The following is a 50,609-nucleotide window of genomic DNA, read 5'->3' on the forward strand; positions in this document are numbered from 1 at the left end:
CTTAAGTGAACGGCATTAGACCAGCGTGTCTCCTTTTCTTTGTTATCAAACTGACACTCTCAACGATTGAGACCACAACACAATTATAACTAACTGATTACACAATTAAGCAGAGCTGCACACAATGCGATCAATCTCGCAGAACAAATACAGTACCAGGTGCATAATACGCAAAATTTTATAAAGGTGCAGCAGAGGACAGATATGGATACAACTACACTCATCTACGATACATTGGAAGGTCTGTCGAGCGCAAAGCCACAGCAACACGCTCAAATCCGCCAAAATCTATATAACCAATTAGATTTATCATTTGAGAAGCAGTTGGCTTTGTATTCATCAGTTCTTGGTCCAGCAAGTGCTGGTAGATTGACCGATTTGGATAGCGCAGTGATGTCTGCACGCAAGATTGTTGGCTTAGAAAACAGCTAAACAATCTTCAACCGCTCTCAACTTTAACGCTGCCATTGTGCAGCGTTTTTTTATGGACGCTATTTACGATAAGGACGGTTGGTTACGATAAGTACGGTTAAGTGCAGTTGGGCCTGTTTTTCAAGCTACACGCATTCTCATTTGGTTAATCTTATGTTCCATTTTTAACAGGTGTGCAACCTCAACAATGGCGCTAATGTTAGTAGCACGTTAACCACACATCGGATTGAAGAATCATGAGAGTACTTATTGAATATACACAAACAGGCAAATACCGTGATCATGCGTGGGAAGCACTAACTATTCGTTCCAAGGGCGAAGTTCAAGCTGTGACTCCCTCTTATGCGGCTCAACTTATCGAACAGAACCGCGCCAGCTTATCGACTACCGAAAATCAAGATATCGTCATCCAACCATAATGAGTTTAGGAACTATCCCTCCCGGTTCTTAAACTCTCTATTTTACTCGCTTTAGTAATCAATACGATACTGAGTAAAACAGAGTTTGATGACATAAAAAAAACGCTGCACGGATGCAGCGTTTTCTTGTTTCTAGCGTATCTTATTCCTAACGTAGATAGCTTCTAACGTAGATAACCTACGCAGAGAGTTTGACTATTTTGGCAGGTTCTCTAACGCTTCGACCATCGTCATTAATTTATCTACAATTCGTTCACCATCGACTCTCAAGCCATTGTGTTCATACTCGTTAGTGATCCACGCTTTTGAGTTTGGAATGTTCGCTAGCGTTTCACGGCTGTAATCCAGCTCTACATACATGTCATCCGCGTAAACTGCGCATGCCATTGGAACCGTATTCTTACTCAGCTGCTCTGCGTTGTACAAAGAGCCCCAGTCCGACTTCTCGGCCAACATATTTGCCGCTTCACGTAATGGCTTCAGCGTTTCTAGTTGGTCGAACATCCATGGGTACACCATTTCTCCGGTAAACCAGAACTCGCTACCCGATTGGTAGTTAAAGTGTGGGTACTGCTCGCGTACTCGGTGTGCAGACCAGTTAGACGCTGCACCTTGGCAGTAAATCGATTCATGCAAAATAGCGTAGATTGGGTTCGTTAGGTAGCCCTGCTCTTGCTGCATTTGATTTAAGAAGCTATAGCTCAGCTGCTTGCTTCCGTTCACTTCAACAAACGCACTCTCCAGTGTGAAATACATTGGAAGGTTTGCTTCGCCGCCACCAAGATTAATACCGATCAACTGGAACTGTTCAACGGTAAACACCTGACCGTTTGGCAATCTCACATCATTGTTAAGCAGGTAATCAGAGATCTCACGACACATAACTTGCGCTTGTGGGAACTGAGCAAAGAAGGCTCTGTTTTTGTCTTCTACACGCTTGTAAGTCGCACGATAAACATCGTCAGCTTCGCGCTCAATAGACGGAATGCCGCCCGTCACATAACAACGCTGCAAGCTCTGTGGGAACAGTGACAAATAGCTCAAGGTGCAGAAACCACCAAAGCTTTGACCAATCGTCGACCATTGCTTAATACCAAACTGTTCACGAATCGCTTCAGCGTCACGAACGATGTTATCCGCTCTGAAATGCGTTAAATAGTCGACTTGTTGTTCTGGAGACAGATGGGCCAATGTTTCATGGCTGATCACGGTGCTATTGCCAGTACCACGTTGGTCTAGAAGCAGAACACGGTAGTTTTGCAATGCACGCTTTAGCCAACCTGATTGACCACTAACACGCGGAGATGGAAAGCCTGGGCCGCCCTGAAAGTAGATAAGCCACGGCAGCTCTTGCGCATCTTTAGCGAGATCAACCAGTTCACGTGCGAAGACTTGGATCTGTTGTCCATCTTTTGCTTGATAGTCGAGTGGCAACTCAAACGAGTGCTGACGATACAGGGTGGTTCCATCAATAAAGTTAGCTTGCACGCTTCATTCCTTTTTATCTGATTCTAAAGTCATCGGTACGAATAAAAACGGCGCCCGTTGGCACCTTCCTTAGCAAGATACGCATACTAGCTTGTAAATGAAACCGTTTGTTGAACCTGAATGTGAAGGTACTTCATTAAATCGCCCAATTAGCTTTATACGCGTAACAACTTGTTTCAAAACAGGAGGCTTAAGGGGCGGTCTATTGAGAGAAATGATGAAAACGGGAGACAAATAAAAAGAGCTTAACGAGGTGAGGATACGTTAAGCTCTTTGGTTTTATCTGTGTTGATAAACTAACTGGCTTACTCGCTGTTAATCTATCGAACCTGTTAGTTCTAATGAACCTATTAAATCTAGCGACTACGAAGCCGTCAGTTCACCGGCACCTTGAGTCGAGCGTTCGCTGCTCTGAACTAGGATTGCGGTAGCGGTCTCTTTCAGTGCCGCCCACTCCCCATCATCAACTTCAATGCCATCGTTCCACGCTTTCTCTTGAGTTTTAAAAAGCGCTTCTGATTCAATGTGTGTTTGGTAGCCATCTGACAAACGTTCGATATCGAAATCCTGGACGGAAAGTTCGATGGTCATATTGTGGATATGTTCGTACGATGCCAGTGGCAAATCTGATAAAAACAGTTCTGGAGCAACGCAACCACGATTAAGCACATACAAAGTGCTCTTAGGGTTAGAGCCGTTATCCCAACGTGCCATGCACGCAATACCTTTCGCAGCTAACTTTACAAGCTCGCTGTACGCCAACCAACGGTTGTGGCAGTTATTTAACTCAATTTTCAGCATCTTTTTGCCGACCATTTTTTCAATGGCGTAATCGATAACCACAGGAAGGTGACACGCTAAGCTCGCCTTGTGCAGGTCGACTTCAACAGCGTTATCGCTGCGCACTTGAATGTCTACAGGGCAATCGTCTTCTAACCCCATAAAGTTGCTCGCATTGTTAAAATGACGAACACCATCCAAACCCACCATTTGTAAATCTGCCACCATGTTCGCTATCACATCGGCTTCACCACATGTACGACGCATACCCAAAAAGGCTTTATTAACGGCCGCTACCAGTTCATTGTGAGAAACGATCATAACGATTTACCTCCATGTTGAGCGTTGATATGTGTAGTAGCTTTTTGTGAGTCAGCGAGCTCCGCTTCACTTGGTGCTTCACTTGGTAAGACTGGGAACACCCATTCGTCCTGATGAATTTCATCAAGCAGTGGCGCACCTTGGAAAAACGTCACTCGTACCCAACGATCTGAGCGAGGATCAAATTTAGTCGCACCAAACATTGCTAGCTTACAACGCAGTAAGTGCATTGGTGGCGAATCTTGATGCAGCACATTCATTTGAATGTCACCCATCGCTTTGTTACCTAGCGTCCACACACGGCGCGCAATTGCACGGTGTTGCGGCTGTTTAACAAGGAATTCGGCCAATGAAAGCTCAGGCGCAAATTGCAATAAAGCATGGTACAAACGATAAGCTTGACGGCCAATATCCAACGGCAATTCACGCTCTTCACCTAGCTCTTCACCTCGAACACCGAGTCTTGGCTCTTCTTTGTCTTGAGAGCGATACCAGAACCAGTAGTTGTTTTCTGCTTTAGTAAAGTCGGTCGTGATCGCCCAACGGTACTTTTCTTCTAGTACAACCAGAAGGTCTTGAATCTTTTTGCCGCTAGGAAGCGACAGTGTTTCGCTGCAATTCATTTGCTCTTGATGGGCGTCCACTAATTCTGGGTACAATTCCATCAAACATGAGATAAGGATTTCTTGGGCTTCCATACTCATTTGCTTAGATTGCTCGACTAACTGCGACCATGTATCGCACAGGCTGACAGAAGCTTCTAATGATTGTTCTGTGTGCTTCAAATCATCAACAGCAGCTTTGTTCAGCTCTTGCTGTGTTTCATTGATGGTAACGACTTGTTCTAAATGACAAATCGCTTTTTTAACTAAGGTACGTAGTGGCTCGATCAACGCCGTATCAGTCTCACTGGACAACACGTCCGCCAATGCATGTTCACGGGTCGTCATCCACTGATCGACAATACTAGGGTGGTTAATAAGGTATGGCGCCATGCCTAAACCAGTTGCATTACCAACACCAAGGTAACGTTGTAATCCTCGATGCAAGGTAATCGCTTGTTCACCGCCCTGTTGTTCGGCTAGGTAATGAACCCAGTCTAAGCTGAACTCACGCAGCATATACACCGCACACATTTGCGCGCTAAACGACTGATTAAAATCTTCATTTTTCTCTAAGATTTTAAAATCAGCGATGCCAAATTTGCCATTACCATAAACGGCAGTGGTTCGCAGGATGTAGCCTACTTCAGCCAGTTCTTTGGGCGTTGGTTGAACACCTTTAGCCAGGTGACTCACGATATGTTCAAACACACGTACACTTTTGTTTGCACGCGCTAAAACAAGCACATTGTTAGGATTACGGCCGGCTTCTTGAAGCGGTACATTCGCACGAAGTCTTTCAAGTAGGGTGACATCAACATCACCAAGAACAAGCGCAAACGTTACGTCCCACTTTTCAGCAATTACACGGTCATTTCGTTCGTCATCTGCAATCTCATCGCAGAAAACAACCAAATGATAAACATGGTTTGGCGTCGCTAGCTTATAGATAACATGACCAAAACCCTGAGCGTCTAATTGCCACTCATGTTTCGTCACTTTCCATTCTTGCTGCGCCATTTTACGAATCAGAGTTCTAACGAAGCTGATACGTGTTTGGTGCATTGCACCTAGCCTTTCCGGTGCCATGACGACAGTCGCGTCACGTAGTGCTGATTCAGTGTAGGTAGAACGATGTGCATCCATTTTGCTCACCACCTTATAGTTATAGGATTTTGCTAGCCATTCAGAACCGATCGTTGCCATCATTTGAAGCATTCGTTTTTACAGTGTGTTGGTTAGCTTTCACGTTATTTGGGGTAAGTGAACTCACCCCTTATTATTTGTCCTGACTAGATCGATTGACCTAAATACGTGCCGCCCGGTGTATCTTCACCAGTACGGGTTTCCTCTTCCTTTCGGAATCTTGTGTCAGCCTTCTTTCAAAGGCTGACACCTTTTTTTCTCTTTCATTTTTAGAGAGCGTTTTCTCTACAGGCTGTTTTCTTTACAGACCCTGCTCTTTTATAAACTCGGCTCTTCTACAAACCCTGTTCTTTTGCCATCTTGATTGCGATTTGAGGCGCATTCCAAAGCGATGGCAGTAAGATTATGGACACCGGTACCGCTGTGATTACAATGAACGATTGCAGCGCAGAGATTCCGCCTGAACCTAGGGAAATCAGAATCAATGCAGTTACCCCCATCATCACACCCCAGAAAGTACGAATAATTGCGTTAGGCTCAGTCTCACCACTGACTACCACACTGATGGTGTAAGTCATCGAATCACCGGTCGTTACGATGAAGATCGTGGTTAAGATCAAGAACAGAATAGAGATAAGCATTGGCATAGGTAGCTGCTGAGTTACCGCCAGTAGCGCGCCTGGTAAGTTGAAGCCTTCGAACGCTTTACTTACGCTGCCTGGGTCTGCAATTTCAAACGCAAGGCCAGAACCGCCTACAATGGTGAACCAGAAACATGTTACAAACGGCGCAATAAGACTGATGGTTGATACCAATTGGCGAATACTACGACCGCGTGAAATACGTGCGATAAAGATTGCCATCATTGGGCCGTAACCTAAGAACCAACCCCAGAAGAACACTGTCCACCAGCTCAACCAACCTTCGTCACCACGGTATGTTGCCATTGGGATGAAGTTATCTATCATGCTGCCTACACCTTGGATGTAGCCATTGAAAATGAAGTTTGTTGGACCGAAGACCAGAATGTAGACCATCAATGCCATTGCTAAAATTACGTTGTAACGACTTAGCATTTGCATTCCGCGGTTGAGACCACTTAATGCCGACAATGTGTAAAGCACGATAGCGAACAAGATAATGATTAGCTGAGTTGTGAAGCCATCTGGAATACCAAACAGTTCATTCAGAGCGTAGCTGACTTGCAAGCCCAAGAAGCCAATCGGACCGATAGTACCCGCCGCTACAGCGACAATACAACATGCATCAATCAGTGCGCCGGTATGGCCTTTCAGTGCTCTTTCGCCCAAAACTGGGTAAAGCAAAATACGAGGTTTAAGAGGCAAGCCTTTGTCGTAGTGAAGGTGCATAACCACGATAGACGTTAAGCTGCCCACAATAGCCCATGCTAGGAAACCCCAGTGCATGAATGATTGTGATAAAGCATTCACTGCGCCTTGCTGTGCGTTTTCTTGTGCACCATACAACGGTGGTGGGTTAACGTAGTGTGCGATAGGCTCTGCTGCCGCCCAAAATACACCACCGCCCGCAAGTAGCGTACAGAAGATGATTGCCATCCAACGGAAGCCATCCATTTCAGGTTTCGCGATGCCGCCTAGGATAACCTTGCCTGTTCGCCCTGCCGCCAGGCCAAGACCAATAAGAAAAGTCAGAAGAAGAAGCATTTGCCAATAAGGGCCGAACACTTTTACCGACCAAGCAAAGCCTGTATTTACTAGGGTAGAGAGTAGCTCCCCATCAAACAAAGCAAGCGTTACGAACAGAGCGATAAAACCGCCGCTGTACCATAATGCTGGGTTGGTAAGTCCTAATTTGTCTGAAGTCGATTCAGACGGGTTTGTGTTACTTGTTTTGTTGCTTGCTGTGTGTGCTTGACCCGCATTTACGTTTGAAGATTTCACGCTATTGGTTAAATCAGACATACTCTGACTCCAGAGGTTTCTTTGCAGCTGTCATTTTAATGATGACTACAAGAGGTGTATTTAACACCTGCCCTATTGTTTTTTGTGTTGGGCAGGCTAATCCATGTTTGGGTTACCGCGTTGCGAAATAGACCGTTGTTCCTTTTGAATAGTGAAATTGGTAACAACAGCACTTCTAAATGAAGGTTAATTAGAAGGCTGCTAATTCGATGATTACTAGTGAGAAAGCACTTAACCCTTACTTTGAGGCTCTAGGCCATCTTTCAAGAAGTTAAACCAGTTTTCTCCCAAGACTTGCCCAGCTTCAGACTCGCTGAAACCATGACGCATCAATCCGTTATAAATATTTTCCATACCCGCACTACCACAGAACCAAGGCAACGCATCTGGCCAACCTGAGTTGTTCGCAGAGCCTTCACCGTAGTCCATTGCTTTAGACCAACGACCATTTCTCATCCATTCAAGAACGGCTTGAGGTTGGTTTAAGCATAGGTCACTACCAATACCTAGGTGTTCTACGCCAACCATGTCAGCGGTCGTCGCAACCATTTGGCAGAAATCTTCCAACGTACATTGGCTGCCATTTGGTAGGTGGAATGGGTACAAGCTGAATCCAATTAAGCCACCGCGTTCGGTTAGGGCTTTAATCACATCGTTTGATTTGTTTCGTAGTGCATCATGAGCAAACGTTGGGTTCGCGTGGCTGATACAAATAGGACGAGAAGACAGGTCAATCGCTTCAAGCGTTGAACGCTCCGCACTGTGAGACATATCGATGATCATGCCCACTCGGTTCATCTCTTCAATCGCTTGCTTACCAAAGCGCGTGATACCAGTGTCGTTCTTCTCGTAACAACCCGTCGCCAATAAGCTCTGGTTGTTGTAAGTAAGCTGCATGATCAAAAGACCTTGCTTGCGCATCACTTCGATAAGACCAATCTCATCGTCGATTGGAGAACAGTTTTGAGCACCAAGGAAAATGCCGACTTTGCCGGTCGCTTTTGCAGTTTCAACATCAGCCATTGAATGAATCGGTATGATAATGTCTGCATTCTGCTCGAATCTTAAGTTCCATTCTGCAAAGCGAGATAAGGTTTCACGAGCTGTCTCGTGGTAAACCGCGGTAGCGTGAACTGCTGTAATGCCGCTCGCCTTTAGTGTTTGGAAATATTCTCTGTTCCAATTGCAGTATTGCAATCCATCTATAACAATCCGTTGCTGGTACATAACCACTCCTATTGAAAGCTCAGTGTTCTAGCTCGGTTTTGAAAACACGCTCAAATAACATGTTTTCAAAAATGGGTTAAATCACTTGTCTAATTTCGTTTGCTGCTTTGGTTGGGATGTTGGCCTGACTCTGTGAATCAGGCCAATTCGATAGCTGGATAGCTAGAAACTTAATATCTTCAGCTATCCAACTCTTATATAGAAAGTTGATTAGTAAGGACGCTGGTAAGCTGTCTTCACTACTGTGTAGAACTCTTTCGCGTACTGACCTTGCTCACGAGGACCGAAGCTAGACTCTTTACGACCACCAAACGGTACGTGGTAGTCGGTGCCTGCTGTTGGTAGGTTCACCATCACACAACCTGTTTGCGCTTGTTGCTTGAACATTGCGCTAGTACGTAGGCTTTGAGTAATGATGCCGCCCGTTAGACCAAAGCGAGTATCGTTTGTTGTCGCGATAGCTTCTTCTAAGTCGGCTACACGAATCACGCTTGCCATTGGTGCAAACACTTCTTCTTGGTTCACTTCCCAATCGTTCTTAGTATTCAAGAACAGCGTTGGAGACATGTAGAAACCTTCGTGTTTCATGCTTAGGCGTTCGCCACCAAATGCTAGCTCACCGCCGCTTTGACGTGCTTTCTCAACCCAACCAAGGTTTGCTTCAAGTTGGTTACCATCGACAACAGGGCCCATGAATACGCCGTCTTCTAGTGCGTGACCCACTTTAAGCTCGCTCATACGTTTGATCAGTGCTTCAACGTATTGGTCGTGAATGCCATCCATAACCACTAGACGAGAAGATGCTGTACATTTTTGACCCGCGCCAGAGAACGAACCTGCGATAGTCGCATCAACAGCTGTTTGGATATCCGCATCATCAGCAACCACAAGTGCGTTCTTACTGCCCATTTCTAGTTGGCAACGAACGAAGTTTGGCGCTGTAGCAGCCGCAACCTTACGACCCGTATCAACCGAACCGGTAAAGCTCACACCGTTCACTTCTTTGGAGTTGATCAGTGCATCACCTACCGTTGAACCGCTACCTAGTACAAGGTTAAACGTACCTGCAGGGATACCTTGGCGGTGGATGATCTCAGTTAGTGCAACCGCACTTGCTGGTGTTAGGTTTGCTGGTTTCCAGATAACGCTGTTACCGAAAGCAAGCGCTGGAGCGATTTTCCAAGCAGCAGTCGCGGTCGGGAAGTTCCAAGGAGAGATGATGCCGATAACACCCACCGCTTCACGAGTCACTTCTACAGAAACGCCTGGGCGTACTGATTCTGCGTTGTCGCCAATTTGACGAAGCACTTCAGCCGCAAAGTACTGGAAGAACTGACCTGCACGGTAAATTTCGCCACGACCTTCAGCAAAAGGCTTACCTTCTTCACGAGAAAGTAACGTACCTAGCTCATCACAACGTGCAATCAGCTCATCACCGATTGCTTGAAGTACTGCTTGCTTACGTTCAATAGGCGTTTTTTCCCACTCTGGTTGAGCGTTCTTCGCCGCTGAAATCGCTTGTTGAACTTGGTCAGCACTTGCTTGTGCGAAGTTACCGATGTTTTCAGAAATATCTGATGGGTTAATGTTCGCAACGGTGCTTACACCCGCTTGCCATTCGCCGCCAATGTAAAGTGCGTTTTCTGCTTGAACATTCTGTAATTGAGTCATCATTCTGTCCTTGTAACGGTTAGGTTGCGGTTGAGTCTGGCAACCATCTGGTTAATTAACAAACTGTTAATATTCAGGTAATTAATTGCTAAAATAAGATGTATATTTTGTTTCTAAAGTGAACCAAGTCGCTTGTATCAATAAACCACTTCAATTTAAAAGAGTTTTGATCCGCAAATAGCCTTAGTTCACAGTCGAATTATTCAGGTTGAGACGCCGATGCGTAAACCACGAACTCAACCAACATTTCTTCTCTTGCTAACCCTGCAACGACGACCGCAGCACGGTTTGGATAAGGTGCATTGAAGTATTCTCCGTATACGCTGTTGACCGTTTTTAGATATTCACGGTCTGTCACGTAAATCAGAACTTGCAGCACTGAATCCATAGATTCGCCTGCACACTCCAACGTATGAACAAGGTTGTTAAAAGTCTGACGCGTTTGCGCTTCGATACCGCCTTCTACTACTGCGCCAGTTTCATCAATTGGAATCTGCGCTGTGTATAGAGTGCCGTTATTAACGATTGCCCACTCTAGTGGTGCTTTTGAAGCGAAAAGCTCGGTTTTTACTGGGTATTTTTTAGTTTGTGCGTTCACGATTCCATCCAACTTTGTAACAACTATGTTTCAAGATGGTTAAATACTGCACCTTGACGGCTGATAAATCTAACGGTAAATTTTGTGCATTTGATAAATAAAATCTATCACCTTTCAAAAAGTAAGGTATAGCAAGGGCTAGAGAAGGATTAGTGCCATGAGTATTAAGCTACAACAGTTAAAACATTTTGTTTTAGTGGTCGAAGAAGGCGGATTTCGAGCAGCATCTCACCGTGCAAATCGATCGCAAGCGGCACTTTCTACGTCGATAAAAGAGCTAGAAAAAATACTTGGCCAGCCACTGTTTGAAACAGGCAACAAATCAACGCTGACACCTTTCGGGGAAATATGCCTGCCAAAAATCATTCAATTCCTGAATGTTTACAAGGCATTAGACAATGACCTGCGCGCAGCCGCGGCAGGACAACAAGGAAGAGTTCGAATAGCGAGCGTGCCATCGGTCGCCGCAAAACTAATCCCTAGCGTTTTAGGGGCTTTTTGTGAGCAGTACCCTAATGTAGAAGTCAGCTTGATTGATGATAATGCGGCAGGTGTGGAAGCGAGATTATTGTCTGGAGAGGTGGACGTTGCCCTCGGAAATAGCTCCCATTTAGAAGAAGAGAGTATCGACTTCACGCCTTTACTTTCCGATCCTATCGGTGTGGTCTGCCTCAAAGACAACCCTATCGCCTCTCAACGAGAGGGAATTGAATGGCAAACTTTGTTAAAACAACCCTTCATTCGCAACGGGACTTGTACCCTACTTGACCCAACACCTGCACGAATGCTCAGCGAACAAGCTTTGTATTCAGTAGAGAACATTACTTCCCTGTTTTCGGTGTTAGAGCTTGGGATAGGCGTGACCACGCTGCCTAAACTGGCTTTCCCAACCAATGAAACCCGCTTGGTGTGGGTTCCGCTAATTGACCCACCCTTGCAACGACAAATCGGCATTTTCAGACTGTCTGATCGTACGATCTCGCCACAAGCTCAAGCCTTCCACGATTTGTGTATTCAATATCTGAGTTATGAAGACTAAGAAGTGAATATCGCCAACCTGAAGAGCCCCACTCTGAAAAAATTCTGTTCTTGTACCAGATTGGTTTAGGTTTAATTTGGCGATACAAAAAAGGCTCACTAGCTAGTGAGCCTTTGATATCTGCGTAACGTAAAACCTAGGTCTAACGTTGCTTGGTGTTCACACAAATAATTTTAAAAAATTTCGTTTTAAAAGAATAGTTTTAGAAAAGCAGTTTAGAGCCGTAATTTAGAGATCTAGTTTAGAAGAATTCAATCGAGTTACGGCCGCTTTTATCGTCACGTGTTGGCTTTGGCGTATCCGCTTTCTTTTTCGGTTTGTTTTCTTTCTTCTTCTCTTTTTTCTCTTTCTTTGGTTCAGCCGTTGCGCTTAGCATTTCTGCTTTGCTTTTCTTAGATTCTTTCTTCTTAGAATCCTTTTTAGACTGACCTTTCTTCGCCTTGTTGTCTTTTTTAGGCGCGTCTTTCTTTTTCGGCTTTTCTGATTCTTCTTGTACTGGTTGATCACACACCACTACATAGTATTCTTGGTTGAATTCAAAGAAGTCACCATCGTACATTTTGCGACGCTTACGCGTTTCTAGCTCACCATTTACCGCTACGTAGCCTTCAGAGATGATGTGTTTAGCTTCACCGCCACCACTCACTAGGTTAGCAATTTTAAACACCTTGTAGAGTTCGATTGGCTGTGATGAAACATCAATACCAATTGCTTCGATTTCAATCTCTTCGCCTTCTTCGCCCAGCTCTTGGCCTTCGTAATCAGCGTCTTCGTAATGTTCTTGGTCCATGGTGACCTCTACCTAAATATGTACTTCTGGAATATTGGGCGCAGTGTAATCGTAAAACAAGTAAATGACCATGTTGAATTCAACCAGAGTTCACTTGTTTTAAACAAACTCCCCACGCTATAAAGCCCCACCAACATTCGAGAGGCTCACCAGTTGTTTAGTGTATTCATGTTGCGGATTGCCGAATAAGGTTTCCGTATCGCCCTTCTCTATCACCTCTCCGGCTTTCACCACTATCGTGTAATGACATAGGGATTTCACGACATTCAAATCATGGCTAATGAACAGATAAGTCAGGCCATACTTTTCTTGTAATGACTTCAGTAAGTCTAGGACTTGCGCTTGTACCGTTCTGTCAAGTGACGATGTTGGTTCATCGAGCAGTATAAACTCTGGCTTAAGGATCAGAGCACGAGCAATCGCAATACGCTGCCTTTGACCGCCCGAAAACTCATTCGGATATCGGTAACGAGTTTCAGGGTCTAGGTCGACCTCTTTCATTACATCGCAGATGCGTTGGTCGAGTTCAGTGTCGTCCAATTGTTGATGTACTAACAAGCCTTCGCCAATCACTTGCGCGACCGACATTCTCGGATTTAGCGCAGAAAACGGGTCTTGAAAGACCACTTGCATACGGCTTCGAAACGGTAGCATCTGTTGACGGTTTAAGCCTTGAATTTGTTCGTCAGCGTAGGTAATTGAACCTTCACTCTCCACCAACTTCAATATCGCCATACCGGTTGTTGATTTACCAGAGCCACTCTCACCGACTAGGCCGATGGAATGCCCTTTCTTCAGGGTGAACTCCATATCGGTGACGGCTTTCACATGCGAAATGGTTCGCTTGAACAGACCGCCAGTAATCGGGAACCAAACACGCAGTTGGTTTACATCAAGCAGAGGTTTGCTTTCTGGTGATACGGGAACAGGTAAACCTTTTGGGTCGGAATTGATGAGCTTTTGAGTGTAAGGGTGAGCAGGCGCGTTAAACAGCGTTTTACAGTCGTTACTTTCAACTAAGCGACCATCTTTCATTACCGCAACCCTATCGGCAATTTTACGAACAATACTCAAATCATGGGTGATGAAAAGCATCGCCATACCCAGCTCTTGCTGCAAGTCTTTTAGGAGGTCGAGGATCTGCGCTTGTACCGATACATCCAATGCGGTTGTCGGCTCATCAGCGATAAGTAGCTCAGGTTCGTTGATTAGTGCCATTGCGATCATCACGCGTTGACGCTCTCCACCAGACAACTCATGCGGGTAGGCTGAAATCTTTTGCTCTGGGTATCGAATGCCAACCTTTGAAAGCCACTCTATCGCCAAGGCTTGCGCTTTATTGGTTCGCATTCCTCGGTGAATAGAAAGAGTTTCAACCAGTTGCTTGCCGACTCGATGAAGTGGATTAAGCGAAACCATAGGCTCTTGGAAGATCATTCCAATACGGCCGCCACGAATCCCGCGCAGCTGTCTTTCAGAACAACTCAGGATATCGGTACCAGAGAAGTTAATCTTACCGTTTAAGTAGTGCGACGAACCTTTAGGCAAAAGTTTTAGAATCGAGTTAGCTGTAACCGATTTACCGGAGCCACTCTCGCCCACCAGCGCGAGTGTCTCACCTTTGTATATCTCCAACGAGACATCTTGCGTCACTTGTTCTATCGAGTCTTTACGCCCGAAACCGACAGACAATTCATCTATGGTCAGAACTGGAGATACATTAGAAGCCTCTGCTGTTGACCCTGAAGTAGGAGCTGTATTTGAAGTCATAACTTATCCTTACTTCTGTTGATGTGGGTCGAAGGCGTCACGTACTGCTTCACCCACGAAGACGAGCAATGTAAGCATCAGTGAAAGCACGACGAAAGCAGAGATACCAAGCCAAGGCGCTTGTAAGTTCGCTTTACCTTGCGTTAAAAGCTCACCTAATGAAGGCGAACCCGCAGGAAGACCAAAGCCCAAGAAGTCTAACGAAGTCAGTGTGGTTACCGAACCAGACAAGATAAACGGCATCATGGTTAACGATGCAACCATCGCATTGGGCAGCATGTGACGAAGCATAATGCGTTTGTCGTCAACACCCATAGCCTGCGCGGCACGCACATAATCGAAATTTCGACAGCGTAAGAATTCAGCACGAACAATACCCACCAAACTCATCCAACTGAACAACACCATAATCCCAAGCAGCCACCAGAAATTCGGCTCAATAAAGCTCGATAGAATGATCAGTAAGAACAGGGTCGGCATACCAGACCACACTTCAATGAAGCGTTGTCCGAATAGATCAACCCAACCACCGTAGTAACCTTGTGTTGCACCGACGACGACACCTATCACGCTCGATACAATCGTCAGAATAAAACCAAATAGAACGGAAATACGGAAGCCATAAATGATGCGAGCTAGTACATCTCGCCCTTTATCATCGGTTCCCAGCCAATTCACAGAATCAGGTTCAGATGGCACCGCACCTGAAATATCGAAGTTTATCGTGTCGTAGCTAAACGGAATGATTGGCCACACGATGTAACCGCTGTCTTCAATGAGCTCAATAACATACGGGTCTTTATAGTCAGCTTCAGTTTCAAATTCTCCACCAAACTCCGTCTCGGCGTATTCATTGATAACAGGCACAAACCACTGATTATCATAAGAAACCAAGAGTGGCTTATCGTTGGCGATGATCTCAGCGAACAGGCTCAATCCAAACAAAATGGTAAATATCCAAAGGGAGATAAAACCACGCTTGTTTGCTTTAAAACGTAACCAACGAGCTTCAGCTAAAGGGTTGTTAAACATTTATTATCAATACCTTGTTATTCGTTCGCCATTAACGCGCTTCAAAATCAATTCGAGGATCAACCCAGGTATACGTCAGGTCGGAGATAATGCTCAGCACCAAGCCAAGTAAGGTCATGATATAGAGAGAGCTGAACACCACGGGATAATCACGTTGAATGGTCGATTCAAAGCCAAGTAAGCCAATGCCTTCGAGTGAAAACATCACTTCAATCAACATAGATCCCGTGAAGAAAATACTAATAAATGCGCTTGGGAAACCCGCAATAATGATCAGCATGGCATTACGGAAAACGTGCTTATAAAGAATGCTGCTCTCATCCAAACCTTTCGCGCGCGCGGTCACCACATATTGCTTATTGATTTCATCAAGGAAGGAGTTTTTGGTCAGCATGCTGAGTGTGGCAAAGCCGCCGATGACCATCGCAAAAATAGGTAAGGCTAAGTGCCAGAAGTAGTCGCCAATTTGTTGATACCAGTTGAGCTGATCAAAGTTACTCGACACCAAGCCACGCAATGGGAACCAACTGAAGTAGTTACCACTTGCGAATAAAATAATCAGGATTATTGCAAACAGGAAGCCCGGCACCGCATAACCGACAATCACCACCGCACTCGACCAAATATCAAAGCGAGAACCGTGATGTATCGCCTTCATAATGCCTAAGGGTATCGAAATCACATAGATGATTAACGTACTCCACAACCCCAAGGAAATGGAGACAGGTAAACGCTCAATGATCAAATCAATCACGTTACCGCCCTTAAACAGGCTTTCACCAAAGTTAAAGGTCGCGTAATTTTTCAACATATCAAAGTAGCGAACGTGGATCGGCTTATCAAAACCAAACTGCTTTTTGATCTCTTCAACCACTTCAGGATCAAGCCCACGAGAGCCTTTATAGCCACTGGCAGACGCTTGGTCACTTTCGCTTAAATCAACTTCTTGTCCACCACCAGAAAAGCGCTCCATGATGCCAGAGTTATGCCCTTCTAATTGAGCAACGGCTTGTTCTACCGGACCTCCAGGCGCAATCTGGATGATGAAGAAGTTGATGGTGATGATCGCCCACAATGTGGGGATCACCAACAATAAACGTCGAAATATATACGCGGCCATGCTAACTAACTCCTAGCGACGTTTTTCAGGAAGCAATGCCGCCTTCTCTTCTGAAATCCACCATGTATCGATACCTAAATCGTATTTAGGCAATACATCTGGACGCTCAAACTTGTCCCACATTGCTACGCGATATTCACCAACGTGCCATTGAGGAATGTTGTAGAAATTCCACTGCAATACTCGGTCTAGCGAACGACCTAGAGTCAGAAGCTTTTCTGGATTCTGTTGATTGCTCGCGATTTGTTCTGTTAACGCGTCAACCACTGGATCCATCACACCTGCAGTATTGTAAGTAGAATCAATGTAGTTAGAGTTCCACACAATCATTAAGTTCGGGCTAGGATAAGGGTTTGCAGAAAATGACGAAGAGACCATATCGAAATCACGGTCACGAAGACGCTTGATGTACTGAGTGGTATCTATGGTACGTATCTTCATCTCGATACCCATGCGCTTGAGATTCTTCTGAACAGGCGTTGCAATACGCTCTGTGGTTGGGCTGTAAATCAACAACTCAAATGACATCGGCTTGCCCGTCTTTTCGTTGGTCATCACTTTGTCTTTCAGCACCCAACCCGCTTCTTTCAAGAGCTTGAAAGCAGTACGCATCTGGCTACGAATACGACCGCTACCATCGGTGACTGGTGGTTGGAATTCTTCGGTAAACACTCGCGGAGGAATCTGATCTTTGTACTGAGACAACAACTCTACTTCAGCTTCGCTTGGCAAGCCTTTCGATTCATAGTCGGTGTTTTGGAAGTAACTACGAGTGCGTTTGTACTGACCATAGAACATGTTCTTGTTCATCCACTCAAAGTCCATCGCATAGGTTAACGCTTCACGCACCTTAGGGTCAGAGAACACCGGAGATTGAATGTTGAAGACAAAACCTTGAGCCGTTTCAGGCTTCTCGTGGTTGATCTCTTCTTTAATGATGTAGCCTTTATCGAAGTTCACGCCCGTGTATGAATTGGCCCAGAACTTAGCCGAGTTCTCGGTTCGAAGATCGAACTCCCCTGCTTTAAAGGCTTCCAGCATTACCGTGTCGTCACGGTAGTAATCGTACTGCACTTCTTTGAAGTTATTACGACCAATATTGACTGGCAGATCCGCAGCCCAGTAATTTTCATCTAAACCGTAAGTCACGCTTTGACCCGATTTATAGCTGATAATCTTATAGGGACCACTGCCGACTGGCGGCTCACTTAGAGGCTCAGACAGCTTTTTATCTTTCCAATAATGCTCTGGCAATACACGAGTGCCTTGGGCAAAGCTGAACAACTTCTCGCGGTTTGGCTTATCCATCTCAATACGAACAACCAAATCAGAGACAGCCGTCACAGACTCGATTTCTTTGTAATACACGCGATATTGAGGCACTCCTTCTTTTGAAAACTTATCAAAGGTGAAGGCAACATCATGAGCCGTGATTGGTTTTCCATCTTGGAATTTAGCATTTGGGTTGATGTCGATTTCCATCCAAGTGAAATCACTGGCGTAGCGAACCTTTGAAGCAATCAATGGATAGTACGCATCAATCTCGTCGCTCGGAGAAAACATCAAGGTATCGTAAATCTCTCCGGTATAACTTGCAGCAACGCCGCGGGAACCGAATCGATTAAAGCTATCATAGGTACCTATGCTGCCATAGGTCACTTTGCCCTGCTTTGGCGCATCAGGATTAACGTAATCAAAGTGAGTAAAATCGGCTGGATATTTTGCTTCACCAAAACCAACCAATTGTGTAGTTTCAATAACGGTGACAGCAGGAGTTGATTGGGTACCAGAAGCGTAAGTAACGGAGGGGTGTAAAACAATAAGCGGCAGCATAACTGCACAGGGCTTTAAATTAGACCTGAAAAACTGAGTGCGCTGCGAGGCTTTGCGTCGAAAAACTGTTCCCATTTGACTCTCCCTTCAAATGTTATGAATTCGATATTCAAGTTGATTAATCGGCTTTGAATGCATGCCGTTAAAACAAGTATAGGTTCAAATCTAACATCATGTAATAACTAATAAAACCATCAGCACTTCATCTCTGACGGTTTATTTACAAATTACTCGTCACCGCTCGAAACTATTGGATGCAGTTAACGCTGATCGCTTTGATTCCTTAATTAGCTTGGTGGTGTTGGAAAGGACGGGGTAAGGAAGAAGCACGGAGATTGCTCTAGCGTGAATGACATAAACCTCCACAGTTTAGATTCCCTTTGATTCGCTTTGATTCGCTTTGATTCGCTTTGATTCGCTTTGAAAGTGAAATTTAGGTTCTAAATAATCAACAAACTATACTTTACTCGAGTATCCTTGCTGCTTAGGTCTAAATGGAATGACACTTTGAACAAACCAAACTACATAACATTCGCAACGTTCAACCTTTTGAACTACCTCGAACCACCGAATGCTTATTATGATTTTGAGAACATCTATAGCTTCGAAGAGTGGCAGAAGAAGCAACAATGGATAGCAGACGCGATTCGTTCATTAGATTGTGATGTGATTGGCTTCCAAGAGATATTTAGCCCGCAGTCTTTAGAGCGGTTAATGAATGATCTGGGTTATCCGCACTTTGCGGTTGTCGATTGCCCGCATGTTGAAGATGATTACCTATATACCTCTCCTGTCGTGGGTATCGCCTCTCGCTACCCGATTGAAAATGTACAGCCAGTTAAACCAGATTCAGAGTTACTTACAGCCTTCAATCTTAGTGACAATTTTTCATTCAACCGAACGCCTGTCCACGCGACCATTACGCTTCCTCACTTGGGCTCGACTGATTGTTATGTGGTACACTTCAAATCTCAGCGAGCAACCGAACCAAAAAATCACACTCTAGATAACGCTGATAGTTCCAAAGCCTCAGAAGCCTCTGATAACAAAAAGCCGAAAAGTGACACCTTGATTAAGCTTTATCAGGAACAACTTGGGTCTTGGTTATCTAGCGTTCAGCGCGGCTTAGAAGCTCAGATGCTGCATCAGTACATTACTAATCAGCGTCACCAAACTGATCAACCGGTTGTGTTAATGGGTGACTTCAACAAACCACTGTTTCATGATGAGTTCAAAGGACTTCTTAGCTATTCATTGAATCGAGATGAAGCGAGCAGACATTGGTTGTCGCACTTTCGACTAAAAGACAGTTGGGATCTCTATCATCAATTGTATGAAGAAGACTTGCTTGAGCAGCGTAAACCAACCCATTACTACGGCGCTTCTGGGTCTGTACTGGACTACATTTTGATGTCGAACGAGTTCGATTGTCAGAACTCATCAAGCTTGATGGAGATCTCTAGTTACACAGTGTTAGACCATCACCTGATTAATCCTAGTTTTGAACACGACCAATTCAGTACCGACCATGCCATCGTATCTGTTACCGCGCATATCCGTGAAGCCTAGAGTTAAACATAAAAAAGCCGCAGTCAAAAACTGCGGCCTTTCACTTTAGCTAAACGGGTTGAGCCAACCGACGCCCCGTCGAATTCGCGAGCATGATAGGCTCACAGAAAACAAAAAAATAAAAAAAAATGTAATCACTTTATAACCCCAGCCAACAGGATTAGTTAAAACATCATAAAAGCCTGAATAACAAAGAAATAAAAAAAACCTAACGTTTGTTTGAACAACCTATTCCCTTCCAAATCATCCGGTTTTTAGGTTTTTCCACCTCGCACTTACGCAAGCTTACTTTCAAGAGTGGCGTGATTTTGCATAATCCACACGCTTTAGTAGCTTGCGACTTAACTCAATCTCAACCATTCAGAATAAGACGAATAGAAACACGATGAACCACACAATAGAGCTCAACGGCTTAATCATTGATACTGACTCTCGAACGATTACTAATGAACAGGGGAATAAAATCACTTTACGCCCTCACCTACTTTCGGTGCTCTGTTTACTGGCAGAAAACCTAGGGCATCCCGTTTCTAGGGAAGATATTATTGATATGTGCTGGGAAGGGGAACTCACCTCTCCTCACATACTTGCTAACGTCATCTATAATCTGCGTAATGTTTTTACGCGCTTAAGAGCAGCAGACATTCAGATAACCACAATCACCAAATTTGGCTACATTTTATCGGTCGACCCCGCTTAATTAAATTTAAGTGGCGCTACATTGTGTCAAAACTGTATGAGCAACAAGCCGTAGCGCACTCTTTATATCTCCATTGTGAACGTATTTATGCAATCAATGGCGTTGATTAAGATCACTAAAAAACGCCCCATCGAAACGTTTCGATGATCATCATCACACTCTAAAACAATCAAACGTGCAAATGATAAATCAAACACTATTATCACTATCGAAACGTTTCGATGGTTTTTCTTGAGTTGTTCTCAACCCATTAAACGTTATTTTTCGATAGGTCGTGATATGAAAAAAAGTACTCTAATTAATTCTGAACTCTCTTACTTAGTGGCGACTCTTGGCCACACAGATGAAATCACGATTTGTGACGCGGGCTTGCCGATTCCAGATCACGTAACTCGTATTGATCTTGCTTTAACTCATGGTGTTCCGAGCTTTCAGCAAACAGTAAAAACCATGCTGGATGAATCTCAGATAGAAGGCGTTGTGATTGCAGAAGAGTTTGCGAAAGTAAGCCCAGACCATCACGCTGCACTGATTGATTTAGTTAAGACAGAAGAAGCGCGTTGCGGCAAATCGCTTTCGATTACTTACATCACTCATGATGAATTCAAAGAGCGAACGCATGACAGCCGCGCGGTTATTCGCACTGGCGAATGCACGCCATACGCAAATGTTATTTTCCAAGCTGGCGTAACCTTTTAGCTCAAGCTCAGCGTTTGAACCTAAGCGTAACGACAGCTCAGTGTCATCACTGAACCAAGCAATATTTATGCAGAACAATCAAATACAACTGGCCCCGAGTAAAGGAACCGACATGACTCAAGCCATTTTAGAACTTAGCTCAATTGAGAAAGCCTTCCCAGGTGTGAAAGCACTGGATAAGGCAAGCCTCAACGTTTACCCAGGACGCGTAATGGCGTTAATGGGGGAAAACGGTGCAGGTAAATCAACGTTGATGAAAGTGCTCACCGGCATTTACCACTTGGATGGCGGCACTATCGCATACCAAGGTAAACCCGCAGCATTTAAAGGACCACGTGATTCACAACAAGCTGGCATTAGTATCATTCACCAAGAATTGAACCTAATTCCTGAGCTAACCATCGCCGAGAATATCTTCTTAGGTCGTGAAATCACTGGGACTATGGGTCGTATCTTGTGGAACGAAATGTACCAAGAAGCAGACAAGCTACTTAAACGCCTTAACGTAAAACACAGTTCAAAAACACCTTTAGGTCAGCTAAGCCTTGGTGAACAACAAATGGTAGAGATCGCGAAAGCCCTATCGTTTGAATCTAAGGTCATCATCATGGATGAGCCAACGGATGCACTAACCGATACTGAAACTGAGTCGCTATTTAAGGTGATTAACGAGCTGCGTTCTGAAGGCTGCGGCATTGTTTACATCTCTCACCGCTTGAAAGAGATCTTCGAGATTTGTGATGACATCACAGTGCTTCGTGACGGTAAGTTCATTGGTCAATGTGAAGTAAAAGACACCGACGAAGATGGTCTGATCGAGATGATGGTTGGCCGTAAACTGGACGAACAATATCCACGTATCGGCCAAAGCCACGGTGAAACCTGCCTTGAAGTTATTGGCCTGACTGGTTCTGGTGTTCATGACGTGAGCTTTACGCTAAAGCGCGGTGAAATCCTGGGTGTATCTGGCCTAATGGGCGCAGGTCGTACCGAACTGATGAAAGTGATTTACGGTGCCCTTCCGAGTGAACGCGGCGTCATCAACTTAGAAAACAAAACCATTAACCCGGTAAGCCCGAAAGATGGCTTGGCGAATGGCATTGCTTACATCTCTGAAGACCGTAAAGGCGATGGCTTAGTTCTAGGCCTTTCTGTTAAAGAAAACATGTCTTTATGTTCACTTGACCTACTGACAAAGAGCGGTCAAATCCAACATAAAGATGAAGTAATGGCGGTTGATGACTTCATCAAGTTATTCAACATCAAGACCCCGACTCGCGAGCAAATCATTGGCAACCTTTCTGGTGGTAACCAACAGAAAGTAGCTATCGCTAAAGGCTTGATGACAAAACCAAAAGTATTGATTCTCGATGAGCCAACGCGTGGTGTCGATGTCGGTGCTAAGAAAGAGATTTACCAACTCATTAATAAGTTTAAAGCCGATGGCATGAGCATTATTTTGGTCTCATCTGAAATGCCTGAAGTGTTAGGAATGAGTGACCGCATCATGGTGATGCATGAAGGCCGTGTAAGCGGTGAATTTGATGCTAAAGAAGCAAACCAAGAATTATTACTGGCGTGTGCGGTCGGTAAAAAGATCAACGAGGACGCAGCATGAGTACTAAAACCATGAGCAAAACAACTGAAACTGAAGCGCCAAAGAAAAAGCCATTAATCAGCAAAGAATGGCTGATTGATCAAAAGTCATTGATTGCTTTGATCTTCCTGATTGTTGTCGTTTCTTTCTTAAACCCAAACTTTTTTACTGTCGACAACATTCTGAATATCCTGCGTCAAACCTCGGTTAACGCGATTATCGCAGTAGGTATGACACTGGTTATTTTAACCGCGGGTATCGACTTGAGTGTCGGCTCTGTACTGGCACTTTGTGGCGCGTTCGCAGCCAGCATGATTGGCATGGAAATCCCTGTCATGATCGCAGTACCAACCGCTCTAGTAGCTGGTGCAGCATTAGGTGCTATTAGCGGTGTGATTATCGCTAAGGGTAAAGTTCAAGCCTTCATCGCAACGCTTGTAACCATGACACTACTTCGCGGCGTAACCATGGTTTACACCGACGGTCGCCCTATCTCAACAGGCTTCACTGACACAGCAGACGCATTCGCTTGGTTCGGTACAGGCTACGCAATGGGCATCCCAGTTCCGGTATGGATCATGGTCGTGGTATTTGCAGCGGTATGGTACCTACTTAACCACACACGCTTTGGTCGATACGTTTACGCACTGGGTGGCAACGAATCAGCAACTCGCCTATCAGGTATTGATGTAGACAAAGTAAAAATCGGCGTTTACGCAATCTGTGGCCTGCTAGCTGCAGTGGCTGGCATCATTGTGGCCTCTCGCTTGTCATCTGCTCAACCTACCGCAGGTATGGGTTATGAGCTAGACGCCATCGCAGCCGTGGTTCTTGGCGGCACAAGCTTAGCAGGCGGTCGTGGTCGCATCATGGGTACATTGATTGGTGCACTGATAATCGGCTTCCTAAACAACGCCCTAAACCTATTAGACGTATCTTCTTACTACCAGATGATTGCAAAAGCAGTGGTTATTCTTCTGGCAGTATTGGTCGACAACAAAAACAAATAAGACTCTAGTTTGAGTCAATGCAACACCCTGCTTTATCTATAGAAAACCCATAGAAAAAGCACCTTTAATGAAAAGATCTATCAGTAACAAACCTATAAACATTAAATCTATAAATAATGTAACAACGAGCTAGGGTTATCCAACCTAGCTCACCCTACATAAAGGACTTACACCATGAAAAAATTAGCGACTCTTATTTCTGCTGCCCTTCTTTCTACAACAGTATCTGTGTCTGCACAGGCACAAGATACAATGGCAATCGTTCTGTCTACACTGAATAACCCATTCTTTGTAACCATGAAAGATGGCGCAGAAGCGAAAGCAGAAGAGCTAGGCTACAAGCTTATCGTTCTTGATTCTCAAAACGACCCAAGCAAAGAGCTGTCGAACATTGAAGATCTAACCATTCGTGGTGTTAAGGCTATCCTGATTAACCCAACGGATTCAGATGCTGTGTCTAACGCAATTCGTATGGCTAACCGTTCAAACATCCCAGTATTAACACTAGACCGTGGCGCAAGCCGTGGTGACGTAGTGAGCCACATCGCTTCTGATAACGTAATCGGCGGTGAAATGGCAGGTCACTTCATCATGGAAAAAGTGGGCGAAAAAGCAAAAGTAATCCAACTTGAAGGTATTGCTGGTACTTCTGCGGCTCGTGAACGTGGTGAAGGCTTCATGAACGCAGTAAACGGCAGTGACTTAGAGCTTCTAGCAAGCCAACCAGCTGATTTCGACCGTACTAAAGGTCTGAACGTAATGGAAAACTTGCTTGCTGCTAACCCAGATGTACAAGCAGTATTCGCTCAGAACGATGAAATGGCACTAGGTGCACTTCGCGCAGTTCAAGCTTCTGGCAAAGAAGTGATGATCGTTGGCTTTGATGGCACAGACGATGGCATCGCAGCAGTTAACCGTGGCCTACTTGGCGCTACAGTTGCACAACAGCCTGACCTAATCGGTTCTCTAGGTATCGAAATGGCAGACAAAGTACTGAAAGGCGAAACAGTAGACGAGTACGTACCAGTACCTCTAAAAATCATCGCTAAGTAATCTTGTCTATTACCAGATAACTTAGTTTAACTCTGGAATCTAATTAAGCAGGGAGTCCCCTATCTCCCTGCTCATTAGCTCACTGACTCCAGACACTAAGCAAAAACCGACAGTGCATCGCTGTTTCTCATACCGCTCACAAACGAGAGCGCACTCAACACCATGAGAAAGACCCATGCATTTTCAAATACGATATATCATAAGGCTCGTATCATGACTCAACTGATTGTTTTAGGTAGCGTTAACGCTGACCACGTACTGCAAGTTCCTTCTTTCCCTCGTCCGGGTGAAACCTTGATTGGCGGTAACTATCAGGTCATCCCTGGCGGCAAAGGCGCAAACCAAGCGGTAGCTGCAGCGCGATTAAACGCAGATATCGGCTTTATCGCCTGTGTCGGTGACGACCCATTTGGCATCAATATTCGTCAAGACTTCGCCAAAGACGGCATTAACATCGATAGTGTTATCGTTGCAGACAACACACCTACAGGCATCGCGATGATCCAAGTATCCGCAGCAGGTGAAAATAGTATTTGCCTTTCTGCTGAAGCCAACAACAAGCTGACTTGCGACCAAATTGAACCGCATCTAGAGAAGATTCGCGGCGCTAAATACCTTCTAACTCAACTTGAAACGCCAATTGAAGGCATTGAATACGCAGCAAAAGTAGCAAAAGAGAGTGGCACTCAAGTTATTCTAAACCCGGCACCTGCTCGTCCATTATCGGATTCATTGCTTGCTTGTGTTGATGTGATCACACCCAACGAAACTGAAGCTGAAGTACTAACAGGCATTACCGTGACTGACAGCGCATCCGCTCATCAGGCAGCTTTGGCTTTGCACGCGAAAGGCATCGAGACTGTGATGATCACACTTGGCGCCAAAGGTGTTTGGGTAAGTAAAAACGACAAAGGCGAGCTAATCGCAGGTTTCCGTGTTGAAGCGACAGACACAACCGCTGCTGGTGATACCTTCAACGGCGCATTGGTGACAGGCTTGCTTGAAGATATGCCACTTGAGCGCGCGATTAAGTTTGCTCATGCCGCGGCTGCTATTTCAGTGACTCGCTTTGGCGCTCAAACCTCTATTCCAAGCCGAGATGAAACAGACGCATTTTTAGCAGAGCAACTGTCTGCTTAGTTGATTTTTGACTGTTAACCTTAAGATTCGGTAACAACAAATAACAAGCATAAGCCCCTGTATTCAGGCAGAATATCGCGCAACGTGGCAAGTTACTCCCACAAGGATTTTTTATGGCAACAATGAAAGACGTCGCTCGGCTAGCAAAGGTTTCTACTTCAACCGTCAGCCATGTGATCAACAAGTCACGTTTTGTCAGTGAAGAGATAGCTGAGCGTGTTAACAGTGCGGCTAAAGAACTCAACTACGCGCCGTCTGCATTGGCTCGCAGCTTGAAAATGAAGCAAACCAAAACCTTGGGTATGCTGGTTACTACCTCTACAAACCCATTCTTTGGCGAAGTAGTAAAAGGTGTTGAACGTCGTTGTTATGAGAAAGGCTACAACCTTATCTTGTGTAACACCGAAGGCGACAGCGACCGTATGAAGTCATCTATCGACACCTTGTTGCAAAAGCGTGTCGATGGCTTGATGTTGATGTGTTCAACCCTTGAAGGGCAGCATATTGACGTATTTGAACGCTATCCAGAACTACCTGTTGTGGTCATGGACTGGGGTCCAATGCTGTTCGCGAGTGATAAGATCCAAGACAACTCGCACCAAGGTGGCTACATGGCGACCAAGCATTTGATAGACAACGGCCACTCTCAGATTGGTTGTATCACCGGCCCACTGCATCGCAATCAAGCCTCCTCTCGTTATCAAGGCTTCAAGCAAGCAATGGAAGAAGCAAAGCTAGAGATCAATCCTAAATGGATTGTTGAATCCAACTTCGAATGCGATGGCGGCTTTGACTCATACCAAACACTAAAGACCCGAGGCGTAATGCCGTCAGCAATCTTCGTGAGTAATGACATGATGGCAATGGGTGTGATTCACGCTGCGGCTCAAGATGGCACATCGATTCCAAACGATCTTTCGATCATTGGTTACGATGACATCCACTTGTCAAAATACATGACCCCAGCATTGAGCACTATCCACCAGCCAAAGCACCGTTTAGGTAAAGCGGCCGTAGATACTCTCTTGAACCGACTCAAAACACCTGATGCGTATCCGCAGGTTGTTGAGTTAGAGCCAACGTTAGTTGAACGAAGCAGCGTAAAAGCCATTTAAAGCGCTTCCTTACAGCTCTAATCAACAGTTAAAAGTAACAAAGGGCAAGGTTAAATAACCTTGCCCTTTTCGATCCTAATTCTTTCTATTCTGGTTCTGGCAAAACGGGCGGTGTGCTATCCATATAGGTTAAGAAGTTATCCCACACCTCATGTGTTCTTTGTTTGGTGAGTTTGCTTTTGCAAGAAAGCGCCATCAAGCCACGAATTGAACCATCGCGCCATTGGGTATACACGGAGTCACAATGGGCTGTCATGTAAGCTTGCCAACTCTCTTGAGCGGCCTTTATGGAACCCACCAATTCCTCATCATAAGCATTGTGTTCAAAGCTCGCTTCAAGGTATTGAGCAAGCTCCGTTGTTGCCGATTCCAACTCAATCGACGCACAGTGGTTAATTTCTATGGTATTCATCGCATTCTCGCAATCAACAGCCTGTTCATCTGCTAATACAGAACCAGACAGCAAAGCGAATGCAATTACTGATATCAATCTTTTCATAAACATCCTAAATATTGTCACCCATGGAAGGGGCAATGACATTTCCTTATAGCCTTGTTTAACTTGTGACCATATCAGCTAATTAGTTTAAACATGGCTCAATATTTAAATATCTTTCGATCTTTAAGCAAATAACATCAAAATTTATCCGGATATAAGCGCTTGTTATACGTATGAATCATGCAAAATATGGATCCCACAACAAAGAAAAAACGAGATAACATCAAGATTTCGCTGGTAAAAATCGAAAACATATTATCTTTATCAATAATTCATGCGCACATTCACAATATTTATTATTACTATTGCTACGTGATCGTTAAATTTATAAATTAAGTTGCATTCACACACCAATCGGTCACGCTTCTCTTAATATGGATATCAAGTACCAGCATTTTGCCAAAACTTCGTTCTTCTTTGCCATTTCTTTCTTTTTTTTTATGGCATTGCTCATTCCTTTAACACCGTCTCATTACCAAACGTTAACCGAAGACACATCAAGGTTAGTAGAAACGAGGTTAGAAGGAATCCAATCAAGATTCGACCGTTTTTTATCTGAAATTACCCCAGATCAGCCTTGCGACGCGATTGTTAGACAACTTCGACAAAGCGTTTTTGAAGCCGATTGGGTGAAAGAAGCCGCGGTGTTCAACAAAGAGAACCGATTTTACTGTTCAACCACCGATGGTGAGGTTTCATTTCGCTTATACAACACCATCAGGCAACGGCTCAATGAAGCCCCGAATTTAACCACCTTATCGTATTCAAACTCAGCGATTAGTAAGGTGCAATCCATCATGCTGATATTCTCGACTAAGGAAGGCTCAGGAGTGAGCCTGATGATTCCTCCGCACTTCATCTTTGAGCTTGTAGAGGCTAACTTGAGTAGCCAGGGCATTAACTCTAAAGTTGAGGTTATCAAAAGAGACATTCACCCTACCGACCTCGGCTTATACAACGCGACAGTGCGGATACAATCAGACATCTACCCATTTGCCGTCACCTCATACATTGGTAATCAGTACTATATTAACTTCATGCTGAATAACTTATGGTTTGGTTTCCTTATGGCGGGAATTACGACCATTATTCGCGTTTCCTTCAAACATAAAAAGCAGAGCCAACGTAGCTTAGAATATTCGCTGTCTAGCGCACTCAAAAACAAACACCTACATGTTCACATGCAACCTATCGTTAACCAAAGCACCAATAAGATCGTAGGCTGTGAGTCACTATTGAGATGGAACGATCCAATTGAAGGTAACGTCTCCCCTGCTATTTTCATTCCATTGGCTGAAAGTTTAGGCTTGATTGAGAAGTTGACCTATTTCGTTCTGCATGAAGTGTTAACGACATTGAAAAGCAATCAAGAGGTGTTTGCATCAAAGTACATCAGCGTCAACATCAGCCGAAACGTTGTATCCAACAGTAACTTCACTAATAAAGTGATTAGCATCTTTAAAAGGCACCCTGAGATTCTCAAGCAAGTGGTTTTCGAGGTGACAGAGGATGGTGAGTGTTCTGATGCCGATATGATCAAAATTAAGGACAACTTGCAAAAGCTATGTGATCTTGGTGTAAGAATTGCCATAGATGACTTTGGTACTGGCTACGCTGGATTAGATTTTGTAAGGCAATTTCCGTTCAGTATTCTCAAAATTGATCGTGTGTTCGTAAAAAACATATCCGACGAATCCAGTTTTGGTATCCCACTATTAGAATCCATGCTTCAGCTATCACGTACCTTAGGCATGCAAGTCATAGTTGAAGGCGTTGAGTACGAGTCACAACTGAAGATCTTGTCGAAACTAGGCGTCGACTACATCCAAGGCTTCTACTTCTATAAACCTATGCCAATAAGCCTCGCCATTAGCTTGATCAAACAGCAGACTTTTGAATCAGATAACATTGAGGAACTGTACCTCAACGCTGAAGTGTGCCACTTTAAATAGAATTGATGGAGCGCTATCCTAACAATTTCCTCTTCGAGACGAGTTTTATTTTATCTGATAGCACTATAGTGTTTGTTGATATTTCCTGCTTGTATAATGACTGCCTTGATCACTATAAAATATCACCCTTCTTGACTTATCACGACGCTCATAAATCATGGAAGAGCTTTGCAAATCTTTTCTAATGATAGTGAGTTAACTAGCCAATCGGTAAATCAACAACAGCTGATTCAGCCAAGCAATTTCCAGTTCAGATGTAATTAACATCACTAACCTACACCTGATTTGGAGTTGTTACTGCGAACTGCCTATCAAGATGGTTGGGAATTTCTACATGCTTTTGGGCTTAAGGTTATATCAATGTTTCGGTAGCTGACAACTGAACAATCCAAGTTGCTTCATAAACTTAATTTCTCTGTAGCGCCTAAGATTGATACCTGCATTCGTTACGATAGTTGCTAAGGTTCTTGCGCCTGCTGAGCTATTACTTGCTGAGTGGGGTTCATGGATAAGTACTCGCAGCTTCAGTCATAAAGTAACCTTGTTCAGTGACTAAATAAGCAGCTTTTAGTTTAAATTCGGGACTAAAAGTTCTCATCGTACGTTTTTTCATAATTTTACCTAGTGTACAATTTTTATTTTAACACCTCTAATTAGGTAGAAAAATTAACTATGCTACTACACTTTCTTCATAGGACAATTAGAATAAAGTAATAGTATGGATAAAGTAGTGACTATCAATAATCATCTAAAATCAGACCGATAATAATAGTTGCATGCATTTTTTCTTTTGTACTTTTTTCCCTTAGTTATAATTTGTGAACTTGTTTCCTGTTTTTTTTTTACAAATCGGTATTATTGTAAAGATACATTTATCCAATATAAACATTTACATGGAAAACAAGTCTAGTTAGAGGTTGATTTGAAAAATACCGTTCTTGTTATAGAAGACGATCTGGTTATTTCAGATCTAATTAAAGAATATATTTCAGAAGAAGGTTTTTTGGTATACACAGTCTATGATGGTCTAGGTGCTATCGAAGCAATTACACGATTAAAGCCAGATGTGGTGCTACTAGATTTGATGTTACCGGGTGTCAATGGTGCTGTTATTTGTCAGGAAGCTAGAATTTTTTATAAGGGTCCGTTAATAATCTTAACTGCGTCCGTTGAACAAAGTAGTGAAGTTATGCTTCTCAAGTATGGGGCTGACGATTATATAACTAAACCATTTAAAGGCGAAGTTCTTCTAGCACGGATAGATGCAATTATTCGACGTTTAGACCGACGTTTAGACCGACGTTTATCAGATTCAACTACGACCTCTCAAGTACAGATAGATACTTATTCTAAAAGAATTTTTTTGGGAACTACCGAAATAATTGTTACTAAATCGGAGTTTGATGTATTTGAGGTTTTATATAATAGCATAGGAAATATTGTTTCCAGAGAAAGGTGTAGCCGATCATTGAGAGGTATAGCTTACAGCAATCATGACAGAACAATTGATATGCGTATTTCTGGATTGAGAAAAAAACTTAGAACCCAAGAGATTGTAAACCTAGAAATCAGAGCAATTCGAAATCAGGGGTATGTACTTATTGAAAAATAAAAAATTCAAATCAGAATTCTTTAAGATTTATTTAGGCTTAATACTGACCCTTACACTAACAAGTTCCATTATTATAGTTGTTGGTAGTGGTCTTATTTACTCTACAGAAGCAGATAATTTTGTGGCCGATGCAAAGTTTATGGTAGATGAATATCTGGTAAGCTCAAAAAACGATGACCATTTAAATTTACGAGGAAAACTTATAGAAAAAAAGAAAATATCATTTTATATTTTCGAAATTGAAGCTATTGACGACAAAAGTGGGGAATACACATGTATTGAGTGTAGCTTTATAGGTGAGTTCGACCAAGTACCAGTTTTTTTAAACTCTGATGGCCTGTACTCGGCAGTCTTCAAGCTGCCTTATAGCATAAACTATATTTTGATTAGTGAGAACAAAAGATTTTTCTCTCCGGAAATAAATTGGTATCAAGACACGGAACGACTCACCATTCTATCCTTATACTTGGGTATAGCCATTATCCTAGGGTTTCTTATTTATCTTCAAATGAGAAAATTGGAGCAACATTTAGACTCACTGAGGGAGAAATGCAAAGAGTTTGGTAACGGAGATATAAACGCAAGGGCAAACGAAAGAGTGCCTCACCCTATTTCGGTACTGGCACAAGATTTTAATCAGATGGCGTGTGAAATTAAAGAAAAAATCAACCAATCAAATATTTTCACTCAAGCTATATCTCATGAAATACGTACACCTCTTTCTAGAATTCAACTTACTTGTGATATTAGTAGAAAGTCAGCCCCCGAAAATATAAGAAAAAAATTTGATAAAATTGATAATTATATCAATGATTTAAATATCCTTATAAGTGACATTGTAACAGTAGCTAAAGTAAGTGAATCAACCTCTGATTCATTACAACTAACATTTGAAGAAATAGATATAAATTTATTTGTTAGGAAAAGATTAGAAATTTACTGGGATTCTCGGTTTAACATAAAAACCCCTGAAAAATGCCTCTACGTTAATGGTGATAGGATATTAGCCCAACTATTAATTGATAACATAATCAGTAATGCTGTAAAGTTCGCCAGTAGCCAAATCGATGTTTCTTTAACTTATAGCCTTCAATCGATTACATTGACTATCGATGATGATGGCCCTGGAGTTCCGAAGGATAAAAGGAACGACGTTTTTGTTGCCTTTAACAAACTAGACGAAAGCAGGAATACTAACAAAGGAGGCTTTGGACTTGGTTTGACTATTGCTGTAAACGCAGCAAAAGCAATGGGATGGACAATCCAACTTAGTGAGAGTCCATTAGGAGGAGCTCGGTTTTGTGTCTTTATTCCTAGTAAATAAATTAATAAATATGAGGGGCATAAACGTAGCCCCTATATATTTATATACACATATTTTACTTGAAATTAAAACTATAAAAAGAAGTTTTAATTAGTTCATTAGCCATCAGTTTGTGCATCGCTGTCGTAGGATGTGTCACTCCCCAGAATACAAATTTATCGGAACCATAGCGGTCACAATCTCGGGTCAAGCTATGTGACAATAAATAATCACGAGCAGAATTTCGATTAATATCGAGGCAAGGCTCAGAGACTACTTTTAGACCATACTCTTCAGGTTTATTCGTTACTTTCTCAAATAACTCGTAGGCATCATATAAAACAACATTAATCTGAGGGTATTGTTTGGCTTGTAGACGAATGAACTTATTAAAAGCTAGAATTTTACTTTTTACAGTTGCCGCCTTCTCTTCACTCTCATATTTAAACTGCGGAGCTTTTGTCGCATCCGGTAAAGTAATTAGCAGGATATTTTTTGCACCTTTGTCAACCATACGGTTCAAAGCTTTAGTAAAGTCTTCTTTAACAGCTTTGACAGTTCGGCCATAGTTCATAAAATCATTAATACCAAACTCGACGGCATACAAAGTATTCTCTGGTTTATAGTTTTTTGCTAATTTTCGATAAACAAGGTAGGATTCTACTTGGTCTTTAACCCCCGTTAATTCTATATACTTATTACTTCCGGCAGCACCACCTACTGCCCAATTATATACGGGAATATCCTTGTCTCTCGCAATGTACTCCGTCCAGACAAACCCATTGCTAAAGTGCCCTAAAAACCATGAGTTGCGGTTCGGGAAAAGCCATTGCGAACCATTAAACATATTTCCTGTGTCAGAAAGGCTATCTCCAAACACAACCAATTTGTTTATCTTCGAAGATTGACCAACTTTATCATTTGTCCAAATTGATTGGTTGTACGAAAGACGGTTATCGGCAGCAAAGAAAGTGATATCTGCAGCAGTGTGATTTACGCCCAGGGTTTCTTTACAACGTTGCATAATTGTGGATTGAGCAACATCGGTGTAAAACATGTTCTTAAATGATACTGACGACCACCAATACCCATCTAATTTGTAGTAATCGCCATCACTATCTAAAGCCCACTCCCACTCACTGGCAGGATCGTCATGAGAAGTATGTGGCCGATACCAGCAGCGAACATAGGTATAAGTCTCAGATTTCTGAGCACTGCTTACCTGAGCAGCGGAGATAGCTTCCGCAGTTAAAGGAGCGTCCTGCGCATAAGTAAGTGTACTGCCAAGCAGGGCTAACGAAGCTAATAATTTAATTTTCATTTTTTTCCCGATTTTAATTAATAAACAAGGTGATTAAGGCTCTTCCGGTACAGAAGAGCCGTTTTGTGTTTACTAAACCTGCGGTGGTGCTATCAGGCTCTTAAACGTATAGGTTGTGCCTCTGGTACTACTGCCATCAACCGATGTTGCATCTTTACCAAAAGTCGCCATTGCGCCCGTTAGTTTGGATAAACGCACGTTATCAAAAGCTGTCTCTGCCTTTCCCCCCTGAAATGGGCGGTCGCTTTTCCCTTGAACGAGCTGAATAGACAACTTCTGGTTTTCGTACCTAGTTCCTTTGAACCTTGAGCCATCTATATGCATTTCTAGCTCTTTCCAGTCACCACCGACACTATCCCAATATTGTTGAGGGCTGAACGTAACTGCCCCAATGGCCTTAATCCCCGCCAGAAGACGAACAGAAAACATTGATCTTATATTGGCTACACTAGCTATATTAACTTTCAATTTGTAATCTGCAGAAGTATCAAGAATTTCATGGTGTAAGGTTTGCGTGACTCTTTCACCACCTGAGAGATGTAGTGCTTTACTGCCATGCGCATTTTTTTTGTGATGATCCTTATTGAAGAACACACCAGCATCACCATGCTTAAACCAATCCTGAACATTTTTGTAGCTGCCATGTTCAAAGGACGCATTGGTAATACGTATCTGTTCTTCCTTACCCTTATCTTTTGTAGGTTGTTCAACAACTACTTGTTTGTCGGTAAGAGTCAAACCCGGCTCAAGATGAACCTTACTACTGTCAGAAAGAAGTGTTTGCAGATAAGAGTGAACCTCTTTACCCGTTAGCGTTTTATCACCGAACTTCAGGCTCCCCTGAGTATTTGCGGCAATTCCTTTTATTAAGCTAGCTTTATTGATATTAGAGTGGTTAATATTCGAGAAGTCGAAAGTAGCTAGTGTTCGGTTGTTGTTGCCTTGCAGCCTGATATGCAATCCGTGCTTAGTACTCCCCATCCAGACTCTAAGGCCGTTGCTGTTAACCGACTCTAGGTTTAGGGACGGATTACCATCCTTATCCAGATAGTGAGTAAAAACAGATGGAGAGAACGGTGTTTTTCCAGTTAAGATATCACTGATCTGCGCTGCATTATCAGTTATGTAGGTATTCCCATTTGCTTTAATGGCTAACTTAGCTGGCATACCTTTGATAAGTGACGAGCGGTTCGTTTTTCTTGATACGATGGTTACATCACTTAGTCGGTTACCTGAAGACATAAAGGCAATACCCTTCATATCCGCATAATTCAGAACCAGAGTATCTTTATCCCCTTCCTGAGCACCAGTAGTAAAGTCAACAAAAATGCTGCGGCTGTCATCTCCCAGCACCACTGTATCGCTGCCGGCCCCGGCAACAATAGTTGTAGAGAGCGGATTGTCGTTCGATGTAAGCCCCTTCCACTTGCGGTTAGCAAGAATAATGTCGTCTCCCGCCCCTGCGTCTATACGATCAACCTTGTTTCCTGCAAAACCGTCAGCAACAATAATGTCATCCCCTAGCTTGCTGTTGATGGTCGACTGCTTAGACTGGCTTTGAATAATACGATCATTCACCGCAAGTTCATGACCTTTCAGAGAGTTTACAAATATCGATAGCTTGGTATTGAACTGAGCCATATCCAAGCTCTTCTGGGTACTCAGCAGATTAATTTGAGGGAAACGCTTCACAAAGTTACTACTTAACTCTGCTAACGTTGTTTTACCGGCTGAGAACTCGCGACCGAACTGAACATCAACAATCACATCCTGTCCCTGCTTATTTTTTATAACAAGATTATTGTCTTTATCCAGTGCAAACTGAATATCATTGATGTCTTTGATACCACCAAGGCGAAGTACATTATTAATGCCAGACTCATCAATACGGGTAACCGAACCCGCTGATTTATAACCAGCAGAAAGCTGAACTTTCTCATTCGCTTTTAGGTTAGAAAAATGCCCTTGAGTATTAACTACAAGCTGATTATCAACAACAGAAATCAATCCGTTGTTGCTCACATCTTTACCTGCACTGTCTTGAAGTGTCAGCCCTGATAAAAGGGTGAGTGTAGACTTATCAACGCCAAGCACATTCAGGTTATGTTTACCCGGTTGTAGGGTTTTCATTCCCTGACCAAAGTCGACCATAATAGTCACTTTTCCTTTGGAGTCAGCCTGAGCAACAATAGAGACTGAAGCACTGTTTACATGCCCCGTTACGGTATAGAGATCTGAGCCTTCACCGCCTATCAGAGTGTGAGTTCCCTGACGGGAAACCAGATGATCATCACCGCCCATGCCGAACAAAGTATCACTACCACCCTGAGCAACCAATGTGTTTGACCGGCTGCTGCCTGTCAGTACGTCACCGCTATACCTAGAAGCGAAGACATTATCAAAGTTATGCACCAACCCTGTAAGACTTCCGTGTATCTGACCATTTTCCAAGTTCACTTTAACGGCACCTTTTTGGTATCCGCCAAAATCGAGGATATCCTGGCCCCCGGAACTTCTGAACTGGCTGCCATTCGCCGCTGAATTAACTTTGACCTTATCGTCATGCTTTGAAGTCACGATATCGGCCTGGCGCTCAAGGTTAGTTACATAAGTCATTCCTTTACCAAGCGCAGAAGCATCGAGGGTTGTTGCTCCCCTTACACCCGATGCAGCAGAGTCATCTAGTACCACAGATTCTATGCCATCAACCGCAACCATTCTGTAGTCTTTGTGACCATAAGAGTGACCGGCATTGTCACCAAACTTGCGAAGTGATTTATGACGATGATCAACTAGATAATAGGCATGATACTTATTATGATAAGGGGTATTGTTTGTATTAATGTTCTTAAGAACTAATGAATCGTAGCCATCGCCCCCTTGTATCGCATTCCTATAAATAAAGTTATTATTAAAGTCGTTTACACGAAGACTATCCGCCTCAAGTACAATTGTGTCATTGCCATCTCTTGTATCCACTGCTGCAAATCCACCAGAACCAATGCGGATCATATTGTCCTGACTATCACCATAGATATTAGCTAACGAAGAGCCAGAAAGTTTTACGTCTCCGTTTTCGAAGTTTTTCACCCAATCAGTACTTGAGAATGAAAGGTACAATAATGCCTCTACTTCATTACCGTTCGATACATTGGCTGTACGGTGATCCCCAGACCAGCTTACCACTGAATCGGAAATCCCTTTGATAGAGAACTGCCCCTGATGAACTGAACCATCTGCGTTCTGTTTATAGATTCGTTCACCGTCAGTGTAATAGCGGACACCGTTTCCAGTATTGGCTAACTGCCATAGCTGATGCCCTTTAGCCGCTTTAACTAAATCGGCATAATTGCCTATAGATGAGGAACCACGGCTCATCAATGACTCAAGCTGAGCCGATGCTTTTACACCATCGCTACCGGTAAAGTAACTGGTCAGGTTAGACGGAGCACTTACTGAATGCTTGGCTGTATCAACAATGCTGTCTTTTCCAAGACCAACACCCGCCTGTTTATTTTCCAGATCAAGGTGAACACCACCTAACTGATGTTGCATTTGTCCTGAGCGCAGTGAGATATGATCACCATTGCCAAAGTTCACTTTAAGAGTATCTTTGCCTACGCCACCATCAGCAGATTTATCAATTGCCGGCTGGAATTTAACGACATCATCACCATCTCCGCCATAGAACTTATCCACACCAGCACCGCCATCCAGATAGTCATTACCTTTACCACCATCCAGTTTACTGTTGCCTTTAGCGTCGATGATAATATCGTCACCGCCTTCACCGTATAAATTACGGTTACCACCGCCAAGAATCTGGATAAGATCATCACCATTTAGACCGTGATAATCACCATCCTTGTAACTGGTGTCGACATAAGCTTTTTTTAATTTATCAAAGCTTTTCTTAAACATGCCGTCGCTTAATAAACGAAGTACTTTTTTCACTGGTATTTTGTTATGAGCGGAATCGGAGCCTTTAACACCTGTGCTTTTAGAGTCGGTAACATATTCAAAAATATCGTAGCCTTGCTTCTTAAAGTCATCTGCCAGTACATCAACATGCTTTTTAAAAGCATCAGATTCAACCAGTTGAGTAAACTTCTCGTTAACTTTCTCCGCTTCTGAACGGTTATCAAATAGACTAGCAAACTGCTCTATCGTAGACTTAATAAACTCAACAGCCACTGAAACCATATTGATGGCAAAAGATAACGCGTTACCGGCTCCAGGAACAAACTCCAACGCAAGAGCCACACTGTTTAAAACGACATTGACTCCATCCAATGCAGCCATGGTTCCGTACACAGCCGTACGGCCAGTATTTCCTGATTTTCTTGCCTGGTCAGCCGAGATAGCATTCTTAGCTAAAGAAATTGAAGACATGCCAATAGCCAGCATATCCCCAATACCAGGGGCGATTTTTGCGAAACTCTTTGCAGCAGTATTCGCAATTCCTTTCGAAGTGTGCTTGACAATTTGGGTTACTATTGTTTTCGAGCCTTCGACAACTCCGGAAGTAATGGTTAGCGCCCCTGATGCTGTAGTTAAATCAAGCTGAGCTTTTCTTGCTTTATACTCACTCTCCGAAATGATACCTTTTTCGTATAAATCCCTAATTTTATTTACGCCACCCTGTGCACTAACAGCAGTAGATACACCACTACCGATGTTTGTCAAAGGCCCTCCAACAGCCCAGACTTTCTTACCATACCCCCCCGCTTTCGATAGCAAATCCTGCCCGGGAACACTCTTAGCATTTACCTCTTTGATGTAGTTATCAGACTGTTCAAGTGCACCTTCAATACGTTTAAGCGCTTTTTGCTTTGGAGAAAGTGTCGTTTTGGTAATGGTTTCTCCATTCAATTCAATTTTGACTGGAGGATGACGCTTAGCGAAAAGTTTTTCAAAAGACTCTGTTTTATATTCGGAAGGAAGATTGTCAAATTCCTGCAGTGCCTTGTTCAACTCTGTTTCTATATTTAGCGCCCTTGAGGCATCTTTAAATTCACCCCATTTACCTTTGACACTCCATGCGGTACTGCCAAATCCAGCAGCCGTTTTACCCACTTCACTCGGTATATTGTAATTAGTCCCTTTTTTGATACTTTTTGCTAGGTTATCGAACTCGCTTTTACTCAATTGAATTCGACTAAACTTAGTTTGATCGATTGAAGATGAAGAAGCTTTATTACTGCTCAGCACTTTATCGAACTGGTCAAACTGATCGATCACTTTTTGATCGGTTTTAAGCAGCGCTACCGCATCAACGGCACTTTTACTTACACCATTCTCCTCTAATGCAAGCTCCATTGCCTTAATCGCTAAATTGGGATCAAGACTGTCCTTACCAGAGGTTACAGACTCTGTCACTGCCTGAATTAAAGCACGGTTAAAATGCTTCTGAAACGATGCCTGAATGGCATTGTTTAAACTACTTGAACTCATATTATGAATACCTTGTAGCAGGGTTTCTGGCTTCCTTACACAAAAACACCATCAACTTAAGAACCCTTATCCATTTGGGTTAACGAAACATCACCCACACAAAACTGACGTGTTACATGCGGCATTTTTAGAGTAAATAACAAAGCGAGATCAACTTCCGGCTTGTTTTTTCCATAGGCCTGAATATATTCCACCTTTGAGAATCAGTTCCTCATGTGTGCCTTGTTCAACAATACCCCCCTGATCAATCACCAAAATCCGGTCTGCATGACGAATGGTGTTCAGGCGATGCGCGATACTGATTACTGTCCTGTCATGTGATATTTCACTCATGTTGGACATAATGGCCGCCTCTGACTCATAGTCGAGAGCGCTTGTAGCTTCATCAAGTAACAATATTCGGGGGTTGGTAAGTAATGCTCGGGCAAGGGCAACTCTCTGACGTTGACCCCCCGAAAGGAGGCTACCTTTTTCGCCTACCTGACTGTCGTAACCACCGGCCATTTCACGGATAAAACCATCAGCACCAGCAATGGTGGAAGCCAGCATTATCTCTTCTATGCTGGCATCCGGGCGGCAAAGACTGATGTTTTCAGAAATGGTGCCGGAAAAGAGAATACTTTCTTGCAGAACAACACTCATGTTGCGTCGAAGTGCTACCGGATCAGCAATAGCCAAATCAATTCCGTCAATTAGAATATGCCCGTTCTGAGGTACATACAGGCGCTGCAGTAATCGAGTTAAAGTGGACTTTCCCGAACCGGAAGGGCCTGTCACACCTACAAATTCACCAGCCTTAATATCCAGATTCAGATTGCGCAGAATCTCTTTTCCATCTTCACTGTAACGAAAACGCACATTGGAAAAGCTCACTTCTCCGCTCAACTTCGGAACAGATGCTAAACCTGAAGAACCGCTTTCAGTGTTTTCATCCAGAATGTCCCCGACCCGCCGAAGAGAAATCAGAGTATGTTGAAAGTCCTGCCAGACCTGAGCGAGCCTCAAAATAGGCTGTGTAACATGACCGGATAGCATATTAAATGCGACCAACTCACCCGCACTTAACTGCCCCTCCATAACAAGAGTCACTCCCCACCATAGCAGCAGTGCAGAAGTCAGCTTCTGAATCAAGCCAATCCCCTGCCCGGCCCAAATACCAACCATTTTTGCCTTAAATGCGGCCCTGATAAAGCTCGCCAGCTGTTTCTCCCAACGCTGAAGAAATTTTTCTTCTGTCGCTGTGGTTTTAATTGTCTCAATCCCAGTGACTGATTCTGCCAAAAAGGCCGTATTATCTGCCGAGAGTTCGTACTCTCTGGTTACGCGAGCTCTCAAACCTGGCCCTACTGCAAGCCAGAATATGAAATACAGCACCAATGAACCTAAAATCAGCCAGGTTAGCTTAGGGGAATAGCTGAACATCACTCCGACAAAAAGGGCGATGAAAATTAAATCCAGCAACATGGTTAATGCAGACCCAGTGAGGAACTGCCGTATCTGGTTCATCTCCTTAACTCGGGCGATAATTTGTCCGGTCTGACGCTGTTGAAAATAGTTTAAGGGAAGATCAATCAAATGTTGATACAGCCGGGCTGACAGTTCAGAATTTACTTTACTGGCAAGATTGGAAAACAACCAAGAGCGTATAAACCCATATACTGGTTCAAAAATAGCCAGCATCAGCATAGCAAAACCTAGAACTTCCAGACTGGTTAGGCTTCGGCTGACTAATACTCTGTCAATTACATTTTCAAACAGCATTGGAGTAACCAGTGCAATAAGCTGCAACATTAACGACACTATCAACACTACTTTAAACTGGCTTACATGCTTGCGGATGGAAGGCAGGAACCATTGAAAGCCAAACTTATGAGCCTTATGATGTTCCTTAACCTCAGATATAAGGATGCTCTCCCCATCCCAATACTGGCTCAATAATGTTTTCGGATATTGCCGGCTACTATCTATTGCAGGATGGTAAAGAGTTACTCTTTCTTTACTTACTCTTTTCAGCACCAGCCACCCCTGGCTTGTGTTCAGCAAAACCGGAGTCGGTAAGTACTCTAGACGTTCAAAGTTAGTGCTAATTCGTTTCGCCCGAAGACCAGTCCAGCGGACAATACGACACAACTCATCACCGCTAACCTTTTTCCCTGCTGTGCCTAGTTTGTGTACTAACTGTTCTGGTTCAACGGAAAGATTAAAATGTCCCGCCACATAAGTAACAGCCTGCATCGCTGTTTCTTTCTGACTCATATCTACTTTATAAACAGCAACCATAGATCTATCGCTCTCTCAATGCTTCAGATTGGTATTGTTGTAGCGGGCTTAACAGGTAATCAATAACTCTGCGGTTTCCGGTTCTGATTTCGCCGGTCACACTCATTCCTGCCTGCAGTTTACTCTCACTCTCCTCAACTACGATATAGTTCTGATTCAGCTGTATACGTGCCGGAAAAACCAAACCCATCCTTTCATCTTCTACCGAATCTTTCGAAATATGGGCTACAACACCACTGATGGTGCCATAACGAGTATAAGGAAAAGCATCCACTTTTATCTCTACGTGTTGTCCGGCCTGAACAAATCCTACATCTTTGTTCAGCACCATCACTTTAGCCTCTATAGCGCTATCATCAGGCACGATAACCATCAGTTGCTTCGCCGGCTCTATCACTCCTCCGATTGTGTGAATCGCTAATTGTTGTACTACCCCATCTACTGGCGCTTTTAAAACCTGTAGCCTTGATTTTTCTTTCGCTTTAATCAAGTCCTGCTCAATAAGCGCAATGGAAGCATCAACTTGCGTAAGCTGCTGATAATATTCACGCTTTACCTTTGCCAAATAACTAGTTTTTTGTTCACTAAGGTTTTGATATTGAGCGTCTAATACTCTATTTTCTGCCATCTGACTGGATAGTAAGCGCTCCACTTCAATCAACTCTTTTTCTTTTTCTAACAACTCCATTTTTGCTAAGAGCTTGTTCGCTTCCAGAGCGCGCTGGGCGCGCAGCCGGTAACGGATATTGGTTGCCAGCCGTTCAAGTGCTTTTACTTCTATTTCTCCTTTCTGCTGACTGGCACGATTAACCGAAACTTGGCTTTCATAATTTCTTAACTGGGCAGATACTTCTTTCCATACGCTCTGTAAGTGTTTCTCTGTGAGCTCTACCTGCTGTGGTGTCGATTTACCTTTAGCAGCCTGAGAGAAAAAAACCACCGGTTCATCAGAAAGTAATGCCGTTAAGCGTGTTTTTTCCAACAGCTGATAATTTATTTGGTTTTGAAGGCGCTGAAGTTCAGCCTCAGCACCGACAGAGTTAAGACTAATCAGCACATCACCTTGCTGCACCGATTGACCGTCACGTACATGGATTGCTGCAACTTCTCCCGTTTCCAGTGACTGAATAATTTTAGAGTGGGAAAAGACCAACAAGCGGCCAGCGGCACTAGCATGGATGTCCAATCTGCCTATAACAGACCACGCAATGACAATAAATAACAACAGGCAGATCACCAAAGCACTACTCCTTGCCCAAGGAGAGGGAGGACGTTCAATGATTTCAAGGTGACCTGGCTGAAATTCAAACTCATCAGTTGAACGCTGATTAGCACCGACCACTTTTCGTTTCATAAAACGGAACCCAGAGAACCAACTCATTTACACCTTCTCCTCTGCTAACTCTTGCTGCAAATTCCACAAGCGTGCATAACAGCCTTGCAAAGACAACAGTTCTGAATGGCTCCCCATTTCTGTAATCTCTCCTTTTTCTAGCGTAATAATGCGATCGCAATCCCGGACGGTTGATAGCCTATGAGCAATGCTGATAACTGTTCTGCCTTTGGCAATATTTGCCATATTACTTTGAATAATGGCCTGAGACTCATCATCCAACGCACTGGTTGCTTCATCAAGAATCAAAATTCTGGGGTCAGCGATTAACGCCCGGGCAATCGCCAGCCGCTGACGCTGCCCTCCGGATAATGAGCTCCCTCCTTCTGCAATTACCGTGTCGTACCCAAGGGGAAGTTGCAGTATAAAATCGTGAGCACCTGCCAGTGTCGCCGCTTTGACGACATCTTCCAGTGGTACCGCTACATCACGGATCGCTATATTCTCTCTTACAGTGGCGTTAAACAGATAGTTCTCTTGTAAAACGACACCTATCTGGCTACGCAAGTAAGAAGGAGATACGTCTGTTATGGAAAGATCATCAATCAATATTTCTCCTTCGTCCTGTGTATAGAGCTTTTGCAATAACTTCGTCAGAGTGCTTTTTCCCGAACCTGAAGGCCCGACAATACCAACGGTTTGGCCCGGTTTTATATGCAGGTCGATGTTGTTTAACACCATGGGTAAATCAGGTTGATAACGGAATGAAATATTGTTGAGGCGCAGTTCTCCTCTAAGAGAAGTAGCAGGAGATTCATCACCCTGTTTTTGCTCAACAGGAAGATCCAACATATCTCCAAGTTTATTTATTGCCACGCGGGTTTGAACAAACTGCTGCCACAGTTCAATCAGCTTAGCCACAGGCTGGTTAACATGGGACGCCATCATGTTAAAAGCAATCAGTTGTCCTATCGTCAGTTCAAGTGACATCACCTTATGTGCACCTATCCAGATAATCAGTACACCGGACATTTTTTGTAACAGCATTACGCCATGATTAACAAAGGTATTCAAAGTCTGTGTTTTAAAGCCTGCCGTAACCATATCATTAGTCTGCTTCTCCCAATTTCGTTGCATTCTCGGTTCAACAGCAAGACTTTTGATCGTCTCTACTCCACTCACAGACTCGTTAAGAAAAGACATGTTGGCAGCTGATGTCTGGAACTGATCTTCAATACGTTTTTGCAGTGGTCTAGTCGTTCCCCAAGCAAGCAAAAAATAGAAAGGCAGAACCGCTAGGACAACCAGGGTTAGATCCATTGAAAGCCATGCCATGACTCCAAAAAAAACAAATGTAAACAGAACATCAACTGACAACGTGAGCAATGATCCCGTTAAGAAGTCACGTATGCTATCAAGCTCTTGAACCCTTGTTACAATTGCTCCCACTTGCCTGCTTTTAAAATAGAGTAATGGCAACCCCAGCAGATGTCTGAATAGCTTAATGCCAAGCCGGATATCAATTCTATTAGCAGTATGAGCGAACAAGTATTCCCGTAATCCCCTGAGAATCACATCAAATATTCCGACCACAATTAGAACTATTACCAATACATCAAGTGTTGACAGCGCTCTATGCACCAATACTTTATCCATAACCACTTGAAAGAAAAGAGGAGTGATTAAAGCCAGAAATTGCAAAACCAAAGAAAAGAGCATAACCTCTACAATTAGTCTTCTATATCTAACCAATTCTGGGATAAACCATTTAATGTCAAACCTTGTAAGAGAATTCTTCAATATAATTACATGATCACTCCACATACTTTCCAATTCGCTCAATGAGATAATATCTGGGTTGGAGCAAGACACCCGTTGAATCAAAGCTTCTTGCTCAGATACCTGAGCTAAAATGGCGTAGACACCATCTTTATTTTCAAACGCTATTGGTAACTGAAAATCAGCAATTTTCTTTAATTTAGATGTCTTGGTAACAACCTTTATACCATGCATCTTTGAGATGCAATCCAGTTCTTTTTTAAGCTGTTCCTCCGAATTAACACTAGCGCTTTGCACATATTGAACACCATTGATTTTCAATAGAATATCTATACTTTTTATTGCTGAGCGATAGTTGATTTTTTTACTGTTAACCATTAAACCATTAAACCATTAAATACAAAAAATTAAATAGACCATCAACACTAGTGAAAGTGAAAGTGAAAGTGAAAGTGAAAGTGAAAGTTAAAGTTAACAGCTATGATATAATTTTCGTTGAAACAAACAGCAAAAATTAAAAACATTACAAACTCTTACTTTAATATGATTTCCTACATAATTATTTTCTATTTAATCAATATAATTTAATTGAAAATCCTTCATCTACCATCCAAGCTTCTTATAAAGCTTGGGGTGTAATGGCATAGTGAATTTGGCCGCCTGATTAGAAGTGTTAAGATACGTCTCATAACATGACAGTTAAAATTATGGCCAGCGAACCAGACGTACTTTAAGTGCGGAATTTAAATTCGAAGCAGTGCTACTTGTTCTCTACAAAAACTACACTGTTGTTGAAGCCGCAAAAACCATGGGGTTGTAAACCGACAATGGATAAGTGGGTAAGGCAAGAAAGAGGGTCACTCCTCAAGCCCCACAAATAACACCAGAGCAAAATGAAATATTAAAAAAGGCTACAGCTCACTTGATGTCGGACTCACTGAACAGCCTCGATAGTCGAGAAACTCAAGCAGAGCTTGAGGATAGTTTTCAGTGTCCACCACAGCAGTTACAAATACTGACGTTGTAGTCCTAAGCGTGTTTCCCCGGAGGTGGTGAAACTAAAAAGTCTCATGAAGCTCTAAGCGACGCTTCCTTCAAACCTAATCGTACAGTTTGCTTAACAAAGTGACTTTGGGCTTATGCAAGCTTCAGGGGTAAATGCTGACTGTGCAACATCTCACCCCTTCTGAATTAGGATTACCTTTAATTCTCTAATGCTACTTAGCTCTCATATCTAAAATCGGCATATTTTCACCGCCCAACATTGTTGCTGGTAGCTTTCCGTCCCAATTTTGAGCTTCGGTCAGTTTAATGATTAATGGGTTATCCCCAAGAGCTTTGGCCTTTGCATTAATAGCTTCTGCTTCAGCAAAACCTTTTAACTTAATCGCCTTAGCTTCAGCTATAGCGATAAGCTCAATACCATCAGCTTCGGCTTTTGCCGTATTTACGGCTCTTTGAGCTTCTAAGTTTTGTCTAGCCAGTTTATGTTTCTCGGCAGCTGCTAAGTTTTTCTCAGTCTGCTTCGTTTCGATTGAGGTAAGGTATTTTTGGGGTAGGGCTATATTTTCAATCTGTATATTATCTACGCTTACTGGAAACGCGGCCATTTCTTCAATTAAATTGGATTCAATCGCCTGAATAGCACTCGCTCTATCTTGAATTAACTGCTCTGCATCATACTTGGGAATAACATCCTTGGTTGCCGACCTAAACCTAGGGTCAAGAATACGAGCTTCAAATTGCGGAAGACCGCCATACTGTCTAAAAAGATCTAACGCTGCAGATTTATCTACCGTCCAGTTAACGGATACGACGACAGTAACTGGCATCTGCTCCTTTGTACTAGAGGCCATTTTCTCTTCATTCTTGCGTGTTCGAACTTCAATTTCTTCAACGCTGTCGATAAACGGTACTTTGAAGTGTAAGCCTGGGCTTACCTGTGTTTTAGCTTCACTAAAGCGCTTAACAATACCAATGTGCCCCTCATTAACAGTATAAACTGAACTAAAGAGAACAAAAGCAACGGCAATTCCGGCACCTACCTTTGTAATAGGTAAGTTAAATTTCTTCATTTCTACAGCTTGTTTCATTTTTTTGACCAACCAACTTATTATATGTGTCAATAATCAATATCAATCCTAACGCCCGTAAGAAGGTGAGCCCACAGAGCCAACCAAGTACACGGTACTCTTACTGTAACCACCGAGCGTAACCGCCGAGCGTAACGCATCATATTAATCCTTATTTTTTATTACTTGCCTGTTTTATATTCCATCACGAGCCTTACTATTTCATCGAGTTCCTCGCGTTCGTTTGACGAATATAACCCAGACTCTACAACACCAAGGTCATCGTTATTGAAAACACCGACACGTCACTCATACTTTTTGGTTAAAAGGCATCCAACGATGCCAATTATGGAAAACACACCAATACCAGCAAGTGGACGAAAAAGGAAAATAGGTAAACTAAACACAACCGCAATAAAGAACGACCTTGTGATTTTACTTTTGATGTCATGCTCTTTAACGTAGATGTTTTCTAACGTATTAAGCTTAAGAGGCTTAGGGCTCTTCCTTGTTACAATCGAATCAGACTCAAGCCAAATATTCTTTTTGCCACTTCCCATTGTTCCTCCTCCATAGAGCAAACCAACTTAAAATACGATAACCCTATCTTTAACAACACCTTACCAGTCAAAACTTGCAAGGTAAATAGTTAGTGCGATTGATTCCCATTATCACAAGTGATGTCAGTTCATAATTTGATGGTGACTTTAACCTAGCCGAAAGGCATCGAAAATAAAGAGAATGGCATTTTCGAAATCAGAGGAGATGTGACGACGAAAGAAACAGGAAAATGGCTAAATGAATAATAAGATTGTTATCGCTACCTTATTTGGGCCTCACTCGCATTGAGAGAACCTCAAAGCGGTGTGCCTTTCAAGTGCAATCGTACAATTTACTTAATAAAGAGGCTTCGAGCTTGTTCAACACTTGGGGTTTCGTGTTGGCTGCGTGACACCTTAATCCTTATTAGTTATATTTTGTTGGTAACACAGGTATTGACGAATTTCACCCCGAAAGATGTGAAAAATAGTCTTTCATCTTTCCTTACTTCTAATTCAAGACTTTCGCTAACGCTCATTGAGTCGAAATCTACAAAGCTGTCTCGTAGTTCCTGCACACTACTCTTACCAACATCAAGTATTAACAAACGCCTAAAATTGTCTAGAGCCGCTTCAATATCCAGATCTATTGTGAAGTCCTCACAAAACTCGACAAAGCGACTTTTTATAAGCCCTTCCGAACCACTACTTTGCAAACCATCAACATGCCCCCAACCACTTCGAATAGTCTGTCGAGAACAAGCAGCACAAACTTCTGGATAGTCTTCTTTTTCACTCAGCCACTTGAGCAAAAGAGCCTCTTTGGGAGAAAGTTGCTTGATTATCTCAACAAACGAAGGATGTGCGTTTTCTTGAGTACCGATGTCAATGGCATTAGCTAGTAAATTCGCATACATTTCCCGAAGTGTTTCATCATGTCCCGTATAGCGAAGAGCTTCTATTGCTGGCACAGCTACTACGGGATTTGGCTGCACTATATTCTCAGTTGGAACATTCTCCAACTTTTTGGAAACGCTTGTTGAAATATAACTTTTAATACTATCGTAACTCCAAACCATCATTGATATTGGAGCAAGAACAACATTAACAGCCTTAGCAACTGTACCTAAAGCAGTTCCAACTTCACGTGCTGCTGGTTGAACTAAGTCTTCATATATTGGCACAGCTTGAACCAACCCCGTTGTTGCTTCTATTACATCTTTAACATTAGAACTACTGTTTTCGTCTTGCATTTTATCGAATGCCCTTCAAAATATAACTCTTCAGCATTTATCCGTTGTCGTAGCACAATGGATAAATACCTGTTGGACTTGGCCGCTTCTATCTATGGAATTTGCTTTTTAGAACTGACTTGCGTTCCACTCTTATCATTAAGACCGGTATCCCGTCAGCCGCCCATTTTCCACTTCTAGCCGCCAATTTATCTACAGCGACTATACCCGTTGCATAATCTTTTGAAAAGCGAACAATGCCCCTCTCTCGCCATAACACAGCGATAGCTTTATTCTTTATAATCAAGTAACTAGGTCAGTCAGTGCTATCTACTTCGCCATAGTACTCAAAAACTCGGCTTCGAACTCTTCATCGGCTTCTCGGGTTAGGCATTCCACCAGCCAGTCTATGCTTTGATGGTCGAGCTTACTGTTCACCACAAAGGCTTGCTTTACGCCAGACTGTCCCAGCTTGGCAGAACCGTAGTTCTTGAATGATTTATTGCCGTGGTAATGGAGTGATTTAATCGCCTCTGCATTCGGTTCTGGTAAGGCATCGAGTGTGTTGGCAAGTTGAATCACCAACTCCATTGGGTTCTTAGATGATGAGATGCGATACAGAAAGCCGCCCTCCACTCTTTGGCGTACCCAATAATCAAAGCCACTGCAATCCATCACCTTGTCGCTGACTAAGGCCGCTTCACTGCGATAACCACACGGTTCAACCACCACAGGGGTATGTTTGAATTCTGGTTGGCCTGATGCCGCATCGGTATGAGGCAAGATCAGGTCACATGGTTTGCTGTCTTTGGCAGTTGGGGCGTTCCAGTGGATAGGCATGAATACTTGCTCTCGACGCATCTCTTTGGTTACTACTAAACCAGCTTGGCACTCACCTTGTGCACTGCGCACTTTCACCACAGGATTAATAGTAGCGTGGTTGAAGGCATCTAGCCCAAATTCATCTAAACCAAGCTCAGCAACCGTATCTGGATGCATGGCTACAAAGGGTTCTGGTGTGTGTTCGCCTAAACCTGCGGCCAAGCCTGTGCGGCTCATGGTGTGCCATTGGTCTCGGATTCGACCTGTGTTCATGATAAGTGGGAATTCAAGGCTGGTGTCGGCAATGGGTTTGTCGTGTTCGACTGCAATAAACTGCGCTTTGCCAGATTCTGTAAAGAACTCGCCATCGGTAAACATGCGCTGTTCAATGATTTCTGGTTGATATTCAAGTACTGGCCATTGTTGTGGAGTGAGTTCGCCATAGCCTTTCTCATCTAGCTGAGTAAGCCCGATTAAGCATAAATCGCGTGCTTTACCTGTTTCATTACCAAGCGCTGTCATCTCACAATACTCTTTGAAGATCTCTCCTTCGTGACGGTAATCAAATTGCTCTTTGAATCCCATTTTTTGCGCGACTTCTTTTAATATCCACCAATCGGGCTTAGCTTCCCCTGGGCTTGGCAATATGCGGCGTTGGCGTGAAATTCGACGCTCCGAGTTAGTCACGGTGCCGGACTTTTCACTCCACCCTTGTACGGGTAGCACCACATCGGCCAAGCGTGTGGTTTCCGTATCGGCAATACAATCCGACACCACCACAAACGGGCACTTCTCTAATGCGGCTTTGATCTTTTCACTGTCAGGCAGGCTTACGACTGTCTTCACCATAATCAATGTTAAACTCTCCGGGTGCGACACCACCCACCGAAGCTTTGCCTGCATTATCTAATGTGCCTTCAAAGACCGCACCGGTTTGATCGGACAAGCGACATACGCCGACGCCTTCAAATTTAACGGTAGGAGAAGCCGATATGAATTCCGCCTCAGCTTCAATGGTGCCAGATGAGACACCCTTTTTATCGCCACCGGCATCGCCAGTACTGGCACTGAATTTACTTCCTTTGATAGCAATGCTGTTACCACCATCCATAGAAACGGTAATGGTGCCGCCTGCTAAATCAGCGGACTTTGCATTATTGCCATAGGGAATAGGTACAACAGCGTTGCCGACTGTTGTTAAACAAACATCAGGGGTGTATTACGTTCACTTAACTCAAAAAACACCGCAACTAAACGCAAAAAGCGCCTTACGGCGCTTTTAATTCTGACGGTCTAATAACGACCATATGGAGCTGT

The 50,609-nt window shown here is 43.3% G+C and carries 35 protein-coding genes and 4 pseudogenes; 15 read left to right on the plus strand and 24 right to left on the minus strand.

The window, feature by feature from the left end; translation table 11 throughout:
- The first annotated feature begins 204 nt into the window (after positions 1–204).
- Together AB4407_RS02770 and AB4407_RS02775 are read left to right on the plus strand one after the other, a co-directional pair.
- Positions 205–432, plus strand: coding sequence for a PAS factor family protein (locus AB4407_RS02770; protein WP_004730426.1), 228 nt, complete (start codon positions 205–207; stop codon positions 430–432).
- A gap of 236 nt (positions 433–668) precedes the next feature.
- Positions 669–851 (plus strand): hypothetical protein, encoded by a 183-nt coding sequence (locus tag AB4407_RS02775; protein ID WP_017102586.1) that lies wholly within the window; start codon positions 669–671, stop codon positions 849–851.
- 195 nt (positions 852–1,046) lie between these two features.
- Here AB4407_RS02775 and AB4407_RS02780 read toward each other — a convergent pair whose 3' ends face one another.
- From AB4407_RS02780 to AB4407_RS02810, 7 genes are all read right to left on the minus strand, one after another.
- Positions 1,047–2,339 (minus strand): alpha/beta fold hydrolase, encoded by a 1,293-nt coding sequence (locus AB4407_RS02780; RefSeq protein WP_372118405.1) that lies wholly within the window; start codon positions 2,337–2,339, stop codon positions 1,047–1,049.
- A gap of 363 nt (positions 2,340–2,702) precedes the next feature.
- Positions 2,703–3,440 carry a DUF3726 domain-containing protein gene (locus AB4407_RS02785; RefSeq protein WP_372118408.1) on the minus strand — a complete coding sequence of 246 codons (738 nt, stop codon included), beginning with the start codon at positions 3,438–3,440 and terminating at the stop codon, positions 2,703–2,705.
- Entirely contained in the window at positions 3,437–5,251 is a 1,815-nt protein-coding gene (locus tag AB4407_RS02790; RefSeq protein ID WP_371706968.1) for a hypothetical protein, read from the minus strand. Before AB4407_RS02790 ends, AB4407_RS02785 begins: the two co-directional genes overlap by 4 nt.
- 272 nt (positions 5,252–5,523) lie before the next feature.
- Positions 5,524–7,131: a BCCT family transporter gene (locus tag AB4407_RS02795; protein ID WP_372118411.1), complete on the minus strand. Its 1,608-nt coding sequence runs from the start codon at positions 7,129–7,131 to the stop codon at positions 5,524–5,526.
- A gap of 231 nt (positions 7,132–7,362) precedes the next feature.
- Positions 7,363–8,358 (minus strand): membrane dipeptidase, encoded by a 996-nt coding sequence (locus AB4407_RS02800; protein ID WP_372118413.1) that lies wholly within the window; start codon positions 8,356–8,358, stop codon positions 7,363–7,365.
- Between the two features lie 210 nt (positions 8,359–8,568).
- The gene (locus tag AB4407_RS02805) at positions 8,569–10,029 is read right to left on the minus strand and encodes an aldehyde dehydrogenase family protein (protein ID WP_372118415.1); all 1,461 of its coding nucleotides are present in this window, start codon (positions 10,027–10,029) and stop codon (positions 8,569–8,571) included.
- A gap of 199 nt (positions 10,030–10,228) precedes the next feature.
- Entirely contained in the window at positions 10,229–10,627 is a 399-nt protein-coding gene (locus AB4407_RS02810) for a RidA family protein (protein WP_029224053.1), read from the minus strand.
- A gap of 157 nt (positions 10,628–10,784) precedes the next feature.
- Here AB4407_RS02810 and AB4407_RS02815 point away from each other — a divergent pair, with 157 nt between their 5' ends.
- Positions 10,785–11,666: a LysR substrate-binding domain-containing protein gene (locus AB4407_RS02815; RefSeq protein WP_372118418.1), complete on the plus strand. Its 882-nt coding sequence runs from the start codon at positions 10,785–10,787 to the stop codon at positions 11,664–11,666.
- Between the two features lie 241 nt (positions 11,667–11,907).
- Here AB4407_RS02815 and AB4407_RS02820 read toward each other — a convergent pair whose 3' ends face one another.
- The 5 genes from AB4407_RS02820 to AB4407_RS02840 all read right to left on the minus strand — a co-directional run bounded on the left by AB4407_RS02820 (position 11,908) and on the right by AB4407_RS02840 (position 18,286).
- Positions 11,908–12,456, minus strand: coding sequence for an RNA-binding S4 domain-containing protein (locus AB4407_RS02820; RefSeq protein WP_372118421.1), 549 nt, complete (start codon positions 12,454–12,456; stop codon positions 11,908–11,910).
- Between the two features lie 117 nt (positions 12,457–12,573).
- Positions 12,574–14,226 (minus strand): microcin C ABC transporter ATP-binding protein YejF, encoded by a 1,653-nt coding sequence (gene yejF, locus AB4407_RS02825; protein ID WP_372118424.1) that lies wholly within the window; start codon positions 14,224–14,226, stop codon positions 12,574–12,576.
- A 9-nt stretch (positions 14,227–14,235) separates the two neighbouring features.
- Complete coding sequence (locus tag AB4407_RS02830; protein WP_372118426.1) at positions 14,236–15,258, minus strand: ABC transporter permease; 1,023 nt, start codon at positions 15,256–15,258, stop codon at positions 14,236–14,238.
- Positions 15,259–15,289: 31 nt separating this feature from the next.
- On the minus strand, positions 15,290–16,378 hold the full coding sequence (locus AB4407_RS02835) for a microcin C ABC transporter permease YejB (protein ID WP_004730359.1): 1,089 nt from the start codon (positions 16,376–16,378) through the stop codon (positions 15,290–15,292).
- Between the two features lie 12 nt (positions 16,379–16,390).
- Positions 16,391–18,286, minus strand: coding sequence for an extracellular solute-binding protein (locus AB4407_RS02840; protein WP_372118429.1), 1,896 nt, complete (start codon positions 18,284–18,286; stop codon positions 16,391–16,393).
- A gap of 432 nt (positions 18,287–18,718) precedes the next feature.
- On the opposite strand from AB4407_RS02840, the gene AB4407_RS02845 reads away from it, so the two are divergent.
- From AB4407_RS02845 to AB4407_RS02880, 8 genes are all read left to right on the plus strand, one after another.
- Positions 18,719–19,780 (plus strand): endonuclease/exonuclease/phosphatase family protein, encoded by a 1,062-nt coding sequence (locus AB4407_RS02845; protein ID WP_372118432.1) that lies wholly within the window; start codon positions 18,719–18,721, stop codon positions 19,778–19,780.
- Between the two features lie 385 nt (positions 19,781–20,165).
- Positions 20,166–20,480, plus strand: coding sequence for a transcriptional regulator (locus AB4407_RS02850; RefSeq protein WP_372118434.1), 315 nt, complete (start codon positions 20,166–20,168; stop codon positions 20,478–20,480).
- A gap of 279 nt (positions 20,481–20,759) precedes the next feature.
- The gene (rbsD, locus tag AB4407_RS02855; RefSeq protein WP_372118437.1) at positions 20,760–21,179 is read left to right on the plus strand and encodes a D-ribose pyranase; all 420 of its coding nucleotides are present in this window, start codon (positions 20,760–20,762) and stop codon (positions 21,177–21,179) included.
- Positions 21,180–21,291: 112 nt separating this feature from the next.
- Complete coding sequence (gene rbsA, locus AB4407_RS02860; protein WP_102311686.1) at positions 21,292–22,797, plus strand: ribose ABC transporter ATP-binding protein RbsA; 1,506 nt, start codon at positions 21,292–21,294, stop codon at positions 22,795–22,797.
- A complete protein-coding gene (rbsC, locus tag AB4407_RS02865; RefSeq protein WP_009844905.1) occupies positions 22,794–23,786 on the plus strand; it encodes a ribose ABC transporter permease in 993 nt (330 codons plus the stop codon). Before rbsA ends, rbsC begins: the two co-directional genes overlap by 4 nt.
- A gap of 174 nt (positions 23,787–23,960) precedes the next feature.
- Positions 23,961–24,839 carry a ribose ABC transporter substrate-binding protein RbsB gene (gene rbsB, locus AB4407_RS02870; RefSeq protein ID WP_017060856.1) on the plus strand — a complete coding sequence of 293 codons (879 nt, stop codon included), beginning with the start codon at positions 23,961–23,963 and terminating at the stop codon, positions 24,837–24,839.
- Between the two features lie 213 nt (positions 24,840–25,052).
- Positions 25,053–25,979: a ribokinase gene (gene rbsK, locus AB4407_RS02875; protein ID WP_372118440.1), complete on the plus strand. Its 927-nt coding sequence runs from the start codon at positions 25,053–25,055 to the stop codon at positions 25,977–25,979.
- A 113-nt stretch (positions 25,980–26,092) separates the two neighbouring features.
- Entirely contained in the window at positions 26,093–27,094 is a 1,002-nt protein-coding gene (locus AB4407_RS02880) for a substrate-binding domain-containing protein (protein WP_012600807.1), read from the plus strand.
- Positions 27,095–27,179: 85 nt separating this feature from the next.
- Here AB4407_RS02880 and AB4407_RS02885 read toward each other — a convergent pair whose 3' ends face one another.
- Positions 27,180–27,593 (minus strand): lysozyme inhibitor LprI family protein, encoded by a 414-nt coding sequence (locus AB4407_RS02885; protein ID WP_372118443.1) that lies wholly within the window; start codon positions 27,591–27,593, stop codon positions 27,180–27,182.
- Between the two features lie 374 nt (positions 27,594–27,967).
- Here AB4407_RS02885 and AB4407_RS02890 point away from each other — a divergent pair, with 374 nt between their 5' ends.
- Positions 27,968–29,545 carry an EAL domain-containing protein gene (locus AB4407_RS02890; RefSeq protein ID WP_372118445.1) on the plus strand — a complete coding sequence of 526 codons (1,578 nt, stop codon included), beginning with the start codon at positions 27,968–27,970 and terminating at the stop codon, positions 29,543–29,545.
- A gap of 277 nt (positions 29,546–29,822) precedes the next feature.
- Here AB4407_RS02890 and AB4407_RS02895 read toward each other — a convergent pair.
- Positions 29,823–30,073 (minus strand): annotated as a pseudogene (locus AB4407_RS02895) (IS3 family transposase); the annotation flags it as partial.
- Positions 30,074–30,467: 394 nt separating this feature from the next.
- On the opposite strand from AB4407_RS02895, the gene AB4407_RS02900 reads away from it, so the two are divergent.
- A complete protein-coding gene (locus AB4407_RS02900; protein WP_372118447.1) occupies positions 30,468–31,157 on the plus strand; it encodes a response regulator transcription factor in 690 nt (229 codons plus the stop codon).
- Positions 31,147–32,481: an ATP-binding protein gene (locus tag AB4407_RS02905; RefSeq protein WP_372118450.1), complete on the plus strand. Its 1,335-nt coding sequence runs from the start codon at positions 31,147–31,149 to the stop codon at positions 32,479–32,481. Before AB4407_RS02900 ends, AB4407_RS02905 begins: the two co-directional genes overlap by 11 nt.
- 55 nt (positions 32,482–32,536) lie before the next feature.
- Here the strand turns inward: AB4407_RS02905 and AB4407_RS02910 are convergent, their stop codons facing one another.
- From AB4407_RS02910 to AB4407_RS02930, 5 genes are all read right to left on the minus strand, one after another.
- Positions 32,537–33,781 carry an SGNH/GDSL hydrolase family protein gene (locus tag AB4407_RS02910; RefSeq protein ID WP_372118452.1) on the minus strand — a complete coding sequence of 415 codons (1,245 nt, stop codon included), beginning with the start codon at positions 33,779–33,781 and terminating at the stop codon, positions 32,537–32,539.
- A 72-nt stretch (positions 33,782–33,853) separates the two neighbouring features.
- Positions 33,854–39,235, minus strand: coding sequence for a hypothetical protein (locus AB4407_RS02915; protein WP_372118454.1), 5,382 nt, complete (start codon positions 39,233–39,235; stop codon positions 33,854–33,856).
- 150 nt (positions 39,236–39,385) lie between these two features.
- Complete coding sequence (locus AB4407_RS02920) at positions 39,386–41,515, minus strand: type I secretion system permease/ATPase (protein WP_372118457.1); 2,130 nt, start codon at positions 41,513–41,515, stop codon at positions 39,386–39,388.
- A 4-nt stretch (positions 41,516–41,519) separates the two neighbouring features.
- Positions 41,520–42,896: an HlyD family type I secretion periplasmic adaptor subunit gene (locus AB4407_RS02925; protein WP_372118459.1), complete on the minus strand. Its 1,377-nt coding sequence runs from the start codon at positions 42,894–42,896 to the stop codon at positions 41,520–41,522.
- Positions 42,897–45,005, minus strand: coding sequence for a type I secretion system permease/ATPase (locus AB4407_RS02930; protein WP_372118462.1), 2,109 nt, complete (start codon positions 45,003–45,005; stop codon positions 42,897–42,899).
- A gap of 379 nt (positions 45,006–45,384) precedes the next feature.
- Between AB4407_RS02930 and AB4407_RS02935 the strand changes: the two are divergent.
- Positions 45,385–45,643: pseudogene (locus AB4407_RS02935) on the plus strand (IS3 family transposase); the annotation flags it as partial.
- Between the two features lie 201 nt (positions 45,644–45,844).
- On the opposite strand, the gene AB4407_RS02940 reads toward AB4407_RS02935, so the two are convergent.
- From AB4407_RS02940 to AB4407_RS02960, 5 genes and pseudogenes are all read right to left on the minus strand, one after another.
- A complete protein-coding gene (locus AB4407_RS02940) occupies positions 45,845–46,720 on the minus strand; it encodes a prohibitin family protein (RefSeq protein ID WP_372118464.1) in 876 nt (291 codons plus the stop codon).
- 284 nt (positions 46,721–47,004) lie between these two features.
- Entirely contained in the window at positions 47,005–47,259 is a 255-nt protein-coding gene (locus AB4407_RS02945) for a hypothetical protein (RefSeq protein WP_372118467.1), read from the minus strand.
- 410 nt (positions 47,260–47,669) lie between these two features.
- Complete coding sequence (locus AB4407_RS02950; protein ID WP_372118469.1) at positions 47,670–48,491, minus strand: DUF4393 domain-containing protein; 822 nt, start codon at positions 48,489–48,491, stop codon at positions 47,670–47,672.
- Positions 48,492–48,800: 309 nt separating this feature from the next.
- Positions 48,801–50,132 (minus strand): annotated as a pseudogene (locus AB4407_RS02955) (molybdopterin oxidoreductase family protein); the annotation flags it as partial.
- A pseudogene (locus AB4407_RS02960) lies at positions 50,122–50,505 on the minus strand (DUF4150 domain-containing protein); the annotation flags it as partial. The pseudogenes AB4407_RS02960 and AB4407_RS02955, both read right to left, overlap by 11 nt.
- Positions 50,506–50,609: the final 104 nt, after the last annotated feature.

Source organism: Vibrio sp. 10N.261.46.E11, from assembly GCF_041472735.1.
Lineage (GTDB): Bacteria > Pseudomonadota > Gammaproteobacteria > Enterobacterales > Vibrionaceae > Vibrio.

Coding starts and splice junctions, on each gene's coding strand:
- AB4407_RS02770 (WP_004730426.1), top strand. CDS start 205: ATGGATACAACTACACTCATCTACGATACATTGGAAGGTCTGTCGAGC.
- AB4407_RS02775 (WP_017102586.1), top strand. CDS start 669: ATGAGAGTACTTATTGAATATACACAAACAGGCAAATACCGTGATCAT.
- AB4407_RS02785 (WP_372118408.1), bottom strand. CDS start 3,440: ATGATCGTTTCTCACAATGAACTGGTAGCGGCCGTTAATAAAGCCTTT.
- AB4407_RS02790 (WP_371706968.1), bottom strand. CDS start 5,251: ATGATGGCAACGATCGGTTCTGAATGGCTAGCAAAATCCTATAACTAT.
- AB4407_RS02795 (WP_372118411.1), bottom strand. CDS start 7,131: ATGTCTGATTTAACCAATAGCGTGAAATCTTCAAACGTAAATGCGGGT.
- AB4407_RS02800 (WP_372118413.1), bottom strand. CDS start 8,358: ATGTACCAGCAACGGATTGTTATAGATGGATTGCAATACTGCAATTGG.
- AB4407_RS02805 (WP_372118415.1), bottom strand. CDS start 10,029: ATGACTCAATTACAGAATGTTCAAGCAGAAAACGCACTTTACATTGGC.
- AB4407_RS02815 (WP_372118418.1), top strand. CDS start 10,785: ATGAGTATTAAGCTACAACAGTTAAAACATTTTGTTTTAGTGGTCGAA.
- AB4407_RS02820 (WP_372118421.1), bottom strand. CDS start 12,456: ATGGACCAAGAACATTACGAAGACGCTGATTACGAAGGCCAAGAGCTG.
- yejF (WP_372118424.1), bottom strand. CDS start 14,226: ATGACTTCAAATACAGCTCCTACTTCAGGGTCAACAGCAGAGGCTTCT.
- AB4407_RS02830 (WP_372118426.1), bottom strand. CDS start 15,258: ATGTTTAACAACCCTTTAGCTGAAGCTCGTTGGTTACGTTTTAAAGCA.
- AB4407_RS02835 (WP_004730359.1), bottom strand. CDS start 16,378: ATGGCCGCGTATATATTTCGACGTTTATTGTTGGTGATCCCCACATTG.
- AB4407_RS02840 (WP_372118429.1), bottom strand. CDS start 18,286: ATGGGAACAGTTTTTCGACGCAAAGCCTCGCAGCGCACTCAGTTTTTC.
- AB4407_RS02850 (WP_372118434.1), top strand. CDS start 20,166: ATGAACCACACAATAGAGCTCAACGGCTTAATCATTGATACTGACTCT.
- rbsD (WP_372118437.1), top strand. CDS start 20,760: ATGAAAAAAAGTACTCTAATTAATTCTGAACTCTCTTACTTAGTGGCG.
- rbsA (WP_102311686.1), top strand. CDS start 21,292: ATGACTCAAGCCATTTTAGAACTTAGCTCAATTGAGAAAGCCTTCCCA.
- rbsC (WP_009844905.1), top strand. CDS start 22,794: ATGAGTACTAAAACCATGAGCAAAACAACTGAAACTGAAGCGCCAAAG.
- rbsB (WP_017060856.1), top strand. CDS start 23,961: ATGAAAAAATTAGCGACTCTTATTTCTGCTGCCCTTCTTTCTACAACA.
- rbsK (WP_372118440.1), top strand. CDS start 25,053: ATGACTCAACTGATTGTTTTAGGTAGCGTTAACGCTGACCACGTACTG.
- AB4407_RS02880 (WP_012600807.1), top strand. CDS start 26,093: ATGGCAACAATGAAAGACGTCGCTCGGCTAGCAAAGGTTTCTACTTCA.
- AB4407_RS02885 (WP_372118443.1), bottom strand. CDS start 27,593: ATGAAAAGATTGATATCAGTAATTGCATTCGCTTTGCTGTCTGGTTCT.
- AB4407_RS02890 (WP_372118445.1), top strand. CDS start 27,968: ATGGATATCAAGTACCAGCATTTTGCCAAAACTTCGTTCTTCTTTGCC.
- AB4407_RS02910 (WP_372118452.1), bottom strand. CDS start 33,781: ATGAAAATTAAATTATTAGCTTCGTTAGCCCTGCTTGGCAGTACACTT.
- AB4407_RS02915 (WP_372118454.1), bottom strand. CDS start 39,235: ATGAGTTCAAGTAGTTTAAACAATGCCATTCAGGCATCGTTTCAGAAG.
- AB4407_RS02920 (WP_372118457.1), bottom strand. CDS start 41,515: ATGGTTGCTGTTTATAAAGTAGATATGAGTCAGAAAGAAACAGCGATG.
- AB4407_RS02925 (WP_372118459.1), bottom strand. CDS start 42,896: ATGAGTTGGTTCTCTGGGTTCCGTTTTATGAAACGAAAAGTGGTCGGT.
- AB4407_RS02930 (WP_372118462.1), bottom strand. CDS start 45,005: ATGGTTAACAGTAAAAAAATCAACTATCGCTCAGCAATAAAAAGTATA.
- AB4407_RS02940 (WP_372118464.1), bottom strand. CDS start 46,720: ATGAAACAAGCTGTAGAAATGAAGAAATTTAACTTACCTATTACAAAG.
- AB4407_RS02945 (WP_372118467.1), bottom strand. CDS start 47,259: ATGGGAAGTGGCAAAAAGAATATTTGGCTTGAGTCTGATTCGATTGTA.
- AB4407_RS02950 (WP_372118469.1), bottom strand. CDS start 48,491: ATGCAAGACGAAAACAGTAGTTCTAATGTTAAAGATGTAATAGAAGCA.